This window comes from Nocardioides fonticola (genome assembly GCF_039536805.1).
In the GTDB taxonomy this organism is placed as follows: domain Bacteria; phylum Actinomycetota; class Actinomycetes; order Propionibacteriales; family Nocardioidaceae; genus Nocardioides; species Nocardioides fonticola.
In genome coordinates this window covers 262,187-308,245 of record NZ_BAAAZH010000010.1, presented here as the reverse complement: position 1 = coordinate 308,245, position 46,059 = coordinate 262,187, and the positions used below count along the sequence as shown (strand labels likewise).

42 protein-coding genes and 1 other RNA gene (1 of these 43 running past the window's edge) are annotated in these 46,059 nt (G+C 73.7%); 18 read left to right on the top strand and 25 right to left on the bottom strand.

Annotation, left to right across the window (positions count from 1 at the left end; all coding sequences use genetic code 11):
- Nucleotides 1-198 (bottom strand): hypothetical protein (locus tag ABD671_RS06720; RefSeq protein WP_344732502.1); only part of this gene is annotated, 198 nt, incomplete at its 3' end.
- 349 nt (nucleotides 199-547) lie between these two features.
- Between ABD671_RS06720 and ABD671_RS06715 the strand changes: the two genes are divergently transcribed.
- Nucleotides 548-1,045 carry a GNAT family N-acetyltransferase gene (locus tag ABD671_RS06715; RefSeq protein ID WP_344732501.1) on the top strand — a complete coding sequence of 166 codons (498 nt, stop codon included), beginning with the start codon at nucleotides 548-550 and terminating at the stop codon, nucleotides 1,043-1,045.
- A 3-nt stretch (nucleotides 1,046-1,048) separates the two neighbouring features.
- On the opposite strand, the gene ABD671_RS06710 is transcribed toward ABD671_RS06715, so the two are convergent.
- Entirely contained in the window at nucleotides 1,049-2,668 is a 1,620-nt protein-coding gene (locus tag ABD671_RS06710) for a hypothetical protein (RefSeq protein WP_344732500.1), read from the bottom strand.
- Nucleotides 2,669-2,713: 45 nt separating this feature from the next.
- On the bottom strand, nucleotides 2,714-3,097 hold the full coding sequence (locus ABD671_RS06705; protein WP_344732499.1) for a hypothetical protein: 384 nt from the start codon (nucleotides 3,095-3,097) through the stop codon (nucleotides 2,714-2,716).
- A 63-nt stretch (nucleotides 3,098-3,160) separates the two neighbouring features.
- Between ABD671_RS06705 and ABD671_RS06700 the strand changes: the two genes are divergently transcribed.
- Entirely contained in the window at nucleotides 3,161-3,856 is a 696-nt protein-coding gene (locus ABD671_RS06700) for a class I SAM-dependent methyltransferase (protein WP_344732498.1), read from the top strand.
- A complete protein-coding gene (locus ABD671_RS06695) occupies nucleotides 3,853-4,797 on the top strand; it encodes a hypothetical protein (protein WP_344732497.1) in 945 nt (314 codons plus the stop codon). Before ABD671_RS06700 ends, ABD671_RS06695 begins: the two co-directional genes overlap by 4 nt.
- Before the next feature lie 9 nt (nucleotides 4,798-4,806).
- Here the strand turns inward: ABD671_RS06695 and pgfA are convergent, their stop codons facing one another.
- From pgfA to ABD671_RS06665, 6 genes are all read right to left on the bottom strand, one after another.
- On the bottom strand, nucleotides 4,807-5,781 hold the full coding sequence (gene pgfA / locus ABD671_RS06690) for a cell envelope lipid trafficking protein PgfA (RefSeq protein WP_344732496.1): 975 nt from the start codon (nucleotides 5,779-5,781) through the stop codon (nucleotides 4,807-4,809).
- Between the two features lie 4 nt (nucleotides 5,782-5,785).
- Nucleotides 5,786-7,027, bottom strand: coding sequence for a glycosyltransferase family 4 protein (locus ABD671_RS06685; RefSeq protein ID WP_344732495.1), 1,242 nt, complete (start codon nucleotides 7,025-7,027; stop codon nucleotides 5,786-5,788).
- Entirely contained in the window at nucleotides 7,024-7,833 is an 810-nt protein-coding gene (locus tag ABD671_RS06680; protein WP_344732494.1) for a glycosyltransferase, read from the bottom strand. Before ABD671_RS06680 ends, ABD671_RS06685 begins: the two co-directional genes overlap by 4 nt.
- 124 nt (nucleotides 7,834-7,957) lie before the next feature.
- The gene (locus ABD671_RS06675) at nucleotides 7,958-8,080 is read right to left on the bottom strand and encodes a hypothetical protein (RefSeq protein WP_344732493.1); all 123 of its coding nucleotides are present in this window, start codon (nucleotides 8,078-8,080) and stop codon (nucleotides 7,958-7,960) included.
- Between the two features lie 31 nt (nucleotides 8,081-8,111).
- The gene (locus ABD671_RS06670) at nucleotides 8,112-9,866 is read right to left on the bottom strand and encodes an MmpA family trehalose lipid delivery protein (RefSeq protein WP_344732492.1); all 1,755 of its coding nucleotides are present in this window, start codon (nucleotides 9,864-9,866) and stop codon (nucleotides 8,112-8,114) included.
- 14 nt (nucleotides 9,867-9,880) lie between these two features.
- Nucleotides 9,881-13,957: an alpha-(1->3)-arabinofuranosyltransferase domain-containing protein gene (locus tag ABD671_RS06665; RefSeq protein WP_344732491.1), complete on the bottom strand. Its 4,077-nt coding sequence runs from the start codon at nucleotides 13,955-13,957 to the stop codon at nucleotides 9,881-9,883.
- 49 nt (nucleotides 13,958-14,006) lie between these two features.
- Here ABD671_RS06665 and ABD671_RS06660 point away from each other — a divergent pair, with 49 nt between their 5' ends.
- The 7 genes from ABD671_RS06660 to ABD671_RS06630 all read left to right on the top strand — a co-directional run bounded on the left by ABD671_RS06660 (nucleotide 14,007) and on the right by ABD671_RS06630 (nucleotide 21,339).
- A complete protein-coding gene (locus ABD671_RS06660) occupies nucleotides 14,007-15,329 on the top strand; it encodes a lipopolysaccharide biosynthesis protein (RefSeq protein WP_344732489.1) in 1,323 nt (440 codons plus the stop codon).
- A gap of 64 nt (nucleotides 15,330-15,393) precedes the next feature.
- Nucleotides 15,394-16,260 carry a 3-methyl-2-oxobutanoate hydroxymethyltransferase gene (panB, locus tag ABD671_RS06655; protein WP_344732488.1) on the top strand — a complete coding sequence of 289 codons (867 nt, stop codon included), beginning with the start codon at nucleotides 15,394-15,396 and terminating at the stop codon, nucleotides 16,258-16,260.
- 364 nt (nucleotides 16,261-16,624) lie between these two features.
- Nucleotides 16,625-17,563, top strand: a complete 939-nt coding sequence (locus ABD671_RS06650) for an ABC transporter ATP-binding protein (protein ID WP_344732487.1) — start codon at nucleotides 16,625-16,627, stop codon at nucleotides 17,561-17,563.
- On the top strand, nucleotides 17,560-18,333 hold the full coding sequence (locus ABD671_RS06645) for an ABC transporter permease (RefSeq protein WP_344732486.1): 774 nt from the start codon (nucleotides 17,560-17,562) through the stop codon (nucleotides 18,331-18,333). The genes ABD671_RS06650 and ABD671_RS06645 overlap by 4 nt, the downstream gene beginning before the upstream one ends.
- Before the next feature lie 17 nt (nucleotides 18,334-18,350).
- The gene (locus tag ABD671_RS06640) at nucleotides 18,351-19,490 is read left to right on the top strand and encodes a sensor histidine kinase (RefSeq protein ID WP_344732485.1); all 1,140 of its coding nucleotides are present in this window, start codon (nucleotides 18,351-18,353) and stop codon (nucleotides 19,488-19,490) included.
- Nucleotides 19,487-20,095 (top strand): response regulator, encoded by a 609-nt coding sequence (locus tag ABD671_RS06635; protein ID WP_344732484.1) that lies wholly within the window; start codon nucleotides 19,487-19,489, stop codon nucleotides 20,093-20,095. The genes ABD671_RS06640 and ABD671_RS06635 overlap by 4 nt, the downstream gene beginning before the upstream one ends.
- A 29-nt stretch (nucleotides 20,096-20,124) precedes the next feature.
- The gene (locus ABD671_RS06630) at nucleotides 20,125-21,339 is read left to right on the top strand and encodes a PQQ-dependent sugar dehydrogenase (protein WP_344732483.1); all 1,215 of its coding nucleotides are present in this window, start codon (nucleotides 20,125-20,127) and stop codon (nucleotides 21,337-21,339) included.
- Here the strand turns inward: ABD671_RS06630 and ABD671_RS06625 are convergent, their stop codons facing one another.
- Together ABD671_RS06625 and ABD671_RS06620 are read right to left on the bottom strand one after the other, a co-directional pair.
- The gene (locus ABD671_RS06625) at nucleotides 21,340-21,642 is read right to left on the bottom strand and encodes a hypothetical protein (RefSeq protein ID WP_344732482.1); all 303 of its coding nucleotides are present in this window, start codon (nucleotides 21,640-21,642) and stop codon (nucleotides 21,340-21,342) included.
- Nucleotides 21,639-21,842, bottom strand: coding sequence for a hypothetical protein (locus ABD671_RS06620; protein ID WP_344732481.1), 204 nt, complete (start codon nucleotides 21,840-21,842; stop codon nucleotides 21,639-21,641). The genes ABD671_RS06625 and ABD671_RS06620 overlap by 4 nt, the downstream gene beginning before the upstream one ends.
- Nucleotides 21,843-21,868: 26 nt before the next feature.
- Here ABD671_RS06620 and map point away from each other — a divergent pair, with 26 nt between their 5' ends.
- The 6 genes from map to ABD671_RS06590 all read left to right on the top strand — a co-directional run bounded on the left by map (nucleotide 21,869) and on the right by ABD671_RS06590 (nucleotide 26,958).
- Nucleotides 21,869-22,744, top strand: a complete 876-nt coding sequence (map, locus tag ABD671_RS06615; RefSeq protein ID WP_344732480.1) for a type I methionyl aminopeptidase — start codon at nucleotides 21,869-21,871, stop codon at nucleotides 22,742-22,744.
- Nucleotides 22,745-22,876: 132 nt separating this feature from the next.
- Nucleotides 22,877-24,397, top strand: coding sequence for a circularly permuted type 2 ATP-grasp protein (locus ABD671_RS06610; protein ID WP_344732479.1), 1,521 nt, complete (start codon nucleotides 22,877-22,879; stop codon nucleotides 24,395-24,397).
- Nucleotides 24,397-25,329, top strand: a complete 933-nt coding sequence (locus ABD671_RS06605; protein WP_344732478.1) for an alpha-E domain-containing protein — start codon at nucleotides 24,397-24,399, stop codon at nucleotides 25,327-25,329. The genes ABD671_RS06610 and ABD671_RS06605 overlap by 1 nt, the downstream gene beginning before the upstream one ends.
- Nucleotides 25,329-26,126 (top strand): transglutaminase family protein, encoded by a 798-nt coding sequence (locus ABD671_RS06600; RefSeq protein WP_344732477.1) that lies wholly within the window; start codon nucleotides 25,329-25,331, stop codon nucleotides 26,124-26,126. Before ABD671_RS06605 ends, ABD671_RS06600 begins: the two co-directional genes overlap by 1 nt.
- A gap of 44 nt (nucleotides 26,127-26,170) precedes the next feature.
- Nucleotides 26,171-26,550, top strand: an RNA gene (gene rnpB / locus ABD671_RS06595) — RNase P RNA component class A.
- A 222-nt stretch (nucleotides 26,551-26,772) separates the two neighbouring features.
- Nucleotides 26,773-26,958, top strand: a complete 186-nt coding sequence (locus ABD671_RS06590) for a hypothetical protein (RefSeq protein ID WP_344732476.1) — start codon at nucleotides 26,773-26,775, stop codon at nucleotides 26,956-26,958.
- 265 nt (nucleotides 26,959-27,223) lie between these two features.
- Here ABD671_RS06590 and ABD671_RS06585 read toward each other — a convergent pair whose 3' ends face one another.
- From ABD671_RS06585 to ABD671_RS06560, 6 genes are all read right to left on the bottom strand, one after another.
- Nucleotides 27,224-27,523 carry a hypothetical protein gene (locus tag ABD671_RS06585; RefSeq protein WP_344732475.1) on the bottom strand — a complete coding sequence of 100 codons (300 nt, stop codon included), beginning with the start codon at nucleotides 27,521-27,523 and terminating at the stop codon, nucleotides 27,224-27,226.
- Between the two features lie 523 nt (nucleotides 27,524-28,046).
- Nucleotides 28,047-29,366, bottom strand: coding sequence for an HNH endonuclease signature motif containing protein (locus ABD671_RS06580; protein ID WP_344732474.1), 1,320 nt, complete (start codon nucleotides 29,364-29,366; stop codon nucleotides 28,047-28,049).
- A 520-nt stretch (nucleotides 29,367-29,886) separates the two neighbouring features.
- Nucleotides 29,887-30,261, bottom strand: a complete 375-nt coding sequence (locus ABD671_RS06575; RefSeq protein ID WP_344732473.1) for a hypothetical protein — start codon at nucleotides 30,259-30,261, stop codon at nucleotides 29,887-29,889.
- A 45-nt stretch (nucleotides 30,262-30,306) separates the two neighbouring features.
- Nucleotides 30,307-33,102 carry an alkaline phosphatase family protein gene (locus ABD671_RS06570; protein WP_344732472.1) on the bottom strand — a complete coding sequence of 932 codons (2,796 nt, stop codon included), beginning with the start codon at nucleotides 33,100-33,102 and terminating at the stop codon, nucleotides 30,307-30,309.
- A 6-nt stretch (nucleotides 33,103-33,108) separates the two neighbouring features.
- Nucleotides 33,109-34,461, bottom strand: coding sequence for an ABC transporter permease (locus ABD671_RS06565; RefSeq protein ID WP_344732471.1), 1,353 nt, complete (start codon nucleotides 34,459-34,461; stop codon nucleotides 33,109-33,111).
- Nucleotides 34,458-35,384: an ABC transporter ATP-binding protein gene (locus ABD671_RS06560; RefSeq protein ID WP_344732470.1), complete on the bottom strand. Its 927-nt coding sequence runs from the start codon at nucleotides 35,382-35,384 to the stop codon at nucleotides 34,458-34,460. The genes ABD671_RS06565 and ABD671_RS06560 overlap by 4 nt, the downstream gene beginning before the upstream one ends.
- A 404-nt stretch (nucleotides 35,385-35,788) precedes the next feature.
- Between ABD671_RS06560 and ABD671_RS06555 the strand changes: the two genes are divergently transcribed.
- A complete protein-coding gene (locus ABD671_RS06555; RefSeq protein WP_344732469.1) occupies nucleotides 35,789-36,355 on the top strand; it encodes a helix-turn-helix transcriptional regulator in 567 nt (188 codons plus the stop codon).
- Nucleotides 36,356-36,385: 30 nt separating this feature from the next.
- Here the strand turns inward: ABD671_RS06555 and ABD671_RS06550 are convergent, their stop codons facing one another.
- Both ABD671_RS06550 and ABD671_RS06545 read right to left on the bottom strand, forming a co-directional pair.
- Nucleotides 36,386-37,117, bottom strand: a complete 732-nt coding sequence (locus ABD671_RS06550) for a GAF and ANTAR domain-containing protein (RefSeq protein ID WP_344732468.1) — start codon at nucleotides 37,115-37,117, stop codon at nucleotides 36,386-36,388.
- Complete coding sequence (locus ABD671_RS06545) at nucleotides 37,114-38,604, bottom strand: RNB domain-containing ribonuclease (protein ID WP_344732467.1); 1,491 nt, start codon at nucleotides 38,602-38,604, stop codon at nucleotides 37,114-37,116. The genes ABD671_RS06550 and ABD671_RS06545 overlap by 4 nt, the downstream gene beginning before the upstream one ends.
- Nucleotides 38,605-38,624: 20 nt before the next feature.
- Here ABD671_RS06545 and yaaA point away from each other — a divergent pair, with 20 nt between their 5' ends.
- Nucleotides 38,625-39,404 (top strand): peroxide stress protein YaaA, encoded by a 780-nt coding sequence (gene yaaA / locus ABD671_RS06540; RefSeq protein WP_344732466.1) that lies wholly within the window; start codon nucleotides 38,625-38,627, stop codon nucleotides 39,402-39,404.
- A gap of 21 nt (nucleotides 39,405-39,425) precedes the next feature.
- Here yaaA and ABD671_RS06535 read toward each other — a convergent pair whose 3' ends face one another.
- The 6 genes from ABD671_RS06535 to ABD671_RS06510 form a co-directional block, all read right to left on the bottom strand.
- Nucleotides 39,426-40,493, bottom strand: a complete 1,068-nt coding sequence (locus tag ABD671_RS06535) for a CobW family GTP-binding protein (RefSeq protein ID WP_344732465.1) — start codon at nucleotides 40,491-40,493, stop codon at nucleotides 39,426-39,428.
- Between the two features lie 57 nt (nucleotides 40,494-40,550).
- Complete coding sequence (locus tag ABD671_RS06530; RefSeq protein WP_344732464.1) at nucleotides 40,551-42,164, bottom strand: alkaline phosphatase D family protein; 1,614 nt, start codon at nucleotides 42,162-42,164, stop codon at nucleotides 40,551-40,553.
- A gap of 83 nt (nucleotides 42,165-42,247) precedes the next feature.
- A complete protein-coding gene (locus ABD671_RS06525; protein WP_344732463.1) occupies nucleotides 42,248-43,402 on the bottom strand; it encodes a bifunctional RNase H/acid phosphatase in 1,155 nt (384 codons plus the stop codon).
- Nucleotides 43,399-44,142 carry a zinc ribbon domain-containing protein gene (locus ABD671_RS06520; RefSeq protein ID WP_344732462.1) on the bottom strand — a complete coding sequence of 248 codons (744 nt, stop codon included), beginning with the start codon at nucleotides 44,140-44,142 and terminating at the stop codon, nucleotides 43,399-43,401. The genes ABD671_RS06525 and ABD671_RS06520 overlap by 4 nt, the downstream gene beginning before the upstream one ends.
- A gap of 12 nt (nucleotides 44,143-44,154) precedes the next feature.
- Nucleotides 44,155-45,288 carry a Nif3-like dinuclear metal center hexameric protein gene (locus tag ABD671_RS06515; RefSeq protein ID WP_344732461.1) on the bottom strand — a complete coding sequence of 378 codons (1,134 nt, stop codon included), beginning with the start codon at nucleotides 45,286-45,288 and terminating at the stop codon, nucleotides 44,155-44,157.
- A gap of 34 nt (nucleotides 45,289-45,322) precedes the next feature.
- Nucleotides 45,323-46,059, bottom strand: the 3' end of a protein-coding gene (locus tag ABD671_RS06510; protein WP_344732460.1) for an AMP-binding protein. The gene runs 817 nt beyond the window's last position; only the last 737 of its 1,554 coding nucleotides appear in the window; its start codon lies beyond the right edge, outside the window; the stop codon is at nucleotides 45,323-45,325.

Here is a 46,059-nt window from a genome sequence, read left to right as displayed (position 1 = left end):
ACGCGGCATGGACTCCACCGCCCGCACCTGCGCCAACTCCACCGCCAGCCGAGCCTGCCGGGCCTGCAACCGATTGATGCTGTCTTCGAGTGCGGTGATCTCCTCGAGCATCGCCACCGGGTCATGCGGCAGCGGCTGCGCAGCCACCCCCGTGGAAGGGGTGGGTGACAGCTGTTCGAGGATCCCGAGATCGAACATGAGGACCACGCTAGAGACGACCACCGACAATTTCGGAGGAGGTCGATGTAGGCGTCGTGGGTTCAGGCTGCCTCGTCCCTCACCGGGTTTCGCGGCCCTCGCCCAGGGGCTCGGGCACCTCAACCACCAGCACGGCCCGTCCGGTCACTGAGGTGCGAGCGAAGCGAGCCTCGAAGTGGCCGCACCCAACCGCCCACCGGTACCGCACGGCGTCCGACTCACCGGGTTTCGCGGCCCTCGCCTAGGGGCTCGGGCACCTCAACCACCGGCACGGCTCGGGCACCTCAACCACCGGCATGGCCCGGGCACCTCGACCACCGCGACAACCCGGCGTGCGATGGTTCACCGCATGGAGGCGGACGACTCGGAGGCGCTCGACATCCTGGAGGCCGGCGGGCGGCGGTTCGGCGTGCATCGAGCGCAGGTGGACGACGTCCCGGCGCTGGTCGCGCTGCTCAGCGACGACCCGCTCGGCAGCGCGCGGGAGGCGGCGTCCCTGGAGCCGTACCTTCGGGCCTTCAGCGAGATCGACGAGGATCCGCGGCACCTGCTGACAGTGTTCCGCGACGAGGAGGGCGCGGTCGTCGGCACCATGCAGCTCACCCTCGTCCCCGGACTCTCGCGGGGCGGAGCGATGAGGCTGCAGATCGAGGCGGTGCGGGTGGCTCAGGCGGCCCGCGGCACCGGCCTCGGCGGCGCGATGATCCAGTGGGCCCATCGCTACGGCCGCAGCCGGGGTGCCCGGCTCGCGCAGCTCACCAGCGACGCCTCCCGCGAGGACGCCCACCGCTTCTACGAGCGGCTCGGGTACACCGCGAGCCACGTGGGCTTCAAGCGCGACCTCTGACCCTCAGCGCATCCGCGGACCCGTGCGGTCGGGGCCGCGGTAGAGGTCGATGCCGCCGCTGGTGCCCTGCCAGACGTCGCCGTCGGGGCCGACCTCGGTGGCGGCGTAGAAGGAGTTGCTCGCGGGCGTCGGGGTGGAGGGCACCCAGAGGCGCTGGGCGCCCGTGCGCAGGTCGATGCCCTCCAGGCCCCACAGGCCGTTGCGCTGACCCTGGCCGTAGATGAGGCCCGACTCGGTGCTCAACGTCGGGATGGCGTTGGGGATCGAGACCTCCGGGTTGGCCCACTTCACCTGGCAGGTGCGGGTGCGCGGGTTCCAGTCGATGCGCTCGATGCCGTACGGCGCCTGCTGCGGGACGCCGCCGAGCTCGGCGGCCACGATCGGGCGGATCTGGGCGGGCAGCGCGTCGAGCACCGACTCGTTCGTCAGGCTGTTGTTGACGATCACGCTGGTGTAGCCGTTGGTGAGCACCGACTGCTCGGAGGTGGTGCGGGTGGCGTTCGGGTCGCCGAAGGTCACCGGCACCTGGCAGGCGATACGGCGGTCGAGGCCCTTGGCGATCGGCTTCCAGCCCTGCGGGATGCGGTCGCGCCAGAACAGCACGAGGTTCATCAGCGGGCCGCCGTCGGTGATGACGACGAAGCGGTCGCGGTCCTTCGCGGTGCCCATGACGTCGGGGGTCGAGCCCGAGCCGGCACCGAGGCGGACGCCGCTCGGCGGCGGGCCGACGTTGTAGCCGGCCTTCCAGCCCAGCCGCAGACGGCGTCCGTTCCACTGCACGCGGTTCATCGCCTGCGAGGTGACGACGTAGATGCCGCCCGTCTCGTCGGCGGAGATCGAGTTCGACACGATCTCGAGGTCGTCGTCGGCCTCGTCGCAGCGGCCCTGGTTGAGGTTGACCGTCTGCAGGTGCTTGCTGTCGAAGCGGTCGAGGTCGCGCGGGACGACGCCGACGACGCCGCGGGCGGTGGCGAAGGCGATGTAGCCGTCGTAGGTCATCGTGATGCCGACGAGCTTGTCGTCGCCGCACAGCGCGGAGGCCGGCAGCGTCAGGGAGTCGAGCAGCGCGATCGGGGAGGTGCGCTCCCCCGGCGTCTCGTCGCCGTAGACCTCGATGGAGGAGGAGCGGCCGACGAAGAAGTGGTCGTCGCGGTCGAGCACGTTGTAGGCGCCCGAGATGCCGATGCTGTTCACCGACTGCGAGGGCGTCAGGGTGTCGATGATGTCGCCGCTGGCGACGTCGACCTTGTGGATCGCCGAGGGCGCCACCGTCGACATCCACGCCACGCGGCCGCCGTCGGCGTACCGGCTGGAGAAGGTCACCGTGATCGGCACCGCGGAGGGCAGCCCGGGCAGGGTGATGCGCTGCCGCGTGACGTCGTCGTCCGCGTGCGGGGCCGGGTAGGGCGAGGAGCCGCTCGCGTAGGAGTTGCGGTGGCTGCCGCCCCATCCCGAGAGCGCCAGGTGGGGGTTGCACGGCGGCTCGTGCGGTGCCACCGGGGTGCGGCAGGTCAGGGACGACGGCGCGGCCGGCGCGGCGGGAGCGGCACCCGGCACGACGGCCCCGGCGACGGCTGCCGCGGCGAGGACGACGAGGGCGAGGGGGGAGGGACGACGCGTCACGTTAAGTCAACTGATCCGATCGACTTCGGCTAGGTGTGGCGTCCGTCATACCACCAGGTGCCCGATCTCCGCGACGACCTCCGCCGACCGCGGACACCGCCACACAGCGGCGTCGTCGACGACCACCGCCTGCAGCGGGTGGTTCGCCGGATGCGCCGGGCACGGCGGCCAGTTCGAGCGGGTGCCTCGTCGCACGCTCTCCACCGCCCAGTCCTGCACCTGGTCGGCGAGCATCGCCAGTCGCTCGGCCGCGCTGGCGGTCGTGTCGACCCACACCCCGGTGCCCGAGCCGTCGACGTCCCCCAGCATCGCCGACTCCGCACCCGGCCAGGTCTGCCAGTCCGACTCCTCGATCCGCGGGATCGGCGCCGCGCAGACCTCGAGGTCGTGCAGCACGTGCGCGAAGGCGTCGGCGAGGTGAGGACCCATGCCGCCCAGTGTGGGACGACGTCGCTACCGGGCGCAGCCCGATATCGCGGCTACGCTCCGGGCGTGGACGAGGAGGAGATCCGCAAGTCGGCGGCCCTGGAGCAGCGGCACTGGTGGTACGCCGAACGCCGCGCCCTGGTGCGCCGCCTGGTCGGGCCGCTGACGCCGGGCCGGGCGCTCGACGTCGGGTGCGGCGGCGGCGGCAACACCGGCGTCCTGCGCGACCTCGGCTGGCGGGTGACCGGCCTGGAGTACTCGCCGGTGGCCGCGCAGCTGGCGCGCTCCCGCGACCTCGCGGTCGTGCGCGGCGACGCGCAGCGGCTGCCCTTCGCCGACGCGAGCATGGACCTCGTCATGTCGACCGACATGTGGGAGCACATCGAGGACGACGCCGCGGTGGCCCGCGAGACCGCGCGTGTGCTCAAGCCCGGCGGCCGGGCGCTGGTCGCGGTGCCGGCGGGCATGGACCTGTGGAGCGGCCACGACGTCGCGCTCGGGCACGTGCGCCGCTACGACCGCGCGGGACTGACCGCGGTCATCGAGGGCGCGGGTCTCCAGGTCGTCGACCTGCGTTCGTGGAACGTGCTGCTGCGGCCGATCGCCCGGTTGCGCCGTCGCCACAACGACTCCGACAGCGAGATGGAGCAGGTGCATCCGCTGGTCAACGCGGGCCTGCGCGCGGCCGTGATGACCGAACGCGTGCTGCCGGTGCAGCGCCTGCCCGGCATCAGCCTGGTGGCGCGCATCGTGAAGCCGTGAGCCTCACGCCCACCTGGCGGATCCTGCTGCGGGCGCGCCTCCACGAGGTGCCGGACGACGCCGACCTCGCCGCCCGCTGGCAGGCGCTGCTCAGCGCCCAGCAGTGGCCGGCGAGCACCCCGATCACCGGCCGCGGCTGGGACGCCGTGCTGACCGGCCCGCCCGTGGCCCTGGCCCGCGACGGGGCCGAGATCACGATCGGCGCGGTCCACGATCTCGTCGACGGGCTCGGCCTGCTGCGCATCCTCGACGCCCTGGTCGACGGCGGCGTGCGCACCGACGCCCGCGGGGTCGCCGACCGACCGACCGCGAGCGGCACGACGTCGTCCCGGCTGCGCGAGGTGCTGCGCGATCCGCCGGCCCGCCTCTCCCCCGGCCCCGACGCCGTCGCGACGGCCGGAGAGGTGATCGTCGAGGCCGATGCGCCCGGCCACCACGGCACCGCGGCCCTCGTGCACGCGGTCGCACGGGTGGCCGCCGTACGCACCGGCGGACGCCGTCAGGTCGCCGTGGCCGTCGGTGCGGGTCGACCGACGAGCGACGGGCCGATCCACGACGACAGCGCGCTGCTGCGCCTCACCGGCGTCGAGGGCCTGGACGCCGAGGCCGTGGCCGCCGCCCTGCGCACGGCACCGATCCAGCCACCGCCGGCGGCAGGCGCCGGGGTCGCGGCCGAGGCCCTGACCCGGGTGGCACTGCGCGTGCTGGGTCCGCGCCTCGGGTCGACGTTCCTGGTCTCCCACCTCGGCCGGGTGGGTGCGCCCGCGGCGTCCGACCTGCGCTTCTCCCCCGCCACCGGCAGCGGCGGGCTCGCGCTGGGCGCGCTGACGCTCGACGACGTCACGCGCCTGACGCTGCGAGCCTCGGGCCCGCGACACGGCTGGGACGCCGCCCGATTGGACGGCGTCCTGGCCGCGATCGTCGCGGAGCTGAGGGCCTGAGCCGGAAGGTCAGACCTCGACGAGCTCGCGCTCGTCGGCGTCGTGCTGCACGCTCTGCCGACGCCGGGCGAGCACGATGCCGCCGCTGAGCAGCACCAGGCCGGCCAGGCCGAACCCAACCGGCAGCGCCAGGCGGGCGGCGTTGAGCAGCGGGGCCTGGGTCTTGAGCTGGTCGACGACGTCGGTGATGGTCTGCGGGGTGTAGGCGACCGTGCCCTCGAAGGCCGGCACGTCCTTGCCCTGGTAGCTGAGGTACTGCGTGCGCTGCTCGACCCGGTTGACCGGGCTGCCGGTGGCGGGCTCGATCGAGAGCGTGCGCACCATGCCGTACATCATCGTGGCCTCGACGCTGGGGGCCTTCGAGCCGAAGACCGCGCCGGGCACCTCGACGGTGTCGATCGCGGTGGGCTCGATGGTCTGCACGAACGTGTAGACCGGCAGGCCCTGGATCGAGCTGGTGCCGACGAACTTCGCGGTCGTCGCCTCGCCCAGCGCGGCGTCCCACTGCTGGTAGTCGCGCTTCTGGGTGTTGAACGGGAACTTGTAGACCTGGCCTTCGCGGATGACGTCGTCACGCTGGCCCTCGGTGGCCGAGGAGAAGCCGACGTTGTAGTCGGAGGCCGCGCCGGTGACGGCGTCGAAGGGCGTGAGCTCGGTCGACTGCTGGAAGATGCCGCCGTCGGCCCGCTTCACCGTCGTCGAGTTCGCCCACACCACGACGCCCTTCGGCGCGTCGGGGTAGTTGCCCGCGATCGTGTGCGAGGAGATCGACAGGTCGGTGGTGATCGGCGCCAGCACCTCGGGGTCGGTGTCGAAGATCGTGACGCCGCTGCCCTGCAGGTAGGTCATCGAGTCGTAGTTGTTGGGCACCCGGGCCAGCGCCGGGTACGCGTAGGCGCGCACCAGCACGGCGGCGACCAGGAGGAACGCCCCGAGAGCGATGAGGACCGGCGCCAGGAGCCGGGAACGGACGAGTCGTCGCATGGGATTACCTCTCGAGTGCGACGTCCGGACGGCCCGGACGTGCGATGGCGGGCGACCGGCGGGACGCCGCGGTCGCGAGTTCGGTGGTGAGCAGCGCGCGGGTGCGCGCGTGCATGGCCGGCCAGTCGTGGCCGGCCGCATGGGCCTGGGTGCGCTTGACGAGCAGCGCGGCGGTCTCGGGTTCGTCGAGCTCGACCAGTGCGGCGCGCAGGCCGGCCAGGAGCCGCTGCGGCAGCGGCTCGGGATCGGCCTCGGGCAGCAGCCAGCCGGTCTCGCCGTCGCGGATCGAGGAGCGCAGACCGGGGACGTCGCGGGCCAGCGTGGGCGTGCCGTGCGCGGCGGCCTCGATGACCACCTGGCCCCAGCCCTCGGCGTCGGAGGCGCACACGTGCAGGCTCGCGGCGGTGAGGAGCTCGGTCTTCGCGGTCTCCTCGACGAAGCCGTGGAGCGTGACCCGCTCGGCCAGCCCCAGCTCGGCGACCCGGGCGGCGAGCCGCGGCGACTCCGGTCCGGCACCGACGACGTCGAGGTGCAGTCCGGCCGCCGTGGCCGGCGCCAGGCCGGTCGGGTCGGCCAGCAGAGCCGCGAACGCCTCGACGACGGCGTCCACCCGCTTGTGGGTGACCAGGCGGCCGAGGACCGCGATGCGCCCCGGCTGCTTGGCCTCGGGGACGACGTCGACGGCGGGCCGGTCGGCGCCGTTGGCGAGGATGCCGATCGGGCCGTGCCAGGCCAGCCGGTGCCGCATCTCGGTGCGGGTCGACTCCGAGACCGCGAGCACGCGACGACGGCGGTAGACGCGTGCCGAGGCGCGCTCCAGGAAGCGACCGAGGGCCGCGACCGGGCGCGGGAAGTAGGTGGCGAACTGGTCCTGGTGCACGTGGTGGACCACCAGCACCACCGGGGTGCGGCGACGCAGCACGAGCGGCGAGAACGCCGGGATGCCTGCCGAGCAGTCGACGACCAGGTCGATCCGCCGACGACGGCGCAGCAGCCGGGCCAGTGCCGCCGGGTAGAACCCGAGGACGCCGCCGGCGCGGTCGATGCGGATGCCCTCGACGCTCGCGCGTCGCGTCTGGCCGGGTGCGCGGGCGGTGAGGAACTCGACCTCGGCGCCGGCGTCGCGCACGGCGCGGGCCACGTGCCAGGCGTAGTGCTCGGCTCCCCCGGCGAGCGGGTGGTCGAGGTCGCGCCAGTTGACGATCGCCACCCGGGCGCCGTCGAGGTCGGTGCGCGGCGCGCTCATCGCTCGCCTCCGGCCACGAGCGGCAGCTCGACCGCGCCGAACGGGACGACCGGGCGCAGCGGGACGACGGGTGCGGCCGCGGGCGCGAACCCGTGACGGCGTCCGCGCCAGGCGATGCGGGCGAGCTCGGTGAAGGAGTCCAGGCCGTGGCGCGCCGGGTCGAAGGTCGAACCCGGGACGTCGACCCACCACACGGGCACCTCGACGATGCGGGCGCCGTGGGCGCGGGCCCGGGCGAGCAGCTCGACGTCGAAGGCGAACCCCTCGGCACGCAGGTCGGCGGCCACCGAGCGGGCCAGGTCGGCGCGCAGCAGCTTGAACCCGCACTGGGTGTCGGCGACGCCGGGCACGATGCGCGCGGCGCAGGCCCGGTAGGCACGCGCACCGTGGTCGCGCAGGCGGCTGTGGCGGGCCTCGGTCTCGGAGTCGGCCAGGCCGCGGCTGCCGATGACGACCTCCGCACCGGCGTCGAGCAGGCGCATCGCGCGGTCGAGCGCGTCGAGGCGGGTGGCGCCGTCGGCGTCCATGAAGCCGATGACCTCGGCATCGGGTGCGGCGGCCAGGAAGCCGGTGCGGACGGCGGCGCCCTTGCCGGGCGTCGCGCAGGCCACGACCCGCACGGGCAGGGCCGCGCTGTCGGCGGCCCGGGCGACCTCGGCGGTCGCGTCGGTGCTGGCGTTGTCGACGACCAGCACCTCGACCCGGCCCGCCAGCGTCGCCGAACGGGCGACGTGACGCCGCAGCTCGCGCAGCGTGCGCGGCAGCCGGGCCACCTCGTTGTAGGCAGGGATGATCACCTGCAGCATGCGGACCTCCCACTCCGATGCCGTCCAGCGCCACGGCCCTCCCCGGTCGTGCGCTGGGTGCGACGGGGACGCGTCGTCCCCGGACTGCCCCGCCGACGGCGGGGTGGCTGTGCTCGGGCTCGGGCTACTTGTCCGAGTAGGAGTACAGGCGGTCGGCGTCGACCGGCTTCTGATCGCCGCCCTGCGCGGCCTGCACGCCACCCACCAGAGCGGCGGTGGCCAGGATGCTGCCGACGACTGCGGACACGATGATGTTCAAGCTGAAGTCCCTCCCCCGGTCATCGACGGCGGCGGTCCCTCCCCAGGCCTGCTCGCCGCGATGTGACGACGACCATAACCCCCGCCAGGAGACTCGTTAACGCATTCGACACACCGACGGAGAATCTCAACCGAACGGACGATCCGGTGATGATCCGTTCGGTGGATGCGGGCGCGGCGGACGGCGGAGGAAGGGCGCGCAGGAGCAGCCCGTCGGCCTCGACGACGTCGGTGCCGGCGGGGAGGTCGGCACGCTGATCGGCCGCCGCGGCGGCGTCCTGAGGCGTCTCGAGCAGGACATGGGTCACGCCCAGATCTGCGAGCGCCGCGGCCCGCGCCTGCGGTGTCGTGGCCCCCAGCGCGGCGTCGACGGCCCGCGCAGCGGGATCCTCGGAGGGGACGACGACCGTGCGGCCCTCCTGCTGGAGCACCAGCCGGTCGTCGATGACCACCGTGCCGGGCAGGTAGCGCGGCGCGGGGTCGAGCACCGCGTGCTCGGGGTTCCACGCGAAGCCGCGGTAGTTGCCCTCCCACGGCAGCACCACGGTGACGGGGGCGTCGGCGGCCGCGAGCCGGTCGGCGACGGCGTCCCACCCGGGCGGGTAGTCGACCGGGTCGAGCGCACCGGCTCCGCCAGCCAGGCTGGGCAGGAACAGCACCGGCGCCACCACGACGAGCGCCGCGGCCGCCCGCAGCGACCCGCGCCCCGGTACGGCCCGGTCGAGCAGGTCGCGGACGACGTCGACCGCGCCGACCGCGAGCACCAGCGCCGCCGGGGCGAGGTAGCGCTCGGCGTCGCGGAACAGGGCCAGCCCCGGCACCGAGCCGGCCAGGTCGTCGAGCACCCCGGCCCCACCGGGCAGCACGGGCAGCAGCGCGATCGCGAGGGCGAGGAGGGCCAGCACGGCGAGCCGGTCGACGGTGGCCCGCGCGGCGTCGTCACCCCTACGGCGCGCGAGAGCGGCACCGACCAGGCAGGTCAGCGTGAGCAGCACCGCGAGGCCCACGATCACCGCCGAGCCGCGCTCGGGCGCGGCCACCGAGGTCTTCCAGGTGCCGCCGAGGCTCAGCAGGCTCGCGACGACGCCGAGGTCGGACTCCCCGCGCGGCGCGAAGGCCGCGAACACCCCGCCGGTCGACACCCGAGCACCGGTGGCGGCGGCCGACGGCACGAGCCACGGCAGGTTCGCGATCGCCCCGACCGCGAGGGTGGCGGCGGCGTCCGCGCGCCGCGGGAGGACGAGCACGAGCGCGGTGAGCACGGCCATGACGCCGCTGGCGGGGCTGCACACGGCCGCAGCCGTGAGGGCGAGCACCAGCCCGGGCGCACCCGCCCGGACGCCGTCGGCCCGCACCCGGTGCGCGGCCAGCGCGGCGTAGGGCAGCAGGAGGTAGCCCGCGAGGATCGCCCACTGCCCCATCGCCAGGTGGTCGTGCACCCACGGGTTCCACAGGTAGAGCGTCACCGCCGCGACGACGGCGAGCCCGGCATCGGGTCGCAACGCCCGCACGAGCCGGCCGATGCCGAGACCGCCGGCCAGGAAGGCGCCGAGGAGCAGCACCCGCTGGAGCACCCACCCGGGAAGGAGCTGGGTGACGATCGAGACCAGGGCGTCCATCGGCACCGCCCGCGGCAGTGCGCCGTCGCCGCCCCACCAGGCCGCCTTCCACGGCTGGTGGGGCACGAAGACCATGTCGCCCACCAGCGCGTAGCCGCCGCGCACGAGCAGCGGCGCGAGCACGGCCACGGTCACCACGACCGTCACGGCCGGCACCGCGACCCGGCTCCTCACTCCGGCTCCGGCGGGGAGGCGAGGGCGAGGACGGCGAGCAGCCACACGCCGCAGGCGGTGGCCTGATCGGCGAGATCGCCCGGGTACTGCGGTGCGCGGACGACGTCGACCACGAGCGCGATCACCCCCGCCACCAGGAGGAGGCCGCCGACCAGGCCGGCGACGGCCCGCGGACGGCGTCCGCGAGGCGACACCGCGACGGCCACGGCCGCGGCGAGGGCGGCGAAGGGACCGGAGACGAGCAACCCGGCCAGGATCGCTACCCACCGCGTAGCCCGACCGGCAGGGCGCGTGCTGACCATCGGCACCGCAGGCCCCGGACGCCGGGTCGCGAGCAGCACCAGCGCGAGCAGCAGGACGACGCCGAGCAGACCGAGACCGCCGACCAGACCGATCGCGTAGCCGCGCTGGGGTGCGAAGGTCAGCTCGACACGGCCACCGGCACCGGCCGGCAGCTCGAAGCCCTGGGCCCAGCCGTCGAGCTGGAGGGCGGCGAGGTCGGTGCGGCGTCCGGCGTCGTCGACGAGCACAGCGCGCCAGCCGCGGTTGTAGCTCTGCGGCAGCGAGAGCAGGGCCGCCGCGCCGCCGGCCACCTCGAGGTCGATGCTCGTGCGGGTGCGATCGGTGACGGTGACGGCGCGGTCGGCGTCGGCGGTCGCGGGCGCGTCGGCGCCGAGCAGCCGCAGCGAGGTGGGCTGGAACTGCTCGGTCGAGGCGAGCGCGATGCGGTGGGTGCCGGCCGCCAGCCGCAGCGGCCCGTCGCACGAGCGCACCTCCAGGGACGCATCGCCGAGCACGGCGCCGAGCGGGCCGATGACCCGCGTGGGATGGACGACGCCGTCGACGCGCAGCGGCGGACCGAAGCCGCAGCCGGCGCCCGTGGGTGCCGCGCCGTCGATCGGCACGGTGAGGTCGGCGCCGCGCAGGCGCAGCGTCGAGAGGCCGAGCGGGAGGCCCGGCCGACCGTCGGCGGCGAAGGTGAGGGTGACGCGACGGGCCGCCAGCGGCGCGAACGCGATCGTGCGGGGCTCCCCGCCGAGTCCGGCGAGCCCGCGCAGGTCGACGGTGCGCTGTTCGCCGCCCGCCGCGATCACCACGCTCGTGGGTCGCACGGCCGAGCCCGTGGGCGCTGCGACGCTGATGCCGCGCAGGGTGCGACGCGCGCCGAGGTCGACGGTGAGGGTGGGGGCGGGGTCGCGCGGATCGGCGATCCAGGAGGTGCGCGGGTCGCCGTCGGTGGTCGCCCGGGCCGAGACCCCGGGGTCGTCGCCCAGCCAGGAGCTGGCGGTGATGCTCGGACCCGCGCCGCGTGCGGGCTGGAGCAGCTCGGCGGTGCCCGGGCGCGAGCGGGCCACGACCGCGCCTCGCAGCCGGTACGTGGCGGCGGCGTCGAGGGTGACCGTGCGGTCGATGCCGGTGGACTCCTCGCTCGGCCGGGCGCGCGCGGGGTCGCAGTCGGGGCCGAGGAGCGTCGGGTCGCAGGCACGGGTCTCGGGCACCGCGCCGAACAGCAGGGACGCCGCGGGCGCGAGGCCGCTCGCAGGGGTCGGCACGACCAGCGTGCGGGACGGCGCCGGATCGGGGTCGAACCCGAGCTCGCTGATGCCGATCTGGCCATCGGGCTCGGGCACGTCGACGGCGCTGACCCGCACCGCCGTGGCCCGCACATCGGCCGGGAGCCGGAGGCGCGCGCGGCCGGTGACCGGGTCGGCGTCCACCACCTGCGGCCGGACGGCGTCCTCCCCCGGCACCGTGGTGATCGCGACCCGCCAGCTGCCCACGATCTGCTGGCCGACGACGGCCACCGGCTGGTCGATCGTGACCGTGCGGAGCGACCGCGCATCGGCGAACCGCACCGCGATCCCCTGGTCGACCGCGTCGGTGAAGGGCGCGGAGAGCCAGTAGCTGCCCGGGTCGCCGTCGAGGGCCGACCAGGGCGCGGTCTCGGGGCGGATCGCGCCGAGGATGCCGGGCCAGCCGTTCGAGGTCGTCGCGTCGACCGAGGCGATGCCGCTGTAACGGGCGGTGACCGGTCGCGCACCGTCGGGTCCGGGGTAGTCGGTGACGATCCGGCCGCTGTGGTTCGGCTCGTCCGCGGCGCGCACGTTCGACTCCGCGTCGTGCACGCGGCCGAAGTCGCGCTCCCGATCGCGGAAGCCGTCGCCGAGGATCTGCGCCGGCCCCGCCTGCACGCCCGGGCCACCCGGCACGACGGCGGGCTCGTCGTCCCCGAGCAGGCCGGCGCCGAGCGCCGCCACGACGTCCTCGACGGAGGAGGCGATGGTGCGCACGGCGTCCAGCGGCCGCGCGCGGACGCCGTCCGAGCCGCCGCGCACGGTGAAGATCTCGATCGCCGGGCCCAGGTCGGCCTGGCCGAAGGTCGCGACCCGGGTGATGCCGGGCGAGCGCGCGAGGGCGCGGGCGACGAGGTCGGGGTCGATGCCCTGCGCGGGCGCCTGGTCGAGGTCGTGGCGCAGGAGCACGCGGTCGACGCCGATGCGGCGCAGCGTCGCGGCGAGGGCGGGCGAGCCGGTGCCGGTCTCGAGGTAGGTCTCCAGTGCCGAGAGCAGCCGGATCGTCGCCGGCGGCGTCAACGGCACCTGCGAGCGGGTCAGCCACGGGGTGTCGCCGAGCACCTGGAGCGGCTCCTCCATCGTCCAGCCCCAGGTCTGGATCGCGAACCCGGAGCCGGGCACCACCCACACCGCGCCGTCGTCGCCCTCGCGGGTGCCCTCGTCGAGGAACTCCGATGCCTGCTGCCAGGCGGTGGGGAACTCCTCCCAGCCGGGCGTGCGGGTGCGTCCGCTCAGCAGCGGCCAAGCCGCCCCCAGCAGGCCGACCACCAGCGCGCCGACGACCGCCACGCCGACGGCCGGGCGCAGCGCCTCCCGCCACCTGCGGGCGGGCCGGACGACGGCGAGCGCCTCCTGGGCGAGCAGGCCCGCACCGATCGCCAACGGCAGCCGCATGATCGGGTCGGCCTTCGGCACGTTGCGCAACGGCGCGAGGACGCCGTCCAGGAGGTCGCGCAGCGCGGATGCCGCCGGCGAGGTGGCGGTGCCGACGTGGGCGATCGTCACGAACGCGAACCCGAGCAGCAGCCCGAGCAGCCACGGCACCCGGAACGGGCCGCGGTGCCGCGCCAGCCCGACCACCCCGGCGGCGGCGATCACGGCGGTGGCGGCCACGACCCACGGCGAGAAGGAGACCTCGTACCCGGCCGGCCACCAGCGCGCGCCGCCGGAGGTCAGGTAGTTCACCCAGTTGCTCGCCCCGCGCAGCGCGGCCGACGCGCCAGCGGTGTCGGTCGTCGTCCGCGCGTCCTCGACGTAGTCGTAGAAGGGCGGGCTGGAGGCGCCCAGCCGCACGAGGGAGGCCAGCCACCACAGGTCGACCGCCACGATGAGCGCGGTCCACAGACCGACGAAGCGCCAGGTCACCCGCCGCTGCCACCACGCCCAGCCGATCCAGACGGCCAGGAGGCCGGCGGGGGCCGCCGTGGCGGTGCCGTTGACACCGCCCCCGCAGGCGAACGCGGCCGCGGAGAGCACCGCGGCCACCCAGGGGCGCTGGCGACCGCGCAGCAGATGCAGCAGCGGCAGCAGCGCCCAGGGCAGCGCCACCGCGGGCAGGATCTCGGCGCTGCGCACCCCCACCTCCGCGACCATCCGCGGGGTCAGGGCGTAGACGAGACCGGCCACCGTCGCCGCGGCCGGGACGACGTCGACCGCCCGCGCGACCCGCCGTGCGCCCTCGCAGGCGGCGATCACCAGCAGCACCGACCACGACCGCTCGACCAGCCACCCGGGCAGCCCCGCGAGGTGCCCCAGCCAGAAGAACGGCCCCTGCGGGAAGAGGTAGCCGTAGGCCTGGTTCTGGATCTGCCCCAGCGAGACCTGCGGGTCCCACAGGCTCAGAGCGCCGCGGAGGAACGACCCCGGGGCCTCGGTGAGCTCCAGGCGGGTGTCGTTGGTGGTGCGGCCGTACTGCTCGGTGAGCATGACCGCCGCGAAGGCCACGTAGAGCGCCCAGCGCACCGCCGTGTCGCGGCGGGTCGAGGCGGGCGCGTCCATGGCCCGGCCACTGTAGGCCCGGGACACCTCCTGAACTACGCTCGCCGACGTGACGACCCCGACGGAGACGCCGGACGCCCAGCAGGACTCATCGGACGACGGCGGGTCGGGCGCACGAACCGGCTGGCGCGACCTGCTGCGCGGCAGCGCGGGCATCGCGGTCGCGATGGCCGTCACCAACGTCGGCACCTACGGCTTCCAGATGGTCGCCGCCCGCGTGCTCGGCCCGGCCGACTACGGCGCCATCGCCTCGATGATGGCGCTGCTCATGGTCGTGGCGGTGCTCCAGCTCGGCCTCCAGGCCACCGCGGCCCGCCGCATCTCGGCCGACCCCGACAACGTCGCGGTGATCGCCGAGGTCGTCGTCCGCACCACCCGGCGCTGCGCGTGGGGCCTGGGCGCGCTCATGCTCGTGCTCTCGCCGGTGGTGTGGAAGGTGCTCGTGCTCGACAGCATCGTCCCGGCGCTGCTCATGGCCGTCGCCGCGGTGCCGCTGACCCTCATGGGCGGCCAGGCCGGCATCCTCCAGGGCGAACGGCGGTGGTTCCCCCTCGCTGCGGTCTACCTCGCCGTCGGCGTCCCGCGGCTGGTGTTCGGCAGCCTGTGCATCCTCATCTCCCCCACCGAGACCAGCGCGATGATCGGCGTCCTGGTGGCGCTGTTCGTGCCGGTGGCGATCGGCGGCTGGGTGCTGCGGCACGCCCGCGACGAGCGTCCGGCGCCCGGCGCCGACGCGCACGGGGCCCGCGCGGTGGGTCGCGAGGTGGTCGCCAGCTCGGCCGCCCTGCTCGCCTTCTTCGGGCTCTCCAACGTCGACATCGTCGTGGCCCGCCACGTGCTCGACTCCCACGACGCCGGCCTCTACGCCGGCGGCCTCATCCTCACCAAGGCCGTGCTGTTCCTGCCCCAGTTCGTGGTGGTGGTGGCGTTCCCGGCGATGTCGAACGCTGCCGACCGGCGTCGTGCGCTGCTGCGCAGCACGGGGCTCGTCGCCGCGATGGGTGCGGCCTGCACCCTGGGCGCCTGGCTGCTCAGCTCGATCGCGCTGGTCTTCGTCGGCGGCGACGAGTACGCCGACGTGCAGTCGCGGCTGTGGCTGTTCGCCGTGCTCGGCACGATGCTGGCCATCCTCCAGCTCGTCGTCTACTCGGTGCTGGCCCGGCAGGGCACCCGCTCGGTCTACCTCATCTGGGTGGCCGTCGCCGTCCTCGTGGGCTGCGGTCTGCTGGCCTCGAGCCTGCCGGCCCTCGTCGTCACCGTCAGCGCCGTCGACGGCGCGCTCGTGGTGGTGCTGCTCGCCCTGAGCCTCTACCGGATGCGTGACGAGGCGCACACGCCGACGCCGTCCCCCGCCCCGGTGCCGCCCGCCTAGTCTGAGCCGGTCCGTGGACTCCATCAGGGAGCTGCGAGACGTCACCTGAGAAGGGAACTCGACGATGAGTGACCAGGAACAGCCCTCGCCCTACGGCGGCGGCAGCCCGGCCCCGGCGGCCACGGCAGGCACCGGTCCCCGGCGCATCCGCACCCACCACCTGCGCGAGGCCAAGCAGCGCGGCGAGCGGTTCTCGATGCTCACCGCCTACGACCAGTACACCGCGCAGATCTTCGACGAGGCCGGCATCGAGGTGCTGCTCGTCGGCGACAGCGCCTCGAACAACGTCTACGGCAACGAGACCTCGCTGCCGGTGACCGTCGACGAGCTGATCCCGCTGACCCGCGCGGTCACCCGCAGCGCCAGGCGCGCCCTCGTCGTGGCCGACCTGCCCTTCGGCAGCTACCAGGCCAGCCCCGAGCAGGCCTACCTGACCGCGGTGCGGTTCATGAAGGAGGCCGGCGCGCACGCCGTCAAGCTCGAGGGCGGGCTGCCGATGACCCCGCAGGTGCGCAAGCTCGTGGACGGCGGCATCCCGGTGATGGCCCACATCGGCTTCACCCCGCAGTCCGAGCACACCCTCGGCGGGTACCGCGTGCAGGGGCGTGGCGAAGCGGCGTCCCAGGTGGTCGCCGAGGCGAAGGCCATGCAGGAGGCCGGAGCGTTCGCGATCGTGATGGAGATGGTGCCCGGCGACGTCGCCGCCGAGGTCACCGCGGCGCTCGACATCCCGACCATCGGCATCGGGGCGGGCAACCGCTGCGACGGCCAGGTGCTGGTGTGGCAGGACGCCTTCGGGCTGCGCACCGGGCGGATGCCGCGGTTCGTCAAGCAGTACGCCGACGTGCGCTCGATCCTGCTCGAGGCGGCGCGCACCTACGCCGCCGAGGTCGCCAGCGGGGAGTTCCCCGGCCCGGAGCACACCTTCTAGAAATGCCGATAGGGCCCGGACGATGCTCCCCCCACGTGCACCGTCCGGGCCCCGTTCGTCAGGGCCCGAGAACTGGCAGGTACTGGAAGCGCGCGGTCCCCCAACCGCCTTCTTCCGGAGCGCGCGGCCCCCCGCCGCCTTCTCCGACCTGCCATCCCGGGTCTGGTTGCCGGGCCCCGCTGGACCCGACAACCAGAACATTACGAGCGCCTCGACCACGCACCGTCCACCACGCGTGAGCACTCCGCCCACGGTTCGGTAACAGCTGCTCGGCATCGGTGACGGCGCCCCCCTGACATTCGTCACGGGTCGATCGTGACGCTCGGTGGACGCCTCCGGCCGCGACCGCGGCCAGGCTGAGGTCATGACGACCACGACCCGCTCCCGCGACACCCGGGCCGCGACCGCCTCGGCGGTCCGACTGCGCGGTGTCACCCGCCGCTTCGGCGACGTCGAGGCCGTGCGGGGCCTCGACCTGGACCTCCAGCCCGGCGAGGTGGTGGCCTTCCTCGGCCCCAACGGCGCCGGCAAGACCACGACGATCGACATGATCCTCGGCCTCTCCCGCCCCACCACCGGCGAGGTGGAGGTCTTCGGGATGCCGCCCCGCGAGGCGGTCGCCCGCGGCCTGGTCGCCGCGGTCATGCAGACCGGAGGCCTGCTCAAGGACCTGACCGTCCGCGAGACCGTCGCCTACATGGCGAGCCTCTTCGCCGACTCCCGCCCGGTCGAGGCGGTGCTGGAGGAGGCCGGCATCGCCGACCTCGCCGGACGCCGGGTCGCATCCTGCTCGGGGGGTGAGCAGCAGCGACTGCGCTTCGCCATGGCGCTGCTCTCCGACCCCGCGCTGCTGCTGCTCGACGAGCCCACCACCGGCATGGACGTCGAGGGACGCCGCAGCTTCTGGTCGGCGATCCGCCGCGACGCCGCCGACGGGCGCACGGTGCTGTTCGCGACCCATTACCTGGAGGAGGCCGACCAGTACGCCGACCGGATCGTGCTCATCAGCGGGGGCCGCATCGTCGCCGACGGCACCGGCCCGCAGATCCGGGCGCTGGCCAGCGGTCGCGTCGTCCGCGCCACGCTTCCCGGCGCCGACCCGCAGGTCATCGCCGAGCTCGCGGCCCTCGACGGCGTCGACGGGGTCGACGTGCGCGGCGACCAGGTGCACCTGCATGCCCGCGACAGCGACGCCGTCGCCCGGCACCTCCTGACCCGCACGGCCGCCCATGACCTGGAGATCACCGCCCACAACCTCGAGGACGCGTTCCTCACCCTCACCGGCAAGGAGCAGGACCGATGACCACGCTGACCGAACGACGCGTCCCGCCGCTGGGCGGCTTCAACACGACCCTGCTGAGCATCGAGATCCGCCGGATGCTGCGCAACCGCCGCACGGTGATCCTCGCCCTCCTGCTGCCCGCCGCGTTGCTGCTCATCTTCGGCGGCCAGGACGGCTGGCAGGACGACGCCGGCTCGGGCAACGTCGCGGCCTACATCCTGGTGTCGATGGCGATGTACGGCGCCGCGCTCACGGCCGCGGCCTGCGGGTCGGCCGTCGCGCTCGAACGCTCGCTGGGCTGGTCGCGGCAGCTGCGACTGACCCCGCTGCACCCGGTGGCCTACGTGATCGTCAAGACGCTCACCGCCCTCACGCTGGGGGGCATCGCGATCGGCGTGGTGAACGTGGTCGGGATCCTGGTCGGCAAGGCCGACATGCCGGCCGACGTGTGGGTCGGCTGCGCGGCGATGTGCCTGCTCGGCACGCTGACCTTCGCCGCCCTCGGCGTGTTCGTCGGCTTCGTCGTCCCGGGCGAGAACGCCATGCAGGTGCTCGGCCCCGGCCTCGCGCTGCTGTCCTTCCTCGGGGGGCTGTTCTACCCCCTCGACCAGTTCGCGGGCTGGGTGCGCGACATCGCCTACTGGACGCCGATGTACGGCGTCGCGGAGGTCGTGCGCGCCCCGCTGACCCACGAGCTGCCCTGGTACGCGGTGGTCAACGCCCTGGCCTGGCTCGGGCTGTTCACGGCCGGCGCGGCGTGGCGGATGAGCGGCGACACCGCGCGCGTGTGATGGCTACCCTCCCCGACATGGAGACCGATCCGGCCCGCGCCACGGCGCAGGCGGCCGCCGCCGAGCGCGGCGCCGCCGGCCGGATCGGCCCGCTGTTCGCGACGATCTGGCTCTTCTACCTCGGCGACCCGATCCACCACGCCTGGCAGCACCGCGACCAGGTCGCGGGGGTCGTCGGCGGTGTCGCGACGGTGGCGTTCGCAGCCGTGTACATGACGCTGTGGATGCGCATCCGCTCCGACCGCACCCGCCTCGTGCGCCACCCGCCGGCGTCCTTCAGCGTGCCCTACCTCGTGGCGCTGCTGGGTCTGGGCACGACGATGGTCGCCACGCTCGGCGAGTCCGGGATGGCCTCGGTCGTCTACATCGCGGTGGCGACCGTCATCGCCGTCCCGGCGCGGGTGTCGCTCCCGATCGTGGGGGTCGTGACGGTCGCGGTGCTCGCCCTGGGGGCGGTGGAGGACTGGGGCAGCCAGGCCAGCCTCGCGTTCGGCGTCGTCGCCGCGGCCGCCGCGATGTTCGGGATGCGGGCCGTGATGTCGCGCAACCTCGCCCTCGTCGCCGCCGAGCAGGAGAACGCGCGGCTCGCGGTCGAGCACGAACGCACCCGCTTCGCCCGCGACCTCCACGACATCCTCGGGCACTCGCTGACCGTCATCACCGTGAAGGCCGAACTGGCCGGCCGGTTGCTGGAACAGGACTCCCCCGAGGCACGCGAACGGGCCCGGCGCGAGGTCGCCGACCTCGAGCGCCTCAGCCGCGATGCGCTGGCCGACGTGCGGCGGGCCGTCGCCGGCTACCGCGACCTCTCCCTGCCCGGCGAGCTGGCCCGGGCGCGGATGGCGTTGGAGGCCGCCCAGATCGACGCCGAGCTGCCGAACTCCACCGACGAGGTGCCCAGCGACCTGCGCGAGCTGTTCGCGTGGACGGTGCGCGAGGGCGTCACCAACGTGATCCGGCACTCCGGGGCGCGCCGGTGCCGTATCGACCTGGACGCCGATCGGGTGCGCGTCAGCGACGACGGCGCCGGGCCGGAGCCGGCCGCCGACGCCGGCTCCGGGCTGGCCGGGTTGCGGGAGCGGGCCGCCGCCGTCGGGGCGACCGTGGTGACCCGCGCCCTCGAGCCCGGCTTCGCCCTGGAGGTGCAGCGCTCGTGACGATCCGACTGCTGCTCGCCGACGACCAGGCGCTCGTGCGCGGTGCGCTCGCCGCGCTGCTCGACCTCGAGAGCGACCTGGAGGTCGTGGCCGAGGTCGGTTCGGGGGACGCCGTCGTCCCCGCCGCGCTGGAGCACCGGCCCGACGTCGCACTGCTCGACGTCGAGATGCCCGGCATGGACGGCATCACGGCCACCGCGGCACTGCTCGACGCCGTGCCGAGCTGCCGCGTGCTCATCGTGACGACCTTCGGCCGGCCGGGCTTCCTGCGCCGCGCGCTCAAGGCCGGCGCCTCGGGCTTCGTCGTCAAGGACACCCCGGCCGCCCAACTCGCCGACGCCGTCCGCCGGGTGCATGCGGGACTGCGGGTCGTCGACCCGGCGCTCGCCACCCACAGCCTGGTCAGCGGCGAGTCGCCGTTGAGCCCCCGGGAGACCGAGGTGCTGCTGGCCGCACGCGACGGCGCCTCGGTCGCCGACATCGCCCGACGGCTGTTCCTCTCCCCCGGCACCGTGCGCAACCACCTCTCGGCCGCCATCGGCAAGACCGGGGCCGCCAACCGGGCCGAGGCCGCGATCGTGGCCGAACGCAACGGGTGGTTGTGATCCGGCGCACGCCGCGTAGCGTCGTCACCATGCGCCCGATCGCCTCCGCCGTGCTGCCGGTCCTGCTCCTGCCGCTCCTCGCCTGCGCCTCCCCCGACGCGCCGGACGCCGCGCCCCGCACGGGCACGTCGTCCTCCGCCGCCGCGAGCGACACGCCCGCAGCCGCCTCGACGACGACCCCGGCCGCCCGCCGCGTGCCCGCGCTGCGGGTCACGAGGCTGATCACCGGGCTCGACAAGCCCTGGGACGTGCGCCAGCTGCCGACCGGCGAGCTGATCTACACCCAGCGCGACCGTGCGTCGCTCAGCGTCTGGAAGGACGGCACCGCGCGCACCCTCGACTTCCCCTCCAGCTCCGTCTGGGTCTCCGGCGAGACCGGCCTGATGGGGCTCGAGGTCGACCCCGACTTCGCCACGAACCGGCGCGTCTACACCTGCCAGGGCGCCACGACCTCCGGCGGCGGGCACGACGTCCGCGTCGTCGCCTGGCGCCTCGACGACGCGCTGACCAGCGCTACCCGCATCCGCACCGTGCTCGGCGGCTTCCCGGCCAGCAGCGGACGGCACGGCGGCTGCCGGCTGCTGATCCTGCGCGACGGCTCGATGCTGGTCGGCACCGGCGACGCCGCGATCGGCACCAACCCCGAGAACAAGCGGTCGCTCGGGGGCAAGACGCTGCGGCTCGACCCCGAGACCGGCAAGCCGTGGCCCTCGAACCCCTTCATCCGCTCGCAGTACAAGCGCACCCGCTACATCACCACCTACGGCCACCGGAACGTGCAGGGCCTGGCCCAGCGCGCCGACGGCAGCCTGTGGTCGATCGAGCAGGGCAGCTTCCGCGACGACGAGGTCAACAAGCTGCGCAAGGGCGGCGACTACGGCTGGAACCCAGTGCCCGGCTACAACGAGCAGGTGCCGATGACCGATTTCTCCCTACCCGGCAAGCAGATCGGCGCCCGCTGGCGATCGGGGAATCCGACCCTGGCCACCTCCGGCGGGTCGTTCGTGAACGGGTCGGAGTGGGGCGCCTACGACGGTGCTCTGACGGTCGCGGTGCAGAAGTCCGAGCGGGTGCTGTTCCTCAGCTTCGACAAGCGCGGCAAGCTCCAGAAGGTGCGCACCCCCGACGTGCTGCGCCAGTACGGCCGCATCCGCACCACCTGGCAGCTGGCGAACGGCGACCTGCTGGTGGCCACCGACAACGGCAACGGCGAGGACGCCATCCTGCGGGTGCGTCCCGCCTGATCAAGCCTGCCAGCCGCCGAGGGCGGCACCGAGGACGACGATCGCGAACCACGCGACCAGTTCGGCGACCGCGACCCACAGCACGCGACGCGGGTGCGGCGTCCACCAGCTGAGGGCGCGGGCGACGGCGGCCACCCAGATCGCCACCAGCAGCAGGTTGCCCCACCAGGGCGGCAGCTGGGAGCTGGCGAGCACGAGGAAGCCGCCAGCGGCGAGCAGCGCGAGCCCGACGAACGGCCACGGCGAGGCCTTCGCGGGCGGCGCCGTCGGTCCGTAGCGGGGACGCTCGACGGGGTCGCTCACCCGGCGTCGTCCTCGGGGTCGCGGTCCTGGGATTCCCACGCCTCGTTGCGCTCGGCGACCTTCTCCAGCGCGTGGGCGGCGGCGTCCTCGGAATCGTAGGGGCCGAGCCGGTGCTTGCCCGGGCAGAGGTTCTCGATGGTCTCCACGCGATGGTGCTTGAGGCAGAACCAGTACTGGTCGGGGCGGCCACCTTCGCTCATGAGATCGAAACCTACACTCGGGCCTCGTGAGCAGCGCAGCGATCCGACCCGGCACGATCTCGCCCCGACGCGCCGTCCCGGCCTCGATCCCGCGGCCGGAGTACGTCGACAAGCCGGCGCCGACGCCGTTCACCGGCAGCGAGATCAAGGACGCCGAGACCATCGAGCGGATGCGTGCCGCATGTCGGCTAGCCGCGCAGGCGCGTGAGGAGGTCGGACGCCACGTCGCGCCCGGCATCACCACCGACGAACTCGACCGCATCGGCCACGAGTTCCTCTGCGACCACGGCGCCTACCCCTCGACCCTCGGCTACCGCGGGTTCCCGAAGTCGCTGTGCTCGAGCGTCAACGAGGTGGTCTGCCACGGCATCCCCGACAGCCGGGTGGTCGAGGACGGCGACATCGTCAACATCGACATCACCGCCTACCTCGACGGCGTGCACGGCGACACCAACGCGACCTTCCTCGCCGGCGACGTCGACGAGGAGACCCGGCTGCTCGTCGAGCGCACCCGCGAGGCGCTCGACCGGGCGATCAAGGCCGTGAAGCCCGGACGCCGCATCAGCGTGATCGGCCGGGTCATCGAGTCCTACGCCAACCGGTTCGGCTACGGCGTCGTCCGCGAGTTCACCGGCCACGGCATCGGCACCTCGTTCCACTCCGGTCTCGTGGTGCCGCACTACGACGTCGAGGCGCTCGGCGCCGACGACCCTTACGGCCACGACGTCATCAGCCCCGGCATGACCTTCACCATCGAGCCGATGCTCAACCTCGGCACCCACGAGTGGGAGATGTGGGACGACGGGTGGACCGTCGTCACCCGCGACGGTCGCCGTAGCGCCCAGTTCGAGCACACCCTGCTGGTGACGGCCGACGGCGCCGAGGTGCTGACCATCCCGTGATCGGCCCGTCGGCCCCGGCGGGAAGTGTTTACACAGCCGTCACATGCGACCCTTCGGGTGACCTCGCGTGTGACACGGATCTTTGTACTGTCGCCCCATGACGAGGGGCTGGGGCAGGCACGGAGGCTCGGCATGAGCGGCATGTTCGAGGGCTACGTCGCCGACGGGCCCGCCTACGACGAGATGTTCGACGGGGAGAGCCTGCGAGCGCCGTACGAGCTGCTGCGCCACTCCCTGCGCGAGCTGACGACGCCGGAGCTGATGAGCCGGGTGGAGACGCTCCAGGCCAACTACCTCGACCAGGGCGTCACCTTCGACATCGGCGGCGAGGAGCGGGCCTTCCCCCTCGACATCCTCCCCCGGGTGATCGAGGCCGAGACGTGGTCGCGCATCGAGGCCGGCGTCCAGCAGCGGGTGCGCACGCTGGAGGCGTTCCTCGCCGACGTCTACGACGCCGGTCAGGTCTTCGACGACGGCGTCATCCCGCGCCGCGTCATCACCACCTCCTCCCATTACCACCGGCAGTCCGCCGGCGTCCGGCCCCCCAACGGCGTGCGCGTGCACGTCTCGGGCATCGACCTGGTGCGTGACAACGAGGGCGAGTTCCGGGTGCTCGAGGACAACGTGCGGGTGCCCTCGGGCGTGTCGTACGTGATGACCAATCGGCGCGCCATCTCGGCCGCGCTGGCCGAGACCTTCGCCGAGCACCGCATCCGCCCGGTCGGCGGCTACCCCCAGCGGCTGCTGCACGCGCTCCGCGCGGCCGCGCCGGCCGGCGTGGCCGACCCGACGGTCGTCGTCCTCACCCCGGGCGTCTACAACGGCGCCTACTTCGAGCACGCGCTGCTGGCGCGCACGATGGGCGTCGAGCTCGTCGAGGGCCGCGACCTCGAGTGCAGCCGCGGCCGGGTGATGATGCGCACCACCAAGGGCCTGGAGCCGGTGCACGTGATCTACCGTCGCGTCGACGACGAGTTCCTCGACCCGGTGCACTTCCGCCCCGACTCGCTGCTCGGCGCCCCGGGCCTCATCGACGCCGCCCGCGCCGGCAACGTCACGATCGCCAACGCCGTGGGCAACGGGGTGGCCGACGACAAGCTCGTCTACACCTACCTGCCCGACCTCATCCGTTACTACCTGGGCGAGGAGCCGATCATCCGCAACGTCGACACCTGGCGCTGCGGCGACGCCGAGGCGCGCGAGGAGGTGCTCGACCGGCTCGACGAGCTCGTGCTCAAGCCGGTCGACGGCTCGGGCGGCAAGGGCATCGTCATCGGCCCGCGCGCCACCCGCGCCGAGCTCGACGAGCTGCGCGGCAAGGTGATCGAGGACCCCCGCTCCTGGATCGCCCAGCCCGTCGTCCAGCTCTCCACGGTGCCGACCTTCGTGGACGGCGAGCTCGGACCGCGCCACGTCGACCTGCGGCCCTTCGCCGTCAACGACGGGCAGCGGGTGTGGGTGCTGCCGGGCGGCCTGACCCGGGTGGCGCTCGCCAAGGGCGAGCTGATCGTGAACTCCTCGCGCGGCGGCGGCTCCAAGGACACCTGGGTGCTGGCCGGCCCGACCCAGACCCTCGTCGAGCAGGAGCAGCAGCAACAGCAGCAGCTGCAGACGCCGAGCGCGCCGTCGGCCACGGACGGGGAGGACGACTGATGCTGAGCCGGATCGCCGAGTCGCTCTTCTGGATCGGCCGCTACATCGAGCGGGCCGAGGACACCGCCCGCATCCTCGACGTCCAGACCCAGCTGCTGCTGGAGGACGCCACGGTCGAGGAGGAGCCCACCTGCCGCGGGCTGCTCTCGATCATGGGCCTGGAGATCGAGCCGGAGACCCACGTCGACCTCTCGATGGTGCTCTCCGAGCTGGCGTGGAGCCCGACGTCGGTCTCCTCGATCGCCTTCGCGCTGGCCGCCGCCCGCGAGAGCGCGCGGCGCGCCCGCGAGACGCTGTCGGTGCCGATGTGGGAGACCATCAACACGACCTACCGCACCATCCAGTCCGGGCACTTCCACTCGATGCGCACCCCGGCGGCCTTCCAGTGGGTGCGCGACCGGGCCGCGCTGGTCAACGGCACCGCCGACGCGACGATGACCCGCGACGAGGGGTGGCACTTCCTCATGCTGGGGCGCTGCATCGAACGCGTCGACATGACCTCGCGGCTGGTGGCGACGACGTCCCTCTCCTCCCAGGGTGGGGCGCAGTGGACCTCGACGCTGCGGGCCTGCGGCGCCTACGAGGCGTTCCTGCGCACCTACCGGGGTCTGGAGACCGAGCGCAGCGCCGCGGAGTTCCTGCTGCTCGACCGGCTCTTCCCGCGGTCGGTGGTCTTCGCGCTCAACCGCGCCGAGCAGTGCGTGGAGAACCTGGAGGCCTCCAACCAGCGCGCCGGGTTCCAGAGCGAGGCGCAGCGGCTGCTGGGCCGGATGCGGGCCGAGCTGGAGTACCGCTCGCTCGCCGACGTCCTCTCAGACCTGCCGGTGGAGATGGAACGCCTGCAGCGCACCTGCGCCCAGGCCACCGAGGCCGTGACCCGCCGCTACTTCTCGGCGTCGGAGGCCCTGACCTGGGAGGCGGTCGGAGACTGATGCAGCTGCGGATCACCCACACCACCACGTTCACCTTCGACGGCCGCGCCCAGGCCGCCCACCAGCAGGCCCGGCTCACGCCGCTCACCACGCCCGAGCAGATCGTCGTGCACAACCGGCTCGAGATCAGCCCGAAGCCGTGGACCTACGAGTACCGCGACTACTTCGGCTCGCTCGTCACCGCCTTCGAGATCAGCGAGCCGCACGAGACCCTCTCGATCGTGGCCACCTCGACGGTGCAGACCAACCGCTCCCCCGCCGGGCCGCCCACGCTCACCTGGGAGGACCTCGAGGGCTGGGACGTCGCCGACCGCTGGACCGAGTACCTCGTGCTGCCCGAGCAGGTCGCCCCGGACGACGCGCTCGCGGCCGCCGTCCGCTCGATCGCCGACGCCGCCGCGCTCCCCGGCGAGGCCGCCCGCGCCATCTGCGGCCACGTGCACGCCGAACTCGAGGCCGAGGCCCCCGACCCGATCCCGGTGAGCCGCGTCGTCCACCGCGCCATCGGGGCGCTGCGCTCGGTCGGCATCCCGGCCCGCTACGTCTCCGGCTACTTCCACCCCGACACCGAGCCCGCCGTCGGCGTCCCGGCCACCGCGCACGCCCACGCCTGGCTCCAGTGGTGGGACGCCGGGTGGCACGCCTTCGACCCCACCAACGACTCCGAACCGGGCGACCGGTACGTCTCGGTGGCCACCGGCCGCGACTACCTCGACGTCAAGCCGGTCAGCGGCATCTTCGCCGGCGCCGCCCTGGAGTCGCTCGCCGTCGGGGTCGAGATCGTCCGGCTCGCCTGAGGACTGGCTCCCGCTGCCTGCGGGCCCTAGGCTGCGCACGCGGATGGGCTGGTCGGGCGACCGCGTCGTCCCGAGTGATCGGGACGCCGAGGAAGGTCCGGGCTCCACAGGGCAGGGTGGTGGGTAACGCCCACCCGGGGTGACCCGCGGGAAAGTGCCACAGAGAACAGACTGCCGTCCCGCTCGCGGGGCGGTGAGGGTGAAACGGTGGGGTAAGAGCCCACCAGCGACCGGGGTGACCCGGCCGGCTCGGCAAACCCCACCTGGAGCAAGGTCGAACAGCGTGCGTTCGAGGGCGGCCCGCCCGAGTACGCGGGTAGACCGCTGGAACCCACCGGCAACGGTGGGTCGAGATGGATGGTCGCCCCCCGGAGACCCGTGAGGGTCCCGGGGACAGAACCCGGCCTACAGACCAGCCCGTCCGCACCTCACCTTCTGACCTGCGGCGGAGCGCCATCAGCGCCTCCGTTGTCCTCAGTGCGTCCTCAAGCGGTGATGCGTCGGCGTCCCGCTGAGCGATCGCGGCGGGACGCGTCCCGCGACCAAACGCACGTACGTGGGCCGGCCCTCACGTCAGGCCGATCCTGAGAAGGGAAGAACCAGATGACCGAGATTCAGCACGCCTTCAAGCACCCGACGGCCGGGCGTGGAGGCGTTCCGCGTCGCCGACGCCCTGGAGGTGCTCGCCGCCGCCGTGAAGGGCCCGAGCAGCGGCTCCCTGCGAGTCGAGGTGCTGGCCACGCTGTTCGAGGAGATCGCCCTCGGCGGCGGGAACGTGCCCGAGGTCGTCGCCGAGGCAAGGCGCCTGGCCGCCGAGCGGCTGCTCGGCTGAGTTACCCGACCGAGGCGCCCCCAGCCCTTCCCGGTGGCTGGGGGCGCCTCATGCTTGCTAGACGTCGTGACCGCCCGCGCGGGCGCTCAGGACGTTGGTGTCACAGTCCGGGTCGGTGCACCGTCGAGCAGGCACCATCGCACGGAACCCACCCACGGCCGGGGCCGGCGTCGAGATCAGGATCACCGGTGCGCCGCAGGCCTTGCAGGGCGGCTGGCTGCCCGCAGCGCGGTGCAAGGCGTTGAGGGGTGCGGGCATGGCCGGGTCACCAGGCCCCTTCGAGGTTCGGCCGGCGCCCGGCCATGACTGGACTCAGTGGCTCTGGGGTCGGGACGACCTCGTAGACGACGGTCACCCAGGGCGCGCCGTCGGCGTCGTTCCAGATGTGGGGGCCGCCGGTGAGGGTGGCCCGCTTGAGGTCGTCGTGGTTGAGCTGGACTCGGTTCTCCGGTGCGGTCGGCTGGAGCGCTGAGCTGAGGTGCTGCTCCGGCTCGTTGAGGAGGCTGACGAGCAGCTGGTCGAGCCCGCGGGGGTCGGCGATACGGACGCTGTGCGGGATGCGCATGGGTCTCTCCTTGGCGTGAGCGGTGGATACCCGGTTGGGCATCCGCTTCTCAGGCTGGCAGGAGGCACCGACAAATCCGTGGGTCCGCTCGGCGTGGCGCCCGCCCCCTGGGGGCGGACCCCCTGGCGCTGGTCGGGTCTGTGCGGTGGAAAGGGAGAGTCGCCGCTCGCCGCCATCGGTCCTGACGCGGCCCCCATGCCCGAAGCCTGCGTAGGTGGCGTTGACGCCAGGCGGTCAGGTCCTCATGCCACCGAGGCCCGCCCGCGCGCCCGGGCGCGGCGGCGCTGCTCGGCGGCGCGCTTGCAGGTGGTGCACACCCCAGGCGCCGCTCTTCTCCTGGCGGCCGTGCTCGGCGAAGGGATGCTCGGAGCGCTTCGGCAGTGTTCTCGCAGGTCAGCGGGGAACTGTCATGAACGGTCCGAACGCATCGTTTACGGGAGGTTGGTGCCCAACCTACAGACCAGCCCGTCCGCACCTCAGGGCCCCGCCTAAGCAGCACGACAGGCCCGAACCCGGGTCGGGTTCAGGCTGTCGTAGTGAGTGCTGGTTCAGCGGTGGTGCCGGTCGGGGTGCGGAGGTACTGCTGACCGTGGGGACTGGTCCAGCGGTAGCTGCCGGGTGGGCCGGCTCCGGGTTCGAGCGGTTCGTAGGTCCAGCCGTGGTGGGTCTTCACACGGTGGTGATGTCGGCAGAGGGCGGCGAGATTGTCGGTGCTCGTTCCGCCGCCTTCGTCCCACGGGACGATGTGGTCGAGGTCGGCTGATCTGGCTGGCCTGGTGCAGTGGGGGAAGACGCAGGTGACGTCGCGGAGGATCACCTGTTCCCGCAGGAGTGTGGGGATCTCGTAGGACTCACTCGACCGGTGTTCGGCCAGGTCGAGCACGGGCCGCACGACGAGTTGAGTATCGGGGTCAGCGCACCAACTGCGCAGGGTGTCGAGGTCGATCGCGGTGCGGGTGTTCTCCACACGAGCGGCCGTACCGAAGGGGTTCTGGCCGGGTGCGTGGCTGATGTGGACGTAGAGCTGGAGGGTCCGCTCGGACCGCGCCGGCGGCTCCACCTCGCCATCGGCGGGGAAGCTCAGGGGTGTTTCGCGTCGTGCGAGTTCGCCGAGTGCCATGGCCCGCCGGGCGTCCAACGACTCCTCACAACCCAGGTCTTTCAACTGGGCGGCGATGGCGGCGAGGGCGTCCTCGAGATCCAAGGCGTCGGCGAGGTCGAGGGCGCCTTCGATGTCGACCCTGCCGTGGAAGTCGACGTGCCGGGAGTAGATGGTGACGTGTCGCTTGTCGTCGGCCGCTTCCCGCCTGGCCTTGAGGAGCTCGGGGTCGGCTTCGGCTTCAGCTGCCTTGACGGTCTGTTCGATCCCGCGTCCACCGATGGAGTGCGCGAAGGACGCCAGGCGTTGGTCGACGAGGGCGACGGCTTCGGGCGAGAGGAGTCGGGTGGCCTGGGCGATCTTGCGTGCCCGCCACACCGGAACCTCACCGGCCTCCACACGTCGCCAGCACCGGGGCAGACGGGTAGCGAGTTCGAGGGCGTCGCCGATGTAGTAGTGCCCCGCGTCGGTGGACAGGCCGATCGCGGCAGCGAACTCATCGATGCAGAACTCCGCCACCAGAGGAGCGCCTTCGCCGGCGATGGCGAGGGTGCGTTCGGTGCCCGGAACACAAGCGCTGTCCCACTCATCAGCCACCGGGTGGGCGAGAGCCCACCGGGCGGCGGCGATGAAGACGGATCGTTCGGCGTCCTCGGCCACCACTCGCGCGTCGCGCGCGAGGACCAGGAGGGACCGCGGGTCACGCGGGTCCTGTTCTTCCTGGTGTGGGGTGGGGGAGGCCATGCCTCAGTCTAATCGAACACATGTTCGACGACAAGGTTTCGAGCGACTGAATCTGCGTGGTTGCGGCTGCCTTTCGGCTTGCTGGGCTTCGAGGCCCTCGCCTGGGGGCTCGGGCACCTCAGCCACCGGACGGGAGCCGCAGATCGCCTGCTGTCGGCGTTCGTCTTGCGGGGTCTCGAGGCTCGGCGCCGGGGGCGCCTCGCACCTCGACCACCGGTCGGGCGGCGGGCTCGCTCGGTGGTCGAGGTGCGAGCGCCAGCGAGCCGCGAGACCCCCGCACCCAAGCGGCAGCCAGAACCCCCACCCTCGTAGCCAGCGCCTTTCCGCCCGACGCCGACAGCGACCGGGACACCGAGAGCAACCCGGCGCCCACGTAGCCGGCGCCTTTCAGGCAGAGCGTCCGAAAGCCGGGAGCAGACATCGAGCGAAGACGGCGTCCCCACCGTCAGCAGTCATCCCACCGGGTCTCGCGGCTCGGCGCCGGGGCGCCTCGCACCTCGACCACCGAAGAGCGACCCCCTCAGCCCCGCACGACCCCCACACCGAGCCGCCCCACGACTCCGGCGAGCGCGACCAGCACGGCGACATCGACCTGCTGCACCATCACGAAAGCACCGACGGCGCCCACGACGGCGACGAAGATCACCTGGAGCAGCACCGACGGCGTCCGGAGCGCCACGAGCTCGATCGCCACCGCCGCGAGGGCGCCGATGAGGGCGGCGGGCAGCAGGGCGTAGAGGAAGGTCGTCGGCGCGACGAGGAGGAACCACGGCCAGGAGTCGACGCTGGTCGCTGCGAGGCTGACCGCGAACACCCCGCAGGCGATGAGCGTCGCGAGCACGTGACCGACCAGGTCGGGCGTGCTGCGCGGGCGGACGGCGGTCGCGGTGTCCATGGGGTCAGGATCCTCCGCGGCCGCCGTCCGCGCCAGTGCCCGCGACTACTCGGTCTCCCCCGCCGGCAGGTAGCCGCCCGGCACCTCGTCGGGGGCGTAGATGCGGTCGTCGCCCGGGTAGGGGGTGCGCCACTGGTGGGCCTGGTACCAGGTCCAGCGGTTCATCTGCTCCGGGTGGGCGCGGTCGGGGACGGCGGAGGCGCCGCTGAAGTGCTGCCGCGCCTGCCAGCGTCCCCAGGCCGCCGCGATCGCTTTCATGTCGTCGGGGACGGCGGTGCGGGCGGCGACCTCACGGTTCAGCGCCTTCGCGGCAGCACCCTCCAGGCCGAGCGTGTCGAGCCCGCAGGACGGCGCCTTCGCGACCCCCTCGGTGAGCGGCACCTGGTTCGGCACCGCGTCGAAGGGCAGGAACGACGGCTGGGTGGTGAAGGCGTCGACCATCGGGGTGGCGGCCGCGACCTTCTGGTTGAGCGGCTGAGCGCCGAGGATCTGCTCGACGGTGCGCACCATCGAGATCTGGCTGTAGTACGTGCTCACCACCGAGCCGTGCTGGGCCCACGGGCTGATGACCTGGATCGGCGCGCGGTGCCCGTCGACGTGGTCGACGCCGTCCTGGCTGTCGTCCTCGACGACGAAGATCGCCGAGTCACGCCACCAGCGACTGTGCGAGATCTCATCGACGATGCGGCCGACCGCGAGATCGCCGTCGGCGACCTGCGCCTCCGGGTCGGGGGTGCCGCCGGTGTGGTCGCTGGAGAGCCACAGCATGTTGAGGGACGCCGGTCCGTGCGCCTCGAAGTCCTGCTTCCAGATCCAGTACCGGTAGAGGTCGGGGATCGAGGTGTCGAACTTCGGGTAGTCGTGCACGGTGACCGAGTTCAGCGACGGGATCGGCGAGGCCGTGCTCTGACGGATGTCGGAGTCGAGGAGGCCGCTCGGATCGCCGTCGTCGGCGGCGCGGGCGGCACAGTAGTACTGCTGCCAGGTGGCGCCGTCGGGCTTGGTCTCGAACTGGTTGAACTCCCCGAAGTCGCGCACGCTGCCGCCGGCCGACTCCACCGCGGTCCACAGGAAGCCGCTGCGCTGGTGGCCGAGGACGTCGTCCTCGGTGTCGTAGCTGCGTTCGTACTCCCCCGCGCTCGACTCGGTGTAGGCCGGGTCGTCGCCCTGCATGAGCCAGTTGTGGCCCTCGGCGGAGTTCGTGCCGATGTCGTAGGTGTTGTCGTAGAGGCCGAACTGCCGGGCCAGCGCGTGCTGGTTGGGGGTGACCTTCTCGCCGAACTGCGCGAGCGAGGCGTCGCCGTCGCCACGCGGGTCGTCGCCGTAGACCTGGTCGTAGGTGCGGTTCTCCTTCACCAGCAGGAAGACGTGCTTGATGGTGGAGGGGTCGCCCAGCCGTGCCGGCACGGGCACCGGCTTCGCGGTGCGGCCGACCGCCCGCGGGACGTCGTTGAGCCCCCAGCCGTTCTGCCGGTACACGGTGGTCGTCCAGGTGCCGAGGTCGCGGGTGGCGGGGAGGGTGAACCGGGTGATCGATCCGGTGGTGCTGTGGGTGCCGTGCCCGGTGGCGGGCGTCGTCCCGGCCCCCTTGTCGACAGTGACCGCGGGCCCGAGGGCGTCGATGCCGCGCGTGTTGGTGACGACTACCTGGCCGCCGACCGTGGCGATGTCGGAGGGGAAGTAGTCGGTGGGCAGCAGCCCGAGCGCCCGTGCGGGTGCGCGAGGGTCCTTCTCGACGCGGTAGACGCCGACGGCGTTCGCCCGGCCCAGCGTGACCAGCAGCCGCTGTCCGGCGAGCGCCAGCGCGGTGGGCTCGTACCCGACCTTCGAGGACGGCCACGGCTGCGTCGCGATCGTCTGGACGACGACGTCGCGCCGCGTGTCGACGACCGAGACCGTGTCGCCCCCGGTGTTCGCCACGTAGAGCGTCGTGCCCTCGAGCAGCAGCGCGGTCGGGTGCAGCCCGACGGCGATGGTGCCGACGCGCGGGTCGGCGCTGGCGTCGCTGGTGTCGATGACGCTGAGCGCGCCGGTGGTGGAGGTGCCGAGGTACGGGTCGGCGGGGACCTCGGTGCCGTAGGAGTTGAGCGTCGACTCCCCCGGCGTCGCGCGCCGCCCGCCCTCGTCGCTGACATAGAGGCGCGTGCCGACCACGGCGATCTCGCGGGGCGCGAGGCCGACGTCCCAACTGCGCTCGACGGTGCCGGTGCCGGGATCGATCGCCACCACCCGGTTCTGCCCGTTGAGGGGCACGTAGAGCGTGGAGCCGTCGGCCGAGTAGGCCGCCTTGCCCGGCAGCGCCTTCGCGCCGGCCAGCGTCGGCAGGGGCACCGACGTCGGGGTGCCGAGCGTGCCGTCGGGATTCACCGGGAAGCGGGTCAGGCCGGTGGCCTGCGGCAACCAGAGGAGGGTGCCGTCCGGGGAGAAGGTGGGCGCCTCCTGGCCGACGGTTCGGTCGGCCAGCTTCTCGTCGACGCCGGTCGCGGTGCCGACGCGCCAGACCAGCTGGTAGCTGGCGAGGTCGATGATCTGGAGCGTCACCGACCGGTCGGTGCTGGTGGCCGCCAGGAACCGGCCGTCGGGGCTGACGGCGGATCCCATGAACTTGCCGTAGGGCGTCGCCAGCCGGTCGCCGATGGGGGCGAGGGTCTGGTTGGAGGAGATCTGGAGGCCACCGGGGTAGGTGGTGCCGACGTGCTGGGAGCCGAAGCCGGCGGTGGTGCCGTAGGCGACGCCGCCGCCGGCGAGCACGAGGACCCCGGCCACGACGCCGAGCCGCCGGGCGGCGCTCCTCCCCTGCCCGCGTACCCGCTGGCGGACGACCTGCTGTGGGCCTGGCATCGATCGCTATCCCTTCGTCGGCGCTGCCAGCAGGTCGACGAGGCCGTCGACCTGCCACAGCGGATTGGGTGCGTCCCCGAGATCGGTGCGCACGAGGAAGTAGCCGTTGACGTCGGTGGGTCCGTCGCCGTCGGCGACGTAGCGCCCGTCGGGTGCCACGTCGAGCTGGTAGATCGCCCGGCCGATGGTCGCGACGCCCGGCAGCCGCCAGCGCACGACGCAGCGCCAGTCGTGCCCCGGACCGTCGTCGACCCCGCGCGGGCCGCCCCGGTCGCAGGAGGCGCGGGCGCGCAGGTCGGCCTCCGCGACGTCCGGGCGGCCGAGTTCGGCGCTCTGCCGCCGGTAGAGGTGGGCGAAGGACTCGGCGAGGGACGCCTCGAGCGGGGCTCGATGGATGCCGCTGCCGGCAGCGGGCGTGGTCGCCGCGAGGACGCCGGCGCCGCCGCCGACGAGAGCAGCGACGGCGGCCGCCACCAGGCCGGCCCGGGCGGCACCGACCGGTTCGCCGAGCACCGTCTCGGTGCGGACGAAGCAGTGGCGCGCGATCGCCAGCAGGACGACGGTCCAGATCGTGGCGACCAGAGCCCCGGCGATCGGGACGGCGGTCTGCGCCGGCGCGGTGAAGAGCCCCCGCCACGCGAGGAACCCGGCGCTCGGCAGCGCCAGCCGGACGACGGCCGGCAGCGGCGCGAGCTGCAGCAGCTGGAGGCCGAGACCGACGACCACGGGCGCGAGCAGCCCCAGCGGCGAGCGTCCGGCGAGGACCGCCCCGAGCACGCCGATCGCGGCGAAGGCGGCCGTCGCCGGGAGCACCGAGACCCAGGCCGCCAGCACGCGGACCGCCACCGCATGCGAGGTCAGCACGGTGCCGTCGAGACCGACGAGCGGGTGCGGGCCGACGCTCAGCAGGCCGCCCACGACCGAGGAGACCGCGATCAGCACGACGAGCATCAGGAGCGTGGCCGCCGCGATGGCCACCTTCGCCCCGAAGATGCGCCGTCGCGAGCGCACGGCGAGCAGCAGGTGCCGCCAGGTGCCGAGCCGGTCCTCCTGGGCGAAGGCGTCGCCGGCGACGACGGCGGTGAGCAGCGGAAGCATCCAGGTGCCGCAGAAGGCCAGCACCACCAGCGCGCCCGCCCACCCCGAGGCGGGGATCCAGCGCCCGAAGACGGTGTCGGTGGGCAGGGTGCTCTGGAGGCTGAGGCCGACCACGACGACGCCGGGCACGACCGCGCACAGCGCGACCAGCGCCTGGATCCGCCCTTGCGCCGCCGTCTTCGCGATCTCGAGCCCGAGCACGGCCCGCCAGGACGCCGGCCCCGCAGCCGCCTCGACCCGCCGATCCAGGACGGCGCTCACGCCTCCTCCCCACCGGTCAGCCGCACGAAGGCCGCCTCCAACGGCGAGACGACCGGGGCGAGCGAGCGCAGTCCGGCGCCGGCCCCGACGACGGCGGCCGCGAACTCCTCGATCGCAGCCGTCTCGCCCCGCACGACGACGGTGTCGGGGGCGGTGCGCGGCGAGGGCAGGACAGTGAGGCCGGGCAGCGTCTCCGCGATCGCCCGTGCGCGCTGCGGTTCGGCGACGACGACACGGTGCTCGAGCGGTCCGCACTCGGCGGCCAGCTTCGCCAGCGGGCCGCTGAACACCGCGCGACCGGCCGCGAGCACGGTCGCCTCGTCGCACCAGTCGGCCAGGTCGTCCATGCGGTGGCTCGAGACCACGACCGCGGCGCCGTCGGCCGCGAGGTCCTCCAGCACGGCCTGCACCAGGCGGCGTCCCTGCGGGTCGAGGCCGTTCGCCGGTTCGTCGAGGATCACCAGGCGCGGCTCGGTGACCAGGGCGCCCGCCAGCCCGAGTCGCTGCCGCATCCCGAGGGAGAACCCGCGCACCCGATCGTCGGCTACCTCGGCGAGCCCGACGCGGCTCAACGCATCGGCGACGCGGCTGCCGGCGGCGCCGCCCGCGCCGGCGAGCCGGGCGACGGCCATGAGGTTCGCCCGGGCCGTCAGGCCGGGGTAGAGACCGGGCGCGTCGAGGAAGCCGGCGACGCCCGCGGGCAGCACAGCACCCCGTACGACCGGCACGCCGAGCACCTCCACCGAGCCCGAGCGCGGTGCGAGCAGCCCCAGCAGCAGGCCCAGCAGCGTGGTCTTCCCGGCACCGTTCGGGCCGAGGACGCCGTGCACGCGTCCTCCTGCGACGTCGAGGTCGACGGCATCGAGGGCGAGCACATCGTCGAAGACCATGCGCACCGCGCGCACCCGTACCGCGTCGCCCACCCTGGCCCACCTCCCGAGGTCCGCGACGCTAGGCAGCGGGCGCGACACCGGCGGGACCCTGCGATGAACGCGCGACGAACAGCAGCGGTCCGACCCGACTAGACCACTGCCTGAGTAAAGAGCCCGGGACGTTGTACGAAGCCGCCGAAGACGCTTGACTTGGAGAGCACGTCGCCTGAACGGCCGGGGGGCCTGGGTGAGGCGACACTGCTTCCCGTGGCGGGGAGCACAGTGCACGTGCGGCTCCGTCGAGTACCCCATGATTCGGCGGAGCCGCACCGCTGTCCGCCCGAGGGGCGCTCGGCCGCTCCCACCCGATGTGGGGTAGCGTCGGCCTCGGCGCGTGTGCGCCTGCTCCACGCTGAAGAAGCCGGCACCCGGGAGCGTCTGCCCCAGGACCTTCGTTGACTCCCCACGGCCTCCGCCGTCCGCTCATCGCCCAACTGCTCGACGACTACCCGGTCACGCACGCAGGACTGCGCCTCCTGCTGCAACCCTTCGAGGCCCGGGTCCGGCTGCTCGAGCGCCCGAGCGATCCGGACGTCGTCCTCTACGAACCCGCCCGGCTCTCGACCAGCCAACGGCTCCGGCTGCGCGAGCTCCAGACGCTCCCCCACTGCGTCCAGGTCGCCTACAGCTGGGACGACCGCCAGGCCCACCACCCCTTCATCGGCAAGCACGTGCCGGTCACCCAGCTCGTGGCCCGTCTCGAGGAGCTCGTGCGCCAACGGCGGCGCAGCGAGGAGGAGCACACCCCGCACCTCGCCGGCCCGAAGCTCTCCCCGCGCGAGAGCCAGGTGCTCGCCCTCGTCGGACAGGGCCTGACCAACATCGAGATCGGCGAGCGGCTCGGCCTGAGCATCAACTCGGTCAAGACCTACATCCGCTCCGGGTACCGCAAGATCGGCGTCAACCGACGCTCCCAGGCCGTCAGCTGGTGCCTCCAGCACGGCCTGATCGGAGGTGAGTAGGCCGGATACCAGGCGGATCCGGCGCCGGGCTCACGGCTCGGGCAGCGGCTCGCGACCCTCGACGATCGCCTCCGCGACCTCTCGCAGCGGAAGGTTGCGGTGGCTCGACCAGCGTTGGAGCACCGCGAAGGCGCGCGCCATGTCGACGCCGTAGCGCTGCATGATCATGCCCTGGGCCATCCCGATGAGATGGCGACTGCGCACCGCCCGCTGGAGGCCCTCGACGAGGCGCGCGGCGTCGAGGGCCACGGCCGCGTGGGTCGCGTAGATCTCGGCGAGTTCGACGTCGTCGGCGCTGAAGGCGCCGGGCTCGCGGGAGTAGAGGTTGATCGCCCCGATGGGCCGCGGCGAGGGGTCGGCGGGCGAGGGCAGCGCCGGCAGCTCGACGCTGATCACCGACCGGACGCCGAGGGCCGCGGCCTTCGCGCCCCACCGCGGCCAGCGTCGGTCGGTGGCGGTGTCGTCGACGACATGGGTCTGACGATGCAGCGCGGAGTCCAGGCAGGGGCCCTCCCCGGTCTCGTACTGCGCCTGGTCGGCACGCTCGGCCCGGTCGTCGGTGGCCCCGACCGTCTCCAGCCGGCCGCGACCGCGACGCAGCGTCAGGCCGGCGCCGTCGGCGGGCCCGATGAGGTCGAGGCAGCCTGCGACGAGGCGCTCGAGGGTGACCTCCTCGTCACGCTCGGCGGCCAGCTCCTGCACCAGGCGCGCGAAGTAGGAGGCGTCGCCGCGGACGGCGTCCGGGTCGTGGGTGGTGCTCACGGGTGCGGATGATCGCGGCGCGCCGCCGTCCCGGCCTCCTCCACCCGGGTGAAGGCGACCGATCGGGTGGCCGGATCGGCCGCGGCGAGCCGCACGGTGACGGCCTCCCCCAACGGCAGCGGCGCGCCGTCGGCCGGTGCCGTGATCGGCGCCTCGACCGCGGGCTCGGCGAGCATCACCGTGCCGCGGCCGTCGGAGCGCAGATCGATGACGACGCCGTCGAAGGTGCGCCCGATCTCGGGCCGCAGCACCGTGGCCTCGAGGAGGTCGAGGATGCCGCGCTCGTAGGACGACGCCCGGCGGGCCGCCTTGGCCATCGTCTCGGGCAGACCGGGCAGCGCCTCGCGCACCCAGCCGGGCACCTCCTCGCCGGCACACAGGGCCACGCACACCTCGCCGACGTAGCGGTCGGCGAGCCGGCGCAGGGGCGCCGTGCAGTGGGCGTACTCGGCGGCCAGTGCGGCGTGCAGCGGCTGGGCCGGCACCTCGCCGTCGAAGGCCACGTAGCCGCTGCCGCGCAGCAGGCGGGTGCACGCCACCAGCATGGCGGCGTGGGCGGGCCGGTCGGCGTCGAGGGAACGGACGAACTCGGGATAGAGCATCTCGGCCGGCCAGGCGATCTCCAGCGCGCGGGCGGTGCGGTGCAGGCGCTGGACGTCGCGCGGGTCGGGCGGCGGCAGGGTGCGCAGCAGCCCGACGCGGGCGTAGACCATGAGGGAGGCGGCCGCGAAGCCGGTGAGGAGACTGATCTGGGCGTTCCACTCCTCGACGTCCGACTGGCGGCGGTAGGTGAGCGACCAGCGGCCGTCCTCGACGTCGATCTCCTGTTCCGGCAGGGGAAGCGACACCCCGCCCCGCGCCGCCTCGCGTGCCAGCCGCAGCCGACCGACCTCGCCGAGCAGGGTCAGCCACACGGGCAGGTCGCCACCGGCGTCGACCATCGCCTGGGCCTCGACGTAGGAGTGCTGCGCGGTCGAGCGCACCCGTGCGCGCTCGACGACGACATCGGTGCGCTCGCCCTTCGCGTCGAGGCGGATCGACCACAGCAGCGCCGGGCGCACCTGACCGGGGAGCAGGGAGGCGGCGTCCTCGCTGATCGCCGTGGGGTGCAGCGGCACCTTCGCGTCGGCGCCGTAGAGCGACTCGCCGCGGCGATGCGCCTCGCGGTCGACGGGGCCGCCGGGCTCGACGAACGCGGCGACGTCGGCGATCGCGTAGTGCACGAGGTAGCCCGCGCCGTCGCGCTCGATGTGCAGCGCCTGGTCGAGGTCGCGCGCCCCCTCGGGGTCGATCGTCACGAACGGCAGGTCGGTGCGGTCGAGGTCGGGCAGTCGCGGTGCGGACGCCGCCCGGGCCGCAGCCTCCTCCACCTCGGCGGGGAACGCCGGGTCGACCCCGAGCTCGGACTGGAGACGACGGACGCCGTCGGCCAGATCGGCGGCCGAGGCACCCTCGGCACGGACCCGGAGGACGCGGTTGCTGGGCATGACGGCACGATAGCCACACCATGCTGATCCTCCTGCCGCCCAGCGAGGGCAAGGCCGCACCCCGGCGCGGCAAGCCGCTCGATCTCGCCGCCCTCTCCTCCCCCGCCCTCACCACCGCACGGGTCGCCGTCCTCGAGGCGCTGGAGGCGCTGTGCTCCGGCGATCCGGCGGCCGCGGCCGCCACGCTGGGCATCGGCTCGACCCAGCTCGACCTCGTCGAGCTCAACGCGGGTCTGCGCACGGCTCCGACGGCGCGGGCCGACGCGATCTACACCGGCGTGGTCTACGACGCGCTCGACTTCGCTGGCCTCTCCGCCGCTGCGCGCCGGCGCGCCACGTCGCGGGTGATGATCACCTCCAGCCTCTTCGGCGTCGTGCGGCCCGGCGACCGCATCCCCGCCTACCGGCTCTCCGGCGACACCACCCTGCCCGGCCTCGGCGCGGTGGCGGGCGTGTGGCGCGAGCACCTGGGGCCCGCCGTCCTCGACGCGCTCGGGTCGGGCCTGCTCATCGACCTGCGCTCGACCGCCTACGCCGCGTTCTGGCGGCCCACGCCGGAGGTGGCCCGGCAGGTCGCCACCGTGCGGGTGCTGCACGAGGTCGACGGCGTCCGGAAGGTCGTCAGCCACTTCAACAAGGCCACCAAGGGCCGCATCGTGCGCGCCCTGCTCGAGGACGGCGCCGCGCCGCGCACCCCGACAGCGCTCGCCGAGGCGCTGCGCGACCTCGGCTGGACCGTCGAGGTCGGCACCCCGGGCGCCAAGGGCACCCAGCTCGACGTCGTCGTCGCCGAGCTGTAGCGGCCTGCCCGCGCAGAGCCGCTACAGGCTCAGCCGCCGCCACCGCTGGAGGCGGCGCAGCGCGACCGTGTCGGCATGCTCGGCCGGCACCATCGCCGCCTCCAGCCGCGGTCGGACGGCCTCGGGGTCGAGGTCGACGCCGATCGCGACCAGGTCGCTGGTCGCCGGAGCCGGGTGGGAGGCCACGAACAGCGACCGGCCGACCACATGGACGACGTAACCACGGGTGCCGGCGCCGGCCCGCACGGCGATCGTGCCCTTCATCCGGTACGCCCCGACCGGCGGGTCCTCCAGCAGGTCGAGCAGGGCGCCGGGCTCGATCGGACCGGGCCGGCTCACGCTCACCGAGGCCGCGTGGGCCGCGTGCCCATGGCCGTGCCCGTGCCCGTGCCCGCGGCCGTGCCCGTCGTGGCGCTCGTGCTCCTCCCGCAGCAGCGCCCCGAGCGGCAGCTGGTCGGGCGGATCCTCCAGCGCCGCGACGTCGTGGACGAGCTCGGGGTCGAGCCGACCGCGCTCGATGCGCACCACGTGCACCTGCGGGTTGGCCTCGCGGACGCGTGCCTCGATGCGCGCCAGATGCTCCTCGCGGTGCCCGGCCGGCACGAGGTCGCACTTGTTGATCGCCACGAGCGAGGTGACGGCGTACCGGGCCGGAGGCACGCCGCGACCGTCGGGGTCGACGGTGGCGAAGTGCTCGACGGCGTCCACCACGTCGACGACGCCGCCCGGACGGGCGTGCTCGGCACCGCTGAAGCGGATCATCCGGGCGAGCGCCCCAGGTTCGGCGATGCCGCTCGCCTCGACGATGACCGCGTCGAGCGCCAGCCGCGGATGGGTGAGCTTCTCCAACGCCGCATCGAACCCCTCGGAGTCGTCGAGGCAGCACAGGCAGCCGCCCGAGATCGAGGCGGCCTGGTCGATCTGCCCGCTCACCAGGGCGGCGTCGACGTTGATGGCGCCGAAGTCGTTGATGATCACCCCGATCCGGGCGCCGGGACGCCGCAGGAGGTGGTTGAGCACGGTCGTCTTGCCGGCACCGAGGTGGCCGGTCAGCGCGATGACGGGAACACGTCGCGGGGCCCGATCCATGGGCCGCATCCTGCCTCGTCGGCTCGGCGCGCGATCACCCGGACCGGGTGGCCGGCGTCAGGTCGTCTCCGGTTCCAGGGCCCGCTCCCAGAGCACCGTGCCGGTGCCGTCGTGCAGGGTGACGGTGAGGACGCCGTCGGCGGCGATCGCGAGCTGGCCGAAGTACTGGTTCTGCGGGCGCGGGGTGATGTCGAGGCGGGTCGAGGTCTCGCCGCGCGAGAAGACCACCTCGGGGCCGAAGGTGCCGTCGAGCAGGTCGTCCTTGGTGCGGAAGGGCGAGGCGGCCAGCGGGCCCGACACGAACTCCCAGAAGGGGTCGAAGTCGGTGAAGGCGGCCCGCTCGGGGCTGTAGTGGTGGGCGGCGGTGTAGTGCACGTCGGTGGTCACCCACACCACGTTGCGGACGCCGTGCCGCTTGATCGCGCTGAGCACGCGGGCGATCTCCGGCTCGCGGCCGATCGGGCGGCCGTCGTCCCCGTTGGCCGGGCCGTCGAGGTCGGTGACCCGGTTCGACGGCGTGGAGATCGGCTGGTCGGCCGAGATCAGCTTCCAGGTTGCCGTCGAACGCCGCAGCCCCTCGACGAGCCATTCCTCCTGGCGGCGCCCGAGGATGCCGCGGTCGAAGGCCGTGCGCGGGTCGTTGCCGCTGTTCGCGCCGCGCCAGCTGCGCATGTCGAGGCAGAAGACGTCGAGGTGCTGCCCGCGCGGCACCCGTCGGTAGATCCGCCGGGGCGCGAAGCCGTCGCCGCCACGGGGCACGAGCCGGCGCACCGGCACCGGCTGGTACTCCTGCCAGGCCCGTCGTCCGCGCGTGGCGAGCACGTCGACGCGTCGCTCGGTGTACTGGTCGTCGTCGAGGATCTCGCCGGGGTACCAGTTGTTGGCGGTCTCGTGGTCGTCCCACTGCACCACCGAGGGGACGACGGCGTGGAAGGCGCGCACGTTGTCGTCGTGCAGCGAGTAGCGGTGGCGGCCGCGGAACTCGGCCAGGGTCTCGGCGACCTTCATGACCTCCGGTGTCACCTCGTTGACCCAGGTGGAGCCGTCGTCGGTCACCACACTGGCGGCGATCGGCTGGTCGGCGTAGACGGTGTCGCCGTTGTGCACGAAGAGGTCGGGGCGCAGCGCGGTGATGGCCGCGAAGGTGGTCATCCCGCCGCGGGAGCGGTCGATGCCCCAGCCCTGCCCGTTGACGTCGCCCGACCACACGACCCGTTGCGGCGCGGCGTGCAGGGGTGCGGTCGAGAACTCCAGGCGGGCACCGGCGGTGCGGCGTCCGTGGCCGTGGTCGAACCACATCCGCGCCACGTAGTCGCGGCCGGGCCGCAGGTCGGTGACGTGCACACGGGCGGTCAGGTCGACCCGCTCGTCGGCGACCGGGCCGCGGATGCGGCGTCGCCGTCCGCCCGACTCGAGGTCGACCATGAGCCGGCCGGGACGACGGGCGCGGGCCCACAGCACGGCCGAGTCGGTGGTCACCTCACCCGAGCGGACCGCCGTGACCGGGTCGTCGAGCCGCAGCAGCGCGGGGGCCGGCCGCGGCGCGAGCATCGGGACGGCGACGACCGCGAGACCGCCGACGAGACCGGCGCGGCGGCTGATGCGCGCATCGTCGACCGGGCGCAGGTCGGGAGCGGGGCGGGGCGGACGGAGATCGTTCCAGGACTCCACGTTCCGTCACGCTCGCCAGCGGCGACGACCGGGGACCGACCTCCCACGGTCCGGCAGGTGACGACCTGCTCAACTCCCGGTGGTCACCAGCGGCCGGGCTCGAGGGTCGATCGCGACGGCGGCAGCGCGTTGTAGAGCCGCAGCGACGGACGCAGCCCCGGGCCACCGGGGTCGGGGTGGTAGCCGATGACGCTGACCGAGGCCGGGGTGAGCTCCATGCGGAACACGGCGGCCAGCGGGGCGTCGAGCGCGTCGGCGACCAGCGTCTTGATGGGGGTGACGTGGCTGACCACGACGACCGTGCGGCCGGCGTGCGCCGCCAGCACGCGTTCGAGGCCGGCCTGCACGCGCGCCTCGACGTCGCGGAACGATTCGCCCCCGGGCGGCGGGACGTCGAGGGAGCCGAGCCAGGCGGTGAGCCCGGCCTGGTCGCGCTCGGCGACCTCGGAGAACGTGAGGCCGTCCCAGTCGCCGAACTCCATCTCGGCGAAGCCGGGCTCCTCCTCGACCTCCAGCCCGAACGCCGCGGCCACGATGTCGGCGGACTCCCGGGTGCGGCGCACCGGCGAGGCGACCACCGCACCGACGTCCTCCCTCAGGCCGGTGAGCCACGTGGCGGCGGCGGTGATCTGCTCGCGACCCTCCTCGCTCAACGGCGGGTTGTCGCCGCCGAGTCCGCCGGAGAACCGCTTCGCGGAGGTGTGCACGGTGACGCCGTGCCGCAGCAGGATCAGCGTGGTGGCGGCACCGGACGCCGCCGACCAGCCGCGGGCGGGCGCCTGGGGTGCGGTCTCCTCCACCTCCTCGATGAGGGAGTCGGAGGTCGTCGTCTCGGTGCCGTCGAGGGCGAGGTTGGCCAGCCGGTCGGCCGCACTGTTCTGCTCGCGCGGGATCCAGGTGAAGGACACCTCGTCGGGCAGCAGCGCCCGCGCCTGCTCGGCCAGCACCTGCATCTCCGGGTGCTTGATGCGCCAGCGCCCGCTCATCTGCTCGACGACGAGCTGGGAGTCCATGCGCACCTCGACGGCGGCACCGGGCGCGTGCTCGGCGGCGAGGCGCAGCCCGGCGAGCAACCCGGAGTACTCGGCCACGTTGTTGGTCGCGACGCCCAGCGTGCGGCCCTCCTCGGCCAGCACCGCTCCGGTCTCGGCGTCGGTCAGCACCGCGCCGTAGGCGGCGGGTCCGGGGTTGCCGCGCGACCCGCCGTCCGCGTGGACGACGACCCGGCGCGGGCTCACAGGCCGGATTCCGGGGTCCGCACGAGGATGCGCGAGCACTCCTCGCAGCGCAGCACGGTGTCGACCGGGGTCGCGCGGATGGAGGCCAGCTCAGCGGGGTCGATGGTGATCTGGCAGCCCGTGCACCGGCGCTGGTGCAGCGCCGCGGCGCCGATGCCGCCCTTGCTGGCCCGCAGCTTCTCGTAGAGCGCGGCGAGGTCGTCGGGCAGGGCGCCGGCGAACGGCGCCCGCTGCGCCTCGAGGTCGGCCAGCTTGCCGTCGATCTCGGCGAAGGTCGCATCCCGCTCGGCAGCGAGGGCCGCGAGCCGCTCGTCGGCGGCCGCGACCTGGCCGGCGAGGGAGTCGAGCACGGCCTGCGCCTGCTCGAGGGCCTCCATGATCTCCAGCTCGTCGTCCTCGAGGCTGGCGATGCGGCGGTCGAGGGAGACGAGCTCCTGGCTCATCCGCTCCAGCGCCTTGGGGTCGCTGATCTGGCCGGTGTCCATGCGGGTGCGGTCGCGGTCGCGTCGGGCCTTGGCCTGTTCGACGTCGGCATCGACCTTGGCCTGCTCGGCGGTGAGGTCGTCGACGACGATGCGCTGGTCGCGGGCCTGGTCGTCGAGGGCGGTGCGGTGCCGGGTCAGCTCGGCGATCTCGGCGAGCTGCGGCACGGTGCGGCGCTGGTGGCGCAGCTGGTCGGCCAGGGTGTCGAGGTCCTGCAGTTCGAGCAGTTCGAGCTGGACGGACGGATCGGCTTTCACCGGCGGGCTCCTCTACACACGGACGGTCCACGGGTCGGTGCACAGCGTGCTGACCCGGGTGCTCAACCTAGCGCCGTCCCCGGCGTCGGCGTACGCCGCCTCGACCCGTGCGGCCACGACCGGCAGCCAGGTCCACTCGGCGGCCCAGTGGGCGACGTCGACGAGGGCCGGGCCCCCGCGCTCGAGGAACTCCCCCGCCGGGTGATGGCGCAGATCGCTGGTCAGGTAGACGTCGGCGTCGGTGCGGGCGACGGTCTCGAGCAGGAAGTCGCCGGCCCCGCCGCACAGCGCGACCCGCCGCACGACGCGGTCGGGGTCGCCCGCGGCCCGGACGCCGTGCGCGGTGGGCGGCAGCGCCGCGGCGACGTGCTCGGCGAAGGCGCGCAGCGTGGTCGGTTCGATGTCGCCGATCCGGCCGGTGCCGGTGGCGGCCAGACCGGCGTCGGCGAGCTCGACGACGTCGAAGGCGGGCTCCTCGTAGGGGTGCGCGGCGAGCATCGCCCGCAGGACGCCGGCCCGGCGGGCACGGGGCAGCACGACCTCGATGCGCTGCTCGGCCACGACCTCCAGCTCGCCGACGGTGCCGATGGCCGGGTGGGCGCCCTCGAGCGGCCGGAAGCGTCCCTCACCGGGGCTGCTGAAGGACGCCGCCTCGTAGTCGCCGATGCGCCCCGCACCGGCCTCGGCGAGCGCGGTGCGCAGCCGGTCGGCGTCGTCCTGGGGCACGTAGACGGTGAGCTTGTCGAGTGCCGGCCCCGGTGCGGGCAGGATCGGTTGCGGATCGCGCAGGCCGAGCGCGAGGGCGAGCGACTCCGACACGCCGCCGACCGCCTGGTCGGCGTTGGTGTGCGCGGTCAGCAGCGCGCAGCCCGCGCGCATCAGGGTGGTGAGGGTGCGCCCCTTCGGGGTCTCAGTCGTGAAGCCATGGACGCCCTTGAGGAAGAGCGGGTGGTGGACGACGAGCAGATCGGCGCCCCACGCGGCCGCCTCCTGCGCCACCTCGAGGGTCGCGTCGACGGCGAACAGCACCCGGCTCACCGGCTGCTCGGGATCGCCGCTGACCAGACCCACCCTGTCCCAGGTGTCGGCGGTGGCCGGCGGGTACCAGCCGTGGAGCAGGTCGACGACGTCACGCAGGCTCGGCACGCGCCGATCCTAGGGCGCACCGGTGGATGCAGGCTCAGTTGACCTGGCGGTCGAAGCCCTCCCAGTACGGCGCCCGCAGCTTGAACTTCTGGAGCTTGCCGGTGGCGGTGCGGGCGAGCTCGGTGCGGAACTCCACCGAGGTGGGCGCCTTGTAGCCGGCGGCCTTCTGCTTGCACCAGGCGATCAGCTCGGCCTCGGTGACCTCGGCACCCTCGGCCAGCACGACCAACGCCTTGATGGTCTCGCCCCACTTCTCGCTGGGCACGCCGATGACGGCGACCTCGGCGACGGCCGGGTGGGAGAAGAGGACGTCCTCGACCTCGATCGAGGAGACGTTCTCGCCGCCGGTGATGATGACGTCCTTCTTGCGGTCGCTGATCGTCAGGTAGCCGTCGTCGCCGATCACGCCGCCGTCGCCGGTGTGGAACCAGCCGCCGTCGAGCGCCCGCGCGGTCTCCTCGGGCTGCTCCCAGTAGCCCTCCAGGACGACGTTGGAGCGGGCGAGCACCTCGCCGGCGTTGTCCTCGGAGTCGTCGATGCGCAGCGTGACGCCGAGCGCGGGCGCCCCGGCCCGGGTCAGCAGCGCCGCGCGGTCGAGTGCCGAGAGGTGGTCCCACTCCTGCCGACCGCGGTTGATCGTGAGCAGCGGGGAGGTCTCGGTGAGGCCGTAGATCTGGATGAACTCCCAGCCGAGCTCCTCCTCGACCCGCGCGACGGTCTTCGTCGGCGGCGGGGCGCCGGCCATGATGATGCGGACCTTGTCGCGGCCGG

What these genes read in the sequence shown, in the direction of transcription:
- ABD671_RS06715 (WP_344732501.1), top strand. Translation starts at nt 548, where the DNA reads ATGGAGGCGGACGACTCGGAGGCGCTCGACATCCTGGAGGCCGGCGGG.
- ABD671_RS06705 (WP_344732499.1), bottom strand. Translation starts at nt 3,097, where the DNA reads ATGGGTCCTCACCTCGCCGACGCCTTCGCGCACGTGCTGCACGACCTC.
- pgfA (WP_344732496.1), bottom strand. Translation starts at nt 5,781, where the DNA reads ATGCGACGACTCGTCCGTTCCCGGCTCCTGGCGCCGGTCCTCATCGCT.
- ABD671_RS06685 (WP_344732495.1), bottom strand. Translation starts at nt 7,027, where the DNA reads ATGAGCGCGCCGCGCACCGACCTCGACGGCGCCCGGGTGGCGATCGTC.
- ABD671_RS06680 (WP_344732494.1), bottom strand. Translation starts at nt 7,833, where the DNA reads ATGCTGCAGGTGATCATCCCTGCCTACAACGAGGTGGCCCGGCTGCCG.
- ABD671_RS06665 (WP_344732491.1), bottom strand. Translation starts at nt 13,957, where the DNA reads ATGGACGCGCCCGCCTCGACCCGCCGCGACACGGCGGTGCGCTGGGCG.
- panB (WP_344732488.1), top strand. Translation starts at nt 15,394, where the DNA reads ATGAGTGACCAGGAACAGCCCTCGCCCTACGGCGGCGGCAGCCCGGCC.
- ABD671_RS06650 (WP_344732487.1), top strand. Translation starts at nt 16,625, where the DNA reads ATGACGACCACGACCCGCTCCCGCGACACCCGGGCCGCGACCGCCTCG.
- ABD671_RS06645 (WP_344732486.1), top strand. Translation starts at nt 17,560, where the DNA reads ATGACCACGCTGACCGAACGACGCGTCCCGCCGCTGGGCGGCTTCAAC.
- ABD671_RS06640 (WP_344732485.1), top strand. Translation starts at nt 18,351, where the DNA reads ATGGAGACCGATCCGGCCCGCGCCACGGCGCAGGCGGCCGCCGCCGAG.
- ABD671_RS06630 (WP_344732483.1), top strand. Translation starts at nt 20,125, where the DNA reads ATGCGCCCGATCGCCTCCGCCGTGCTGCCGGTCCTGCTCCTGCCGCTC.
- ABD671_RS06620 (WP_344732481.1), bottom strand. Translation starts at nt 21,842, where the DNA reads ATGAGCGAAGGTGGCCGCCCCGACCAGTACTGGTTCTGCCTCAAGCAC.
- ABD671_RS06610 (WP_344732479.1), top strand. Translation starts at nt 22,877, where the DNA reads ATGAGCGGCATGTTCGAGGGCTACGTCGCCGACGGGCCCGCCTACGAC.
- ABD671_RS06605 (WP_344732478.1), top strand. Translation starts at nt 24,397, where the DNA reads ATGCTGAGCCGGATCGCCGAGTCGCTCTTCTGGATCGGCCGCTACATC.
- ABD671_RS06600 (WP_344732477.1), top strand. Translation starts at nt 25,329, where the DNA reads ATGCAGCTGCGGATCACCCACACCACCACGTTCACCTTCGACGGCCGC.
- ABD671_RS06585 (WP_344732475.1), bottom strand. Translation starts at nt 27,523, where the DNA reads ATGCGCATCCCGCACAGCGTCCGTATCGCCGACCCCCGCGGGCTCGAC.
- ABD671_RS06580 (WP_344732474.1), bottom strand. Translation starts at nt 29,366, where the DNA reads ATGGCCTCCCCCACCCCACACCAGGAAGAACAGGACCCGCGTGACCCG.
- ABD671_RS06575 (WP_344732473.1), bottom strand. Translation starts at nt 30,261, where the DNA reads ATGGACACCGCGACCGCCGTCCGCCCGCGCAGCACGCCCGACCTGGTC.
- ABD671_RS06570 (WP_344732472.1), bottom strand. Translation starts at nt 33,102, where the DNA reads ATGCCAGGCCCACAGCAGGTCGTCCGCCAGCGGGTACGCGGGCAGGGG.
- ABD671_RS06545 (WP_344732467.1), bottom strand. Translation starts at nt 38,604, where the DNA reads ATGCCCAGCAACCGCGTCCTCCGGGTCCGTGCCGAGGGTGCCTCGGCC.
- yaaA (WP_344732466.1), top strand. Translation starts at nt 38,625, where the DNA reads ATGCTGATCCTCCTGCCGCCCAGCGAGGGCAAGGCCGCACCCCGGCGC.
- ABD671_RS06535 (WP_344732465.1), bottom strand. Translation starts at nt 40,493, where the DNA reads ATGGATCGGGCCCCGCGACGTGTTCCCGTCATCGCGCTGACCGGCCAC.